General features: G+C 55.9%; 45 protein-coding genes and 1 pseudogene (1 of these 46 running past the window's edge). 14 read left to right on the plus strand and 32 right to left on the minus strand.

Features of this window, described 5'->3' with window-relative positions; translation table 11 throughout:
* From JAO29_RS23610 to JAO29_RS16970, 4 genes are all read right to left on the minus strand, one after another.
* Nucleotides 1–289 (minus strand): aldehyde dehydrogenase family protein (locus tag JAO29_RS23610; protein ID WP_442886425.1); only part of this gene is annotated, 289 nt, incomplete at its 3' end.
* A 60-nt stretch (nucleotides 290–349) separates the two neighbouring features.
* Entirely contained in the window at nucleotides 350–1,825 is a 1,476-nt protein-coding gene (locus tag JAO29_RS16960) for an efflux transporter outer membrane subunit (RefSeq protein ID WP_334269442.1), read from the minus strand.
* Nucleotides 1,825–5,073 carry an efflux RND transporter permease subunit gene (locus JAO29_RS16965; protein ID WP_334269443.1) on the minus strand — a complete coding sequence of 1,083 codons (3,249 nt, stop codon included), beginning with the start codon at nucleotides 5,071–5,073 and terminating at the stop codon, nucleotides 1,825–1,827. The genes JAO29_RS16960 and JAO29_RS16965 overlap by 1 nt, the downstream gene beginning before the upstream one ends.
* Before the next feature lie 2 nt (nucleotides 5,074–5,075).
* Complete coding sequence (locus JAO29_RS16970) at nucleotides 5,076–6,329, minus strand: efflux RND transporter periplasmic adaptor subunit (RefSeq protein ID WP_334269444.1); 1,254 nt, start codon at nucleotides 6,327–6,329, stop codon at nucleotides 5,076–5,078.
* A gap of 113 nt (nucleotides 6,330–6,442) precedes the next feature.
* Here JAO29_RS16970 and JAO29_RS16975 point away from each other — a divergent pair, with 113 nt between their 5' ends.
* The 4 genes from JAO29_RS16975 to JAO29_RS16985 all read left to right on the plus strand — a co-directional run bounded on the left by JAO29_RS16975 (nucleotide 6,443) and on the right by JAO29_RS16985 (nucleotide 10,339).
* Nucleotides 6,443–7,111 (plus strand): TetR/AcrR family transcriptional regulator, encoded by a 669-nt coding sequence (locus JAO29_RS16975; RefSeq protein ID WP_334269445.1) that lies wholly within the window; start codon nucleotides 6,443–6,445, stop codon nucleotides 7,109–7,111.
* A gap of 83 nt (nucleotides 7,112–7,194) precedes the next feature.
* The gene (locus tag JAO29_RS23615; protein WP_442886426.1) at nucleotides 7,195–7,446 is read left to right on the plus strand and encodes a transposase; all 252 of its coding nucleotides are present in this window, start codon (nucleotides 7,195–7,197) and stop codon (nucleotides 7,444–7,446) included.
* Nucleotides 7,447–8,293: 847 nt separating this feature from the next.
* Nucleotides 8,294–8,857, plus strand: a complete 564-nt coding sequence (locus JAO29_RS16980) for a carboxymuconolactone decarboxylase family protein (protein WP_334269446.1) — start codon at nucleotides 8,294–8,296, stop codon at nucleotides 8,855–8,857.
* A 105-nt stretch (nucleotides 8,858–8,962) separates the two neighbouring features.
* Nucleotides 8,963–10,339: an NAD(P)/FAD-dependent oxidoreductase gene (locus tag JAO29_RS16985; protein WP_334269447.1), complete on the plus strand. Its 1,377-nt coding sequence runs from the start codon at nucleotides 8,963–8,965 to the stop codon at nucleotides 10,337–10,339.
* Between the two features lie 101 nt (nucleotides 10,340–10,440).
* Here JAO29_RS16985 and JAO29_RS23620 read toward each other — a convergent pair.
* From JAO29_RS23620 to JAO29_RS17000, 4 genes and pseudogenes are all read right to left on the minus strand, one after another.
* Nucleotides 10,441–10,491: pseudogene (locus JAO29_RS23620) on the minus strand (hypothetical protein); the annotation flags it as partial.
* Nucleotides 10,492–10,513: 22 nt separating this feature from the next.
* Nucleotides 10,514–10,675: a hypothetical protein gene (locus JAO29_RS16990; protein WP_334269448.1), complete on the minus strand. Its 162-nt coding sequence runs from the start codon at nucleotides 10,673–10,675 to the stop codon at nucleotides 10,514–10,516.
* 644 nt (nucleotides 10,676–11,319) lie between these two features.
* Entirely contained in the window at nucleotides 11,320–12,078 is a 759-nt protein-coding gene (locus JAO29_RS16995) for a YoaK family protein (protein ID WP_334269449.1), read from the minus strand.
* Nucleotides 12,079–12,320: 242 nt separating this feature from the next.
* A complete protein-coding gene (locus JAO29_RS17000; protein WP_334269450.1) occupies nucleotides 12,321–13,301 on the minus strand; it encodes a helix-turn-helix transcriptional regulator in 981 nt (326 codons plus the stop codon).
* Nucleotides 13,302–13,387: 86 nt separating this feature from the next.
* Between JAO29_RS17000 and JAO29_RS17005 the strand changes: the two genes are divergently transcribed.
* A complete protein-coding gene (locus tag JAO29_RS17005) occupies nucleotides 13,388–14,560 on the plus strand; it encodes an epoxide hydrolase family protein (RefSeq protein ID WP_334269451.1) in 1,173 nt (390 codons plus the stop codon).
* Between the two features lie 124 nt (nucleotides 14,561–14,684).
* Here the strand turns inward: JAO29_RS17005 and JAO29_RS17010 are convergent, their stop codons facing one another.
* From JAO29_RS17010 to JAO29_RS17040, 7 genes are all read right to left on the minus strand, one after another.
* Nucleotides 14,685–15,137 (minus strand): AEC family transporter, encoded by a 453-nt coding sequence (locus JAO29_RS17010; RefSeq protein WP_334269535.1) that lies wholly within the window; start codon nucleotides 15,135–15,137, stop codon nucleotides 14,685–14,687.
* Between the two features lie 6 nt (nucleotides 15,138–15,143).
* Nucleotides 15,144–15,377, minus strand: coding sequence for a hypothetical protein (locus JAO29_RS17015; protein ID WP_334269452.1), 234 nt, complete (start codon nucleotides 15,375–15,377; stop codon nucleotides 15,144–15,146).
* 138 nt (nucleotides 15,378–15,515) lie between these two features.
* Nucleotides 15,516–18,290 carry a bifunctional YncE family protein/alkaline phosphatase family protein gene (locus JAO29_RS17020; protein WP_334269453.1) on the minus strand — a complete coding sequence of 925 codons (2,775 nt, stop codon included), beginning with the start codon at nucleotides 18,288–18,290 and terminating at the stop codon, nucleotides 15,516–15,518.
* 145 nt (nucleotides 18,291–18,435) lie between these two features.
* Nucleotides 18,436–18,873, minus strand: coding sequence for a hypothetical protein (locus JAO29_RS17025; RefSeq protein ID WP_334269454.1), 438 nt, complete (start codon nucleotides 18,871–18,873; stop codon nucleotides 18,436–18,438).
* 157 nt (nucleotides 18,874–19,030) lie between these two features.
* Nucleotides 19,031–20,182, minus strand: a complete 1,152-nt coding sequence (locus JAO29_RS17030) for an SGNH/GDSL hydrolase family protein (protein WP_334269455.1) — start codon at nucleotides 20,180–20,182, stop codon at nucleotides 19,031–19,033.
* Nucleotides 20,183–20,367: 185 nt separating this feature from the next.
* Nucleotides 20,368–21,171, minus strand: coding sequence for a sugar phosphate isomerase/epimerase family protein (locus JAO29_RS17035; RefSeq protein WP_334269456.1), 804 nt, complete (start codon nucleotides 21,169–21,171; stop codon nucleotides 20,368–20,370).
* A 134-nt stretch (nucleotides 21,172–21,305) separates the two neighbouring features.
* Complete coding sequence (locus JAO29_RS17040; RefSeq protein ID WP_334269457.1) at nucleotides 21,306–24,572, minus strand: TonB-dependent receptor; 3,267 nt, start codon at nucleotides 24,570–24,572, stop codon at nucleotides 21,306–21,308.
* A gap of 452 nt (nucleotides 24,573–25,024) precedes the next feature.
* Here JAO29_RS17040 and JAO29_RS17045 point away from each other — a divergent pair, with 452 nt between their 5' ends.
* Nucleotides 25,025–26,401, plus strand: coding sequence for a hypothetical protein (locus JAO29_RS17045; protein ID WP_334269458.1), 1,377 nt, complete (start codon nucleotides 25,025–25,027; stop codon nucleotides 26,399–26,401).
* Nucleotides 26,402–27,011: 610 nt separating this feature from the next.
* On the opposite strand, the gene JAO29_RS17050 is transcribed toward JAO29_RS17045, so the two are convergent.
* From JAO29_RS17050 to JAO29_RS17075, 6 genes are all read right to left on the minus strand, one after another.
* Nucleotides 27,012–28,892, minus strand: coding sequence for a glycoside hydrolase family 3 protein (locus JAO29_RS17050; protein WP_334269459.1), 1,881 nt, complete (start codon nucleotides 28,890–28,892; stop codon nucleotides 27,012–27,014).
* Nucleotides 28,893–29,498: 606 nt separating this feature from the next.
* Nucleotides 29,499–31,040, minus strand: a complete 1,542-nt coding sequence (locus tag JAO29_RS17055; protein ID WP_334269460.1) for a hypothetical protein — start codon at nucleotides 31,038–31,040, stop codon at nucleotides 29,499–29,501.
* A 702-nt stretch (nucleotides 31,041–31,742) separates the two neighbouring features.
* Nucleotides 31,743–32,396 carry a 2-dehydro-3-deoxy-6-phosphogalactonate aldolase gene (locus JAO29_RS17060; protein ID WP_334269461.1) on the minus strand — a complete coding sequence of 218 codons (654 nt, stop codon included), beginning with the start codon at nucleotides 32,394–32,396 and terminating at the stop codon, nucleotides 31,743–31,745.
* Complete coding sequence (locus JAO29_RS17065; RefSeq protein ID WP_334269462.1) at nucleotides 32,387–33,259, minus strand: 2-dehydro-3-deoxygalactonokinase; 873 nt, start codon at nucleotides 33,257–33,259, stop codon at nucleotides 32,387–32,389. The genes JAO29_RS17060 and JAO29_RS17065 overlap by 10 nt, the downstream gene beginning before the upstream one ends.
* A 212-nt stretch (nucleotides 33,260–33,471) precedes the next feature.
* Complete coding sequence (locus JAO29_RS17070; protein ID WP_334269463.1) at nucleotides 33,472–34,542, minus strand: ComEC/Rec2 family competence protein; 1,071 nt, start codon at nucleotides 34,540–34,542, stop codon at nucleotides 33,472–33,474.
* A 96-nt stretch (nucleotides 34,543–34,638) separates the two neighbouring features.
* Nucleotides 34,639–37,926 (minus strand): TonB-dependent receptor, encoded by a 3,288-nt coding sequence (locus JAO29_RS17075; protein ID WP_334269464.1) that lies wholly within the window; start codon nucleotides 37,924–37,926, stop codon nucleotides 34,639–34,641.
* A 217-nt stretch (nucleotides 37,927–38,143) separates the two neighbouring features.
* Between JAO29_RS17075 and JAO29_RS17080 the strand changes: the two genes are divergently transcribed.
* The 8 genes from JAO29_RS17080 to JAO29_RS17115 all read left to right on the plus strand — a co-directional run bounded on the left by JAO29_RS17080 (nucleotide 38,144) and on the right by JAO29_RS17115 (nucleotide 46,148).
* On the plus strand, nucleotides 38,144–38,980 hold the full coding sequence (locus JAO29_RS17080) for an IclR family transcriptional regulator (RefSeq protein ID WP_334269465.1): 837 nt from the start codon (nucleotides 38,144–38,146) through the stop codon (nucleotides 38,978–38,980).
* Between the two features lie 188 nt (nucleotides 38,981–39,168).
* Entirely contained in the window at nucleotides 39,169–40,056 is an 888-nt protein-coding gene (locus JAO29_RS17085) for a cupin domain-containing protein (RefSeq protein WP_334269466.1), read from the plus strand.
* A 38-nt stretch (nucleotides 40,057–40,094) separates the two neighbouring features.
* Complete coding sequence (locus tag JAO29_RS17090) at nucleotides 40,095–41,048, plus strand: cupin domain-containing protein (RefSeq protein WP_334269467.1); 954 nt, start codon at nucleotides 40,095–40,097, stop codon at nucleotides 41,046–41,048.
* Between the two features lie 25 nt (nucleotides 41,049–41,073).
* On the plus strand, nucleotides 41,074–41,817 hold the full coding sequence (locus tag JAO29_RS17095) for an amidohydrolase family protein (protein ID WP_334269468.1): 744 nt from the start codon (nucleotides 41,074–41,076) through the stop codon (nucleotides 41,815–41,817).
* 9 nt (nucleotides 41,818–41,826) lie between these two features.
* On the plus strand, nucleotides 41,827–42,111 hold the full coding sequence (locus JAO29_RS17100; protein WP_334269469.1) for an antibiotic biosynthesis monooxygenase family protein: 285 nt from the start codon (nucleotides 41,827–41,829) through the stop codon (nucleotides 42,109–42,111).
* A gap of 33 nt (nucleotides 42,112–42,144) precedes the next feature.
* Entirely contained in the window at nucleotides 42,145–43,485 is a 1,341-nt protein-coding gene (locus JAO29_RS17105; RefSeq protein WP_334269470.1) for a cytosine permease, read from the plus strand.
* Between the two features lie 48 nt (nucleotides 43,486–43,533).
* Nucleotides 43,534–44,772 (plus strand): mandelate racemase/muconate lactonizing enzyme family protein, encoded by a 1,239-nt coding sequence (locus tag JAO29_RS17110; RefSeq protein ID WP_334269471.1) that lies wholly within the window; start codon nucleotides 43,534–43,536, stop codon nucleotides 44,770–44,772.
* A 47-nt stretch (nucleotides 44,773–44,819) separates the two neighbouring features.
* Complete coding sequence (locus tag JAO29_RS17115) at nucleotides 44,820–46,148, plus strand: MFS transporter (RefSeq protein WP_334269472.1); 1,329 nt, start codon at nucleotides 44,820–44,822, stop codon at nucleotides 46,146–46,148.
* On the opposite strand, the gene JAO29_RS17120 is transcribed toward JAO29_RS17115, so the two are convergent.
* The 11 genes from JAO29_RS17120 to JAO29_RS17170 all read right to left on the minus strand — a co-directional run.
* On the minus strand, nucleotides 46,145–46,897 hold the full coding sequence (locus tag JAO29_RS17120; RefSeq protein ID WP_334269473.1) for an SDR family NAD(P)-dependent oxidoreductase: 753 nt from the start codon (nucleotides 46,895–46,897) through the stop codon (nucleotides 46,145–46,147). The two genes, JAO29_RS17115 and JAO29_RS17120, sit on opposite strands and share 4 nt — an antisense overlap.
* A gap of 834 nt (nucleotides 46,898–47,731) precedes the next feature.
* Nucleotides 47,732–48,106, minus strand: a complete 375-nt coding sequence (locus tag JAO29_RS17125) for a DUF192 domain-containing protein (protein WP_334269474.1) — start codon at nucleotides 48,104–48,106, stop codon at nucleotides 47,732–47,734.
* A 407-nt stretch (nucleotides 48,107–48,513) separates the two neighbouring features.
* Entirely contained in the window at nucleotides 48,514–49,479 is a 966-nt protein-coding gene (locus tag JAO29_RS17130; protein ID WP_334269475.1) for a type II secretion system F family protein, read from the minus strand.
* Nucleotides 49,413–50,384, minus strand: coding sequence for a type II secretion system F family protein (locus tag JAO29_RS17135; RefSeq protein ID WP_334269476.1), 972 nt, complete (start codon nucleotides 50,382–50,384; stop codon nucleotides 49,413–49,415). Before JAO29_RS17135 ends, JAO29_RS17130 begins: the two co-directional genes overlap by 67 nt.
* Nucleotide 50,385: 1 nt before the next feature.
* Nucleotides 50,386–51,741, minus strand: coding sequence for a CpaF family protein (locus JAO29_RS17140; RefSeq protein ID WP_334269477.1), 1,356 nt, complete (start codon nucleotides 51,739–51,741; stop codon nucleotides 50,386–50,388).
* Between the two features lie 33 nt (nucleotides 51,742–51,774).
* Nucleotides 51,775–53,001, minus strand: coding sequence for an AAA family ATPase (locus JAO29_RS17145; RefSeq protein WP_334269478.1), 1,227 nt, complete (start codon nucleotides 52,999–53,001; stop codon nucleotides 51,775–51,777).
* A 7-nt stretch (nucleotides 53,002–53,008) separates the two neighbouring features.
* Nucleotides 53,009–54,376 carry a type II and III secretion system protein family protein gene (locus JAO29_RS17150; protein WP_334269479.1) on the minus strand — a complete coding sequence of 456 codons (1,368 nt, stop codon included), beginning with the start codon at nucleotides 54,374–54,376 and terminating at the stop codon, nucleotides 53,009–53,011.
* Between the two features lie 29 nt (nucleotides 54,377–54,405).
* On the minus strand, nucleotides 54,406–55,215 hold the full coding sequence (gene cpaB / locus JAO29_RS17155) for a Flp pilus assembly protein CpaB (RefSeq protein WP_334269480.1): 810 nt from the start codon (nucleotides 55,213–55,215) through the stop codon (nucleotides 54,406–54,408).
* Nucleotides 55,216–55,220: 5 nt separating this feature from the next.
* The gene (locus JAO29_RS17160) at nucleotides 55,221–55,763 is read right to left on the minus strand and encodes an A24 family peptidase (RefSeq protein WP_334269481.1); all 543 of its coding nucleotides are present in this window, start codon (nucleotides 55,761–55,763) and stop codon (nucleotides 55,221–55,223) included.
* 130 nt (nucleotides 55,764–55,893) lie between these two features.
* Entirely contained in the window at nucleotides 55,894–56,085 is a 192-nt protein-coding gene (locus JAO29_RS17165; RefSeq protein ID WP_334269482.1) for a Flp family type IVb pilin, read from the minus strand.
* Nucleotides 56,086–56,312: 227 nt separating this feature from the next.
* On the minus strand, nucleotides 56,313–57,671 hold the 3' portion of the coding sequence (locus JAO29_RS17170) for a pilus assembly protein TadG-related protein (protein WP_334269483.1). 441 nt of this gene lie beyond the right edge of the window; the window shows 1,359 of its 1,800 coding nt (coding positions 442–1,800); its start codon lies beyond the right edge, outside the window — the gene reads right to left on this strand; its stop codon occupies nucleotides 56,313–56,315.

The raw sequence follows: 57,671 nt of genomic DNA on the forward strand, positions 1-57,671 counted from the left end.
TCGGAAGAATGAGAGGGCCGACGTCGGTCTCGTAGAGGGTTGGGTCGCCAACCTCGAGTGTTTCAACGCGTCTGGCGAAACGGGCGATGAAATCTTCTTTAATGTCCTCCTGAATGAAGATTCGCTGCGTCGATACGCAGACCTGACCCGCATGGTAGTAGCCGCCCTTAACCAGAGTTCGATGATCGTATCGATATCTGCAGAACGGTCCACGATAACGGGGGCAGCGCCGCCATGCTCGAGAGAATATCTCGTGCCCGGAGCGAGCTTGGATCGCAAAGATATCGATGCCGAGATGGTTTCTGCGGTGAACTCCTGAATCTGGACGGCCACGCCCGGCGCGGAGGGACTACCAGCCCCCGCCAAGTGCGTTATACAGCTGCACCAGGGCTAGCGCTTCCTGTTGCTGGACCGATGCCAGTGTCAGTTGCGCGCTGTAGAGATTGGCGTCTGTAGTGAGGACCTCCAGGTAACTGGTCGAGCCGGCTTGGTAGCGCATGCGGGCGAGGCGCAGCGCATCCGCGGCGGCAGACGTCTGCTTCTCCTGCTGCTCGCGGTACTCGCGGCTCCTGCTGTAGCCAACCAGAGCGTTGGAGACATCTTTGAGCGCGCTGGCGATGGTCTGCTGGTAGGTATGGAGCAGTTCCTGGTCCCTGGCTTTGGCTTCCTTGTAGTTGTTCCTGATCTTACCGGCGTCGAAGATGGGCTGCGAGAGCGAGCCCGCAGCGTACACATAGATGTTGTCGGAGTCCACGACCTTTTTGAGCTGCGAACTGGCGGTGCCTCCAGTAGCAGAGAGCGAGAGCGTAGGGAAGAACTGGGCTTTGGCCACGCCGATGTTCGCGTTCGCTTGAACGAGCAGCTCCTCGGCCCGGCGTATGTCAGGCCGGCGCTCCAGCAGATCAGAGGGCAGACCGACGGGGACATCGACCGGGTGCGGAGCATTGGCCAAGAGATCCTGCGAGGCCGTGATGTCACGCGCAATCGATCCCGGGTTGCGGCCGAGCAGCAGGCCGAGGTTGTTCTCGGCCTGCTCAATCTCGCGCAGGAGGTCGGGGATCTGGGCCTGCGCAGTATAGTACAGCTCTTCGGCCTGACGTACATCGGCCAGCGAGTCAGAGCCGCCCTGGAACAGCTTGTTGGTCAGATCCAAGGATTGCTTGCGCGCGTCGAGTGTCTTCCGTGTGATGGCCAGCTGAGCATCCAAGGAGCGTAGTTGGTAATAGTCCGTTGCCACGTCTTCGATAATCGTAGAATAAGTGGTCTGCTGGGCCCATTGCGTCGCTCGGAATTCGGCCCGCTGGGCTTCGGTCATGCGGCGGTAGTAACCCCAAAAATCCAAGTTCCACGCAGCGGACGCGGTAAACCCGCCAATGTAGGTATTGCTGCGCTTGTTGCTGCTGCTGGAGTTTGAGCTGGAACTGCTGCTGTTGTTATTCGTCAGCCCGCTGAGCAGGCCTCCGGGCAGTGAGAGGGTGTTGTAGCTGGCGCCGCCTGTGAGGGTAGGAAACTGGCCGGCGCGAGTCACGCCCACCGCTGCCTGCTCTTCCAGTACGCGGTCGGCGGCTATCTTCACGTCGTAGTTGTTCTTCAGAGCTTCGGCGATAAGCTGCTGCAGCATGGGATCGGTAAATACGGCTGTGTACTTCTCCGCCCCGAGCGGGGTTGCATTCGCAGGAGTTAGTGCTGCCACATCCGGTGCAAGCCCTCCGCGATAATTGGCGGGCGTGTTCAAAATGGGTCGCTTGTAGTTCGGTCCAACCTTGCAGCCGGTGATCGCAAGCAGCCCCGCAAGCCCAAGGAGTTGTTTAAAACCACAGTTCATTATCGTTCTCCTTGTGCCGGATCATTGCTTTGGTTGTGTGGGTTCCCATCTTTCCCGGTCTGCGCGGGACCTGCAGTGGACGAATCATCTTTGTGCCCATGGGTGTCGAGCGACCCCGAGTGGTCCGGCCCGAACCGGCCCGCCACGCGCTCGGCCAGTGAGAAGGTCGTCGGCACGAGGAAGACAGCGATGAGCGTGGCCGCCAGCATGCCGCCAATCACCACCGTTCCCAGGATCTGCCGGGAGACGCCGCCCGCTCCCGTCGCTACCCATAGTGGGACGCACCCAAGGATAAAGGCGAACGCTGTCATGATAATGGGTCGAAAGCGCAGCCGAGCGCCTGCCATAGCGGCGTCAAAGATGGTCGCCCCTCTCTCGTATTCCTCCTTCGCGAATTCAACGATCAGGATGGCATTCTTTGCCGAGAGGCCGATGAGCATGACGAGGCCGATCTGAGCGTAGACATCGTTCTCCAGGTGTCGCGCCCACAGGGCGAGATAGGCACCGAAGATCGCCACCGGGGTACTCAGCAGCACGCCGAACGGTAGCGACCAACTCTCATACTGGGCTGCGAGGATCAGAAAGCAAAGCAAGATAGACAGCGCATAAACGACCCAGGCCGGGATAGACTCCGCCGCCTTCTTCTCCTGGTAGCTAAGGCCGGAGTAGTCCATCCCCATGCCCTTCGGCATGGTCTGCTGGAAGGTCTGCTCAAGCGCCTGCATCACCTGCCCCGTGCTCACCCCGGGTACCGCCACGATCGTAATGCTTGCGGCTTCGTACTCGTTGAAGCGAGTCGTGAACTCGGGCCCGGTCGTTCGCGCGACCTTCACGAGAGAACTCAAAGGTACGCGGTTGCCGTTCGCAGCGGTGACATAGAACTTGCCAATATCGTCGATGTTCGTGCGCGAGCCGCCTTCGGCCTCGATATAGGTCTGCCACTGCCGTCCGAAGCGGTTGAAGTAGTTGACCAGCGAGCCGCCCATGAAGGTCTGCATCGTCGTGTAGACATCGCTCAGCCTCACCTGCTGCTGCGCCACCTTCTCCTGGTCCACATCAGCGTACAACTGAGGCACCGCGGGGAAGTACGTGGGGATGGCCGCCGCAATCACGTCGTGCCGTTGGCTGAGCGCACCCAGAAACTTGTACAGGTTCTGCGTCAGGAACTGTGGATCTTTGTTGCCGCTGCGATCCTCCAGCGCAAGACTCACGCCGCCCGAGGTTCCCAGGCCCGCAATGGCCGGTGGCGCGAACGAGAAGGCAATGCCTTGCTGAATGCCGCCCAGGGCCCTCGCAAGATTGCTCTGAATAACGGTAAACTGCTCGTCTGCGCTCTTGCGCTCGTCCCAGTCCTTGAGCGAGACGAAGAAGAAGGCGGTGTAGGTACTCTGTGTCTGGGACAGCAGGCTGAAGCCGACCACCGAGGCCACGCTCTGCACCCCCGGCACTTTGTGCAGTGCGTTCTCCACTGAAGCAGCCGCTGCGGTCGTACGCTGCAACGAAGCGCCAGCCGGCAATTGCAGATTGACGAAGACGTATCCCTGGTCTTCCGTAGGCAGGAAGCCGCCGGGCAGCATCTTGCCGATGAGGAGCACTAGAGCGCTCAGGCCCAGAATGACGATCCCTGCCACCACCGACTTGCGCACGAACCAGCCGGAGGTGCTGACATAGGCGTCGGTCGCTCGGCCAAAGAGATGGTTGAAGCCGTTGAAGAATCGCGTCAGCAGACTGGGCTTGCGATTCTTATCCTTCGGCTTCAGCAGCAGCGCACACAGCGCCGGGCTGAGTGTGAGCGCGTTGAACGCCGAAAAGATGACCGAAATGGCAATGGTAACGGCGAACTGCTGATAGAGGCGGCCCGTGATGCCCGGGATAAACGCTGTCGGAACGAAGACAGCGGTGAGGATGAGCGCGATCGCAATGACCGGGCTCGACACCTGAGCCATAGCGGCGAAGCTGGCATCGCGTGGGCTCAACCCTTGCTCAATGTGGTGCTCGACGGCTTCAACCACGACGATCGCATCGTCGACCACAAGGCCGACCGCAAGCACCAGTCCGAACAGCGAGAGGGTATTGATCGAGAAGCCCAGCACCGGGAAGAGCATGAACGTGCCGATCAACGAGACAGGAACGGCCAGCAGGGGAATAAGCGTCGCGCGCCATCCCTGGAGGAACACGTACACTACCAGAATCACGAGCACGAGCGCGATGCCGAGTGTCACCAGAATCTCGTGGATGCCGGCATTCACCGCCTTCGTCGTATCCAGAGGTACGGCGGAGACCATATCCGGCGGGAAGTTGGTGGAGAGTCTGGCCAGCTCAGCCCGCACACCGTTTGCGGTCTGCACCGCGTTGCTGCCAGGCAGCTGATAGATCGCCATGATGGCCGCTGGTTTGCCTTCATAGCGTCCGCCAAGGTTGTAGGTCTGTGCGCCCAGTTCGAGCCGGGCAACGTCTCTCAGATGCAGCACCGAACCATCGGGATTACTGCGCACAATAATGTTGCCAAACTCCTGGGTCGTCACCAGTCGTCCACGAGTGCGCACCGTGTAGGTGAGCTCCTGACCGTTGGGCACCGGCTCACCGCCGATCTGGCCGGAAGGGTTTACGGTGTTTTGCGTCTGTAGCGCATTGGTAATCTCCGTCACGGTAACGCCGAGTTTGGCCAACTGGTCCGGCTTCACCCACACCCGCAGAGCATATTGGCCCGCCCCGAACACCTGTACGCGCGCAACACCCTTCACACGCGTGATGTTGTCCACCAGGTTGATGTAGGCATAGTTGGCCAGGAACGTGGCGTCATAGGTCGAGCGCGGTGACGAGATCGTCAGCAGCATCAGAGGCGAAGTGAGGGACTTCTGCACCGTCAGGCCCTGGACCTGCACCTCGGAAGGCAACTGGCTCTGCGCCTGCGAGACTCGGAGTTGCGACAGGATCTGGTCGGTGTCCGAGTTGGTGGTGACGTCGAAGTTCACCGTGAGCGACGTCTGCCCATTGCTGGCGTTGGTGGACTGCATGTAGTTCATGTTGTCCACGCCGTTCATCTGCTGCTCGAGCGGCGTTGCGACGGCTTGCTCCAGCGTCTTTGCATCGGCGCCGGGATAGGTGGCCGTCACCTGAATCTCTGGCGGCACGATATTCGGGAACTGCGCTGTCGGCAGGCTGAGGATCGATACAATCCCGCCGATCACCATCAGAATGGCGATTACCATGGCCACGATGGGCCGGCGAATGAAGAAATTTGACATGGCTAGTTCCCCTGTCGATCCGCTGCGGTCGCGGAACTGGGGGAGACAAGGGCCGCGGAATGGTCAGGCTGCGGCACCACCTTCGCCCCGTCCTTCACCTGGTCCAAACCCTGGCTGACCACGGTCTCACCGGCTGCGAGTCCACTTAGCACCACCACGTTTTGTCCGACCTGCGTGCCCAGCTTCACCGTGTGCACATGCGCTACGTTGTTGCTATCCACCACATACACCTGATTCATGCCTTGCAGTTCGTTCACCGCACGCTGCGGCACCACCACGGCGTGCTGCAGCACCCGCGTCTGAGCGCTCACCCGGCCGAACTGTCCCGGCCGCAGTACATTTCCAGGATTGGCAAAGGCGGCCGCAATCCGTAGGCTGCCCGTCTGGGCGCTTACGCCGCGATCCACGAACACGATGCGGCCGGTTTGTGGGAGCGTCTGCCCGTTGGCTAACGTCAGCTTCAGCGGCATGGTGCTGCTGGCGCTCAGAAGATCCCTGTGGCCGCCTTTCTTTGCCTGCTCCATCAAAGCCAGATACTCCTGTTCACTGATGGCGAAGTACACCTTGATCGGATTCAGCTGCGAGACGTTCGTCAGCGTCGAACTGGAACTCACAAGGTTGCCCACCTGCATTACGGCTTGTCCCGCAACTCCATCGATCAGCGACCTTACTTTGGTGAAGCCGACGTTGAGCGCCGCCTGCTCGACCTGCGCCTGGGCGGAGGCAATCGCCGCCTGTTGGAGGGCGACTGCAGCCTTGTCGGCCTGCTCCGTCTTCACTTCACTATCGAGGGTGCTCTGGGAGATCGCATGACTGGCCGCAAGGGGAGTGTCCCGCCGCACATTGATCTCGGCAAGCTCCAGGTTGGCCTGCGCCTGGGCAAGCTGACCACGCGCCTGGCCGAGGGTCCCGTTCGCCTGATCAAGAACTGCCTGGAGCGGCCGCGGGTCTATCTCAAACAAAACCTGACCCTTCCGCACTTCGCTGCCTTCCTTGTAATCCTGCCGGATCAGGTAACCGGAGACCTGCGGCTGAATCTGGGCATTGACGTAGCCATCCGTCTGCGCCACCCACTCACCACTCACGGAAACGTCCTGTTCGGCAGACTTCATCACCTGCACCGGCAAGGGACCTCCCGGGCCTCCCATCCCTGGTGGCGGCCCACCGGGCTTACAGCCCTCTAGAGCAAGCAGCAACACTGCGCTCATCGTGGCATAAGGAATCATCGCTTTGGAGACACTTCTACGGCTTGACATATGGTTCTTGGCCCTCGCAACAGAACGTGATGAAGAAAACATCACATTTGTAAACATACATGAACGTATATATGTTTGGGACGTAAGATTGGATTCAGGAAATTATGGAAAATATGACCCGGTCCCAGAAACCACTATCCACGAAGTCGCCTTCCCCCACCGGTTCCCGCCAGGCACTGCGCACCGAACGCACCCGCGCAGCCCTCCTCAAATCTGCGGAAGATGTATTCGCCCGCGACGGTTTCGAGGCAAGCCGCATCGAGGACATCGCCACAGAGGCTGGTCGAAGCAGGGGAGCCTTTTACGCCAACTTCGCCAATAAAACGGAGGTATTCTTAGCGCTCCGCACGGTCGTCCTGGGTCGCCAGCTCGGCGAGGTTCGGGATATCTTCAAGGAGATACAGGCGCCGGAGGCCCTCGACCGCGCGATTTATACCAGGATTGCGCAGCAAGTGCGAGATACGAAATCGATTCTGCTTGAAATCGAATTCAAACTCTTTGCTCTTCGCCATCCAGAGATGCTCGCGGAACTATCCGAGCGCCACTTTGAAGCGAGCATCTCCAGCCACAGGGAAGGCTTCAAGGATTTGGCCGACTTCAGGTTCAGGCAACTCAACGAAGACGAAATCGGCCGAATCACGCTCGCCGTTAGCGCCGTCCTCGAAGGCTTCGCCCTTAATCATCTATTTAGCCCAGGCCTGCTCACGCCGGAATACCTGGAATCCATCCTTCCGACGATGCTCGCGGAGATACTCCCCAAAGAGAATCGCGCGCCGCATTAGTCCGCGAAGGTAACCCCATGGAGATTGCCCCAATCAAGGCGCACTGTTGTATTAAATGAGTCTCGGGCTAGGGTCCCCAAAACATTCCTGGCGTCGCGCAGGTGAGCGCGAGGCAATTGCTCGCGGAACTGTCTACACTGCCGTCAGGCCTCACGGTGTGGGAATCGGTTGCGCACAGCGGTCTTGATCCTGCGCATGAAATGTCGGGAAGCTCAATAAGGAAGGCGTCTCGCATCAGTCGCGCGGGAAATCGCTACCTGGCTCCGGTCGCACCGGCCGACGCCTCATCCCAGCATCGCATTCAAAGCGCTCCCGATGAGGTAGTCCCCTCGTAACCGAGTTCCAAGAACACCTCTGCAGCGACATGCAGCAGGCGATCCGTCCGCAGTTTCTCTTCCTCTTCCGGATCGAGTCCGGCAATTTCGTCTGGCCATATCCGCCTCATTCTATTCCCCTTGCAAAATTTGGCGTCTTTGCTGAATCTCAGGAGCAATCATCTTCATCTCTTTTGTACGGTACTGATTGGTACTATCTCAACCGATTTGTGGCTAGATGAGCAGCCATGGATTGGACGACTCCTTTAGGGAAGTACACATGGAACCAGCTACAAATTGACTCTGATTACGAGGGAAGTAGTGGAAAAAAATGTTACCGGCTCTGAGTGCCATTTGCGTTCAGTGCTGGGACCGCTCCTGTTTGTGTCTATGAAACGTATGAGGGACCGTAACGAGAGGGAGCAGCACAGCATTTCGCCGAAAGCACGATCCGTGTGAGTTCCTCAAACGAAGTGCTCGCGAGCGCTGTGAACGAGTTGTCCATCACATCATGACTACTTATTCGGAGCCAAACCTCAACCCTGAGGAATTCAGTCCTTTGCCGCCAGGCGTGACGATCCGCTACTCGACTCCAGCAACGTCTGTCGCTGTGAGTTGGAATCACTGTGGAAAGGTTTTGTAATTGCTCAACTCGACTCGACGTATACGCCTTTTTATTGACGAAGGAGAAAACCAAGGTTGGAGGAGATGCCACATAGCCGTCCTGAGTACTGCTTTCGCCTGCTGATTTTGCTAGTTGTGCGCCATCCATCGTCTGGCTTACCTGCGCACAGCCGGATAACCCAGCTCTGCTGACAAGACGGCTCGCTGGCAATGAGATCTACCACAACTAAGGAGAAACACCCGTATGGCTACTGCAAAGGAACCACTCTTCGCACTACAGACCATCGCAACTGCACCCGATTCGTCAAAGCCGATTCTTGAACAGGTCAAGAAGTGGTATGGCTTCATTCCGAACCTGATGGCCATCTTCGCCAATAGCCCTACGGTTCTGCAGGGCTATCGTGCGCTCCATGCTATCTGGGAGGAGGGCTCGTTTCCGCCCAGGGAGCGGCAACTTATTCTGCTTGCCGCCAGCGTCGAGAATGATTGCAAGTACTGTGCTGCAGCACATTCCGCAATAGCAAGAGGTGCGCTCCCACACACTCCCGAGGAGGTTGTCGCCGCAATCCGAAACAATACTCCGGTTCCCGAAGCGAAGCTCAATGCGCTTGTCACACTGGTGAAGGAAATCGTTCGCGAGCGCGGCTACGCAAGTGAGAAATCTATTCAGAGATTCATCGCCGCCGGTTACCGGAAAGAACAGGTAATGGAACTACTGATTGGCATCGCATTGATGACCATCAGCAACTATCTCGACCACATCTCGCCTGTACCCATCGATCAGGCATTCGCGACAGAAAACGAATAGGTAAACGCGTAGCTTCTCAAGCTGGATCAGGAGGATCCGAGAGATGCTTCTGGACAGTCACGCCAAAAATTCAAGGAAACACATCGAGACTTGAGGTATTTGAACATGGCGCAAGAAATTAATACGAAAACCGGAAAAATACGAGTCGTCATCCTAGGGGGCGGATTCGGCGGCGTTGAGGCCGCGCGATATCTCGATCGTACTGCGGCGAAACGCGCCGATGTCGAGGTCACCCTCGTCAGCAGGGACAACTTCACTCTCTTTACGCCGATGCTTCACGAGGTGGCAGCTGCCGATCTCGATCCGGCCCACATCTGCAATCCACTTCGCAAGCTGCTTCGGCGTGTAACCGTTTTGAGCGGGGATGTCAAAGCGATCGACCTTGTGGGAAGGCAAGTGACGATCTCCTACGGAACCAGTGCGCTTACCCGAGAGTTGCCGTTTGATCATCTGGTTCTGGCTCTTGGCTCCGAGACGAACTATCTCGGAATTCCAGGCGTGGCTGAACATGCGCTTGGCATCAAAACGCTTGGCGATGCGGTGATGCTGCGGGCCGGTGTCATCGCAAGGCTGGAAGCCGCGAGTGTCGAGTTGAATCCTGATCGGCGCAAGCGGATGCTCACCTTCGTAGTAGCAGGCGGAGGTTTCGCGGGCGTAGAGACCGTCGGGGCAATCAACGATCTCGCCCATGAGAGCCTCCCGCACTATGGCCGGGTTGATCCGCGCGAAGTTCGCGTTGTCTTGATCCACAGCGGAAAGGTGATACTTCCTGAGCTCGGCGAGGCGCTTGGCCTTTATGCGCAGGGAAAGCTCAGGGAGCGTCAGGTCGAGATCAAACTTGAGGCCAAAGTTATCGCCTATGCAGAGGGGGCCGTGCGTTGTAGTGACGGGGAAGCTATACCAGCCGACACGTTGGTATGGGCTGCAGGTGTTTCGCCCAGCCCGATCCTTAAAGACCTTCCGTTCCAACTCCAGAGTGGGAGAGTAGTCGTCGACTCCACACTGGAAGTCCCCGGCGCTCCCGGGGTATGGGCGGTAGGCGACTGTGCAGCGATAATCGACCCGACTTCAAACCTTCCTTACCCTCCGACCGCCCAGCATGCGCTTCGCGAAGGGCGGCGCGCCGGTGAGAACATTTACGCCCGCTTGCAGGGTAAACATGCAAAGCCCTTCGTGTTCAAGATGCTCGGGCAGCTCGCGACGATCGGCCGGCGCACTGGCGTTGCCAGGATGTTCGGTTTCAAATTTTCCGGAGCTGTCGGGTGGGTACTGTGGCGAACCGTCTACCTAATGAAGTTACCGAGGCTTGAGAAGAAGTTGCGTGTCGGGTTGCAGTGGGTTCTGGATGTCGTCTTTGAGCGTGACCTCGCCCAGTACGTGACCCTGCGGGACGTTGAGTCGCTTAATCGGCTCCTAGAAACAACCAGACACGAAGGTTCTGCCGCCGCACCGCAACATTGTGATTCTGAAAACGTCGCATGATGATTGTCAACGAGTTTCGATTCGCGCTGCTTACCTTTCGTGCGGAAGAACGCTGGGCCTGACCAGTGAGTGCCGGTGATACGACAAGCTATCGGAGAAAGGCTTCTGTAGATCTTGTCCTGATATTCGAATCCATCCGCGGTGACCACCACTTCGTGAATCTTGCCCTTCCACTCACGAACGAGCTTCGTCCCAGATGAACGCAAGTATAGGAAGCATCAGTTCGCGGCGAAGACCAGACGATGCAGCTCGTCCAAAGTTCCGTTTCCAAAGATCCAGCAGATCGGCTCGGTCCAGCGAAGGCAGGCGTTCAAGAATCTGAGCTGTCGGACTCATTCATCTCTCAAAGAGTGATTTGAGTCCAGTAACGCTCTGCTGGTACAGAGAGTCAAGTCAAGGCAGGCCCACGCGGCCTTGAACCTCCGCTGCCGCACCTCCGCTTAGAGAGCCCTAGGGAATCTTCAAGGATACTCGCAGTCCTCCGCAAGCGCGGAGTATCATGCCGATTCATCGGCCACGTGATCCTTCGTGCGCGATGTCGAGGTCTGAAACGCGCCTGCCATCGAAAGGAGGTGAGTGTAGCGGAACATACGTTACGTTGTGGACCTGAGACATGCGTTACAAGCCCTTGCGGTCGCGATGTTTTGAATTGAGGGCCGAGAGACATATCCGGTGGTCGAGGCCGTAAAAATGTGGGAATCCCGAAGGGATTTTCACAAAGGTGGGAAGCCGGTATTATGACTTTCCATGATTTCCATACTCTGTCATTTCCATTTCCTACTTTAGCCCGGCAATGCTGGATAACCGATACGCCGCCACCCAGCGCAAATACGCCGCACCCTCCACGAGACGCTTATCGGACCCATCGGTTGTCGATGAGTTACTCGGCGATTTGTCAGTCTTTGAGAACCGGGGCCGTGCAAAAGCACCGATTCTTGAATTGAAGGGTATCTATGCCTGCTGAATCTGCCGACTTATGGTTATGCTGAAGGAATCTCGGAGGGAATCTCATCTACGCGAGCATCGCCCGATTCTGGTCGGTTCCACGTAGCTGGTGCGAGCCGCAGGCGGGATCTAACGCCGATTGCGATTAGAACCAGCAACAGGATGTCGCACCAGAGAGCTGGGTTGCCGAATGCATAAGTAGCATAGCCGCCGACCGCCGCACCCGCCAAAAAGGCCATGCAGATTCCAGAAAAAACCTTCGCTACCCTCGCTTTTTCCGCGGCATGGCTTTCGAAAAACCAAGCGAATACCGCGTCAGAAAGCGTCCGCAGGTTGCCAGTTGTAAAAGTGGAACTGAAACTGTGTCCTTCGACTTCACGAAAGGTCTGTACCTGTACTGAGGCGGCGAAGGCAATGCTGGTGGTGAAAAAGATATCCGGCGTGTTTGCGGGCAGGAGACTCAAAATCGTTAGGACACCGATTTCCAGCACAAGAACGGCAATATAGGGAGCGCTGACCCCGCGACGTTTTGGGTGCAATTGAATCGCATCGGACACGCTTGTGCCGATCAGAAAAGCGAGAATCGCAGGCAGATGGCGAAAGCCCGTATGCCAGGACCCCGACAGGCAATTGATGCCGAGAAGGACCACATTGCCTGTCATGGCATTGGAGAACACCTGTCCGTGTCCGACATAGGTAAAGCCATCCAGAAAGCCGCCAGCCGCAGCTAACGACGCGCTGATGCCGGGCGTCCCAACCCGCTTTCTCGCTTCTTCAAAGGTCAAGGGAGGCATAGGCTGGTCACGCTCGCTCCTGCGCTCATAGGAGCGGACGACCCCCTTCGCGCTTCTGTCATTGTAACGCTTGCTTCGGACTCGAAGGCTTGCTGCGGAGTGCACTCTTAGGAGGTCGGTGTCACGTCAGTTTTGGCGGATAAGCCCCTTCTCAGACAGGTGGCTCTTCCCGTTCTCAACCGGCGATATCAGGCCAATGCACGCATTGAGGCCGTGTTAATGTGCTCATCCGCCGATTAGCTCTAATCGGTGGATGTCCTTGCCTCGATTGCTGATGATTGTGCCGCCAGGAGTGCCTGACGGGCGAGCTCTCTAAAAGCTTCTCCTAACTCAGCAGGCTGGTGGATTACGATCCGGCGTCCCATGCTCAAAAGCATGGCGGCAAAAGGCTGCAGACGATCGCGCCCACAGCGCAGGCGCGCACCATCCCGATCCTTTTCGGTGGCAACTCTCATCGGTACAAATGTGCGCTCGGCCTCCTCGATGGGCATGTCGATCCAGACGTCGATCTGGTAGTCCAATTCAATGAAGGGCCTGCGCTGATTTACGTAGCTGCGCGCGTCAAAGTTGGCAGGACGCTGGAACATTGCAGCGCAGACCTCGAGGTCCATCACACGGTCCAGACGGAAGGTGCGGAGAGCCTTGCGCGAGAGGCAGTAGCCGATTAAATACCAGCGCCCCTCGCTATGTAAGACGGCGTAGGGCTTAATCTCACGGCGCGAGCTAACGTCTGTATGGGATCGATAGCCAAAGCGCACCCGGCGCGATGCGCGTATCGCTGAGGCGGCCCGGATGAGGGAATCGACGGACGTGGAAACGACCCAGGGACCCGGCTCAATGGCAACCACATCTTCAACGGTTTGGATACTTTCACGCAGCGTCTCGGGTAATACACGCCCCAGCTTCGCCAGCGCGCCTTCAGTGGCAGGCGCAAAGGCTGACAGGCCGATCTGACGCAGAGCGCGAAGGCCTAGCGAGAGCGCGAATGCTTCCTCGTTGGTGAGCAACAGAGGCGGGAGACGATACCCCGGCCGCAGGCGGTACCACCCTCCGACGCCGCGGGCGGCTTCGATGGGAATACTGAGATCCTTGAGGCGAACGATGTAGCGTTGAACGGTGCGAAGGTCTACTTCAAGGCGTTCCGCCAGTTCTGTTCCAGTCACACGGTCGCGAGCCTGCAGAATCTCAAGCAAGGTCAAGACGCGCATGATTGGGTCGTACATAGAAATTTGATTATGCCTCAGAATTACGACAAGTCGGAATTCTGATTAGTGTTGAACCCAGCTCAAATGGGCTGAGGAGAATCAACGTGGCAACAGAAAAAATACAAGCGAACGTGTCGGAAAGGCTGGACGTAAAGCCCTTTAAAATCGACATTTCTGAGACGGACGTCAGTGATCTCAAGGACCGGCTCGCCCGCACCCGCTGGACCGATACAATCGCTGGTTCGGCCTGGAACTATGGCATTGATCTCGCTTGGACGAAGGAGATGATCGCTTATTGGCGGGATGGTTTCGACTGGCGGAAGCAAGAGGCGATGCTCAACGCCTTCCCGCAGTTCACGGCCACCATAGACGGCCAAACGGTCCACTTCATCCATGTTCGTTCGCCTGAGCCGAACGCGCAGCCGTTGATCTTAACCCACGGTTGGCCAAGCACCTTTGCCGACTTCGCAGCGATGATCGGCCCGCTTACCGACCCGCGCCGGTACGGCGGCGATCCGGCCGACGCCTTCGACGTCGTCGTCCCTTCAATTCCCGGCTTCGGCTTTTCGGGCCCGACACAGGTGCCGGGCTGGAACAGCGCACGCATTGCCAAGGGCTGGGATACGCTGATGCACGGTCTCGACTATGCGCACTACGGAGCGCATGGCGGCGATGCGGGCTCATTCATCTCGCGCCAGATGGGGATTCAAAAGTGCGACGGGCTGCTCGGCATCCACGTCCTCGAGATCTGGGCCTTTCCGACCGGTGCACCGGGCGAATTGGACAATCTCACCGAGTCGGAGAGGGAGCGCATGATGTTCATGGCGGGCTTCAATAACCTTTCTTGCCATCAGAGAGTTCACCAGACCCGCCCACTGACACTGGCGTACGGCCTTACGGATTCGCCGGTCGGCCAGTTCGCTTGGATCTGCGACCCGATGATGGGGCTTGGCCGCTATGGGCCGCCTGAGCCGCTGGACCGCGATACGCTTCTTACGAACGTATCGATCTACTGGTTCACGAAGACGGCCGAGTCGTCCGCTCGCTGGTATTTGGAGGATGCGAGGAGCGGTGCGGGCGCTCCCGATATGCTCAACCCGATCCCCACTGGCGTCGCTCTGTTACCTTACAACTTCCAGTCGGTGCGGAAGATCGCCGAACGTTCAAACAACATTGTCTACTGGTCCACCTTGGAGCGCGGCGGCCACTTCGCTGCGCTCGCTGTGCCAGACCTCCTCGTTGGCGACATCCGGCAGTTCTTCCGCCGCTTCCGCTGACATTGGAGATCGAAACTCCATGAGTGCATCGCGCCGCCCCCATCCAACCGATATCCAGGCGATTGGGTGAGGGGCGACGCACTGGCAATCCCAGCCTCCGTTTCTAATAAGCGAGTTAATTTGTTTAGTGGGTTAAAGCGATGAAGATCCCCATCGTGACGACCGCGCCGATCATGCTGAGGAACACAGCGGAAGCTGCTTCAGCCTGTGCGATGCGGTACTGCAGAGCAAACATAATCACAATCGGCATGGCTGGAAGCGCGGTCGTCAGCACCGCCTCGCCGACAATGGGATTGCTATAACTGACCCATCGCAAACCACCCAGGACCAGGGCAGGCTGCAGGATGTTTTTCAGGAATACGAAGAACAAGACCGACTTATTGAGTTCAATTTTTCCGGCTGCAAGCACGATCCCGCAGGCAAACAGGGCGACGCCTTCAGATGCTTGCCCGAGCAGGGAAATCGCGTGCACGACAACTTGAGGAATGCGCAACCCGCATAGCACAATGATGAAAGCGAGAACCGGCGCCCAAACAATCGGTTCTTTGACAGTTTCCGCGAGCTTGGGAATTAAAATTGAGGCTTAAGACCGCGGGGCGACGCCGAATGCTCTCCTTCTTGCCCGGCGGGAGTGTTTTCCTGTGGGTCTCCCCGTATCGAATCCAATGCGAGAAGCAGAATGGTGACTGGCACGACTGTGAGGTTGATGACGAGACCGGCGACCGCGATAGGAACGGCACTGAGGCGGCAATAGCCCAATCAAGGTAGCAAGCGAAGTCATCAGGATTGGACGTAATCGGACTCTACATGATGTCACGATTGCTGTAGAGTGATGGATCGCATAGCCCTATCCAAATGACTAGTGCACTAGTTGAACTATAAGATGTTGGGAAAATTTCGTTACGCGTTGCCGGCGAGAGGGGTGAAGTATCTGAGCCTACTTTGAAGTAATGCTCTAGTCATCGTCATCGTCGGTGTATTTTTTTGCAGCTTTGACGAACGGTCCAGGCATCAGCACTTCGTTTTCTCCAGGATAGGGGCGTGCCCAACCGGTAGCCGAATACCAGGTCACATGATTCAAGAAATTCGGGTCGACTGAATCTGCCTTGTCATACTTCCCTTTCATCACTTCAGCCGTCGCCTTGAGCCAGGCCTTCTCCATCGGGCTGTAGGAGGATACCGACTCACTACCGGGAATTCCCGGCCCCTGGTCGAGCGGAATCACCGCCGCCAGATGGTCGTAAGGAGTCAGATCCGGGGTGTTCTGGAAAGTGTCGAACATCGGTGAAGCCACCAAATCGAATTGAGTCAAAGGCTCCATTCCGAGAATGTTCTCGATGGTGCGATTGATATTTTCCGCAGTATAGGTAGTGTGAATCACCTGACCCTGCCCCGGCGCCTGTACCGGGACTGTGTAGGGGCTGATCACATATACAGGCTGACGATGACCATCAACATGGTCCGCCCCAGACTGCGAGTCATCTTCCTCCACAAAGATAGCCGACTGCACCCAAACCTTGCTGTGGCTAATGGCTTCCACCATGCGACCGAGAGCGAGATCATTATCTGCCTGGTAGTTCACCGGGTAAGGATGGCCCTTCGAAGTTCCGGCAGTATGGTCATCCGGAAGCCACAGAATCGTCAGATTTGGAACCTGATTGGCTGCATCGAGCCGCTGAAAATCCTGAATCCAGTAGTCGACGCGGTACTGGTCAGGAATATCGAGATTGAATGGCGGATAGTGCGGGTCCATAATCTTTGCCGCCGATGGGATCGAAGAAGTGACTCTAACGGCGTCATCCGGGACGATGCAGCTTGAAGCAGGAGCCTTGCCCTCCTTGCACAGCGATGTGTTATAGAAGTTGCTCCATGTGTAGGCTGAACCGTCCGCCTTTCTATCAATGCTGGTGCCGTCACTCCACTCACCATACAACTTGGCCGTAAGCCCCTTCGCCTCCGCGGCCGTCCATAAGAAGCCCCTGGGCGTATAGGTCAGCGGATCGTTGGCATCGCCTCCTGGATAGGAACGAATCCAGTCCGGCGAGAGGATGTCGTTGGAATAGAACGAGCCTGACATGCCGATCCATGGATGGCCATCGGACGATTGACGGCTTGGAGCGTAGACATTATCCATCAGCGGGAAGCGTCTCACGATTGCATGCTGATTCGGCACTGCAGACGCGAAGACCGCGAGCGCAGGAGCGCCGTTGCCCCACGCCACATCGCCCAGCATCTGATCATAGGTACGATTCTCTTTGATGATGAGAAAGACATGCTTGATGAGAGACGGCTCGCCGATGTGCCGTGGGACTGCCACTGGCACAGCACGCGGATCGATGTACTCCTTGCCAACCTCGATGTTCGTAGTCAGGTCCCAATGGTTATTGTTGAATACCTGGCGGCTAAACCGCGCCAGTTCACCCGCGTTTGGTTCCGAGATCAGGTTGACGACGCCCATGTCGGCATGGGTGTTGTAGCCGACAACACCGTCCTTGGTCTTGGTGATACCCCTTGATCCCAGGCCCTTGTCGTCCGCAATCACAAGCTGCTTCTGAGCCTTGTCATAGGCAATGGAGGTCGGGAAATACGCAGTCGGGATATACCCGATCACTGGATTGGCATCGCGACCCTGAAGATTGACGACAGCCAGAGCATTAGCTTGACCCAACGTTACGTAAGCCTTCCCGTCGCCGGTTACGGCAACGCCATCCGGCCCGCAGCCAAATGCTCCACCCGCAATCGGGACGCTAAGACTGATGGTGCGCACAACCTTGTCGGTCTGCAGGTCGATGATCGAAAGGCTGTCGCTGTAGGCATTCGCCACATACAGATTGGAGCCGAAGATCGTCATGCCGGACGGGTGCAGATCGACTTGAATCGTCTTGATCTCCTTGCCGATAGTGAGATCCACAACAGATACTGTACCGGTGAGGGTGAAGGCATCCTTACGGTCTACGACGATGGGTGTGCCGTCCGAATAGTTCGTGAAGTCAGCGCTGCTGGCCGGTCGTCCGCCCTCATTGCTGACGTACGCGTACTTGCCGCGAACAACAACACTGTTCGGAACATTGCCTACAGGTATTTGCGCGATGAGCTTCGCAGGAGAAACCGTGAGATCGATAACGCCGAGAGTGTTTGCCGCATTCAGTGCAACATAGGCGCGCTTGTTGTCTTCAGAGAAAGCAATGCCTCCCGGATTGATGGACTTTGCGTTGTGGTAGGGACGTCCGTCCGCAGGCGGTTTAGGAAGGCTTACTCTCTGCTCGTTAGTCAGAAGGCCAGTCTTCCCGTCCACGTTTGCGATGACAACGTAATTGTTGTCTTGGCTGAAGAGGAGCTTCCTGCCGTCGGAAGAATAAGTAATTCCAGCGAAGGACCCTGCGGTTAGCTCTTTGGGAGAGGTTGCCGTCGCGTCCGCTGGAATGAATCGCTGAAGCACCTGCCCCGTTACGGTGTTGAACACGATGATGGGCTGCGGTGACCCCATCATGAGTACGGCCGCGCTTTGGGTCTTACTGTTCGGGTTCAGCGCAATGGCCTTGGCGCGCACAGGCGAGCCAAGCTCAACGATCTTCCCTGCCGGTGTCAGCGTCTGATTATTCGATGCGACGATGGAACCGTCCTGTTGAGGCCCCACTGTCCGGTCCGGACTGCCCACCTGGGATACGGGCGCGTTTCCCGAGACTGCCGTTTTTCCTGCATTCAGCACTTCATCCTTCGGAGGTGCCACTTTGAAATCTGAACTTCCCGTCTGGGAAGACGGGGCCTGACCCAAAGCAGAACCTATTAACAGGCAAACCGAGAACAAGCGAACGGAGCATGAGGCAAAAGATAATTTCAGGCGCAATGAATAATCCTCTTTTTCAACATATACATCAGTCCTGTTTGACTCTGATCAACTGGCGAAAAATCGTCGGCTTTCTCTGCTGCCATTTGTCTCCTGTGAATAAGGAAACCCTGTGGGAGCACTTTATTGCTCCACGAACGTCTTTCCGGTGGTCAGATATTCCTGATAGCGTTTTGTATATTCCGCTTTGTAAGCCTCGACGGCGGCTGTGTAGCTCATGGACGGGACGCACCTGTGCAGCAATCTGCGGATAGCCCGTCGCATCGTACATACGAACAAAGTCGGCAGAATCGCGCAGATAAAAATTGTGGTAGTGAAGCTGATTGACAGTCTGAATCCAGTTCTGCCCGTCATAGTTCAACGCCAGTAGATCATTCACGAGGCAGGTGCGAAACAGCGCATTAGCCTTCTCATCCGGGACCGTGATCTGGACGCCCGCATCGACCCTCTGCTTCCAGTACTCCACCACTCATTGATGAAAATTATCGAACCCTGCCGCTTCAACTTGCTTGAGTTCAGGACTGTTCTGCGCCAACGGAGCTAGCGGCATCTTGAAATCGTCGATTGCGAGTGTCTGGCATGAAAACCCGTATGGATCTTCAGGATCGCTGGAGGGACTGGGGTCACACAATTGGTTCGGACGCTATTATTTTCGATATTCTCGGTACCAATCCCTCCGCTATCGCCTTCTGGCCGAGGTCATTCGGATGTACACCGTCAACCAAGCTGTCTCCTTGAGAAGGTCCGAGTAGATCCGTCCCTTCAACCAATTGAAGGTTCTTGTCTCCAGCTGCAATTCGTTGTGCAGCGACCTGTCGGATTAACGTCCTCATCTCATCGAGGAGGGGACGAGGAGCCCAGCATTCCAAGTGTGCATCATAGATAGGAGTCATGAGGATTATGGGCGTTTGTGAATGTTCTCTACGAATGGCCGCAATGAAAGGATCGTAAGCCTGTTTAAGCGATTCAACCGTTGGATTGTTATGAGCGAAGTCCAAGACAAATGCAGCGGGATCGAGGCTCGCGACGACACCGGCCATCTCCGGTTCTCCAATGCCATTGCCCGAAAATCCTAGATTGATAAAGTCAACATTGAGCGAGCGGCCCAAAATAGCTTCGTAGCTCATGCCCGATCTGCTTGCACAGCCTCCCTGAGTAATCGATGTTCCATAAAAAACGATGGGTTTGTTCAGCGCAAAGGATCTCGGCTCATAAATCTTTGCATCTGCATCGACACCGATCCCGAGTACCTTGACCGGCGCATAGAGGGGAAGATATAGCGTAATCTCACGATCTACACCCCGTTGAGCCTCATAAAAAGAATGGTTCTGCACAAGCCCCGGCTTAGAATCGCGACCTGCAATGGCAGTGCCCCAATACGTGTTCTTGTTTACATAGAGGTCGACGCCGGTCTGGCCGAAGGCTTGCATGTTCGTCATGCTCGGGCCGTGGGGGTATTCGAGCCGGACCGCCAGCGAAGTGGAGTTGGTACGGAAGCGAATCCTGCCTCCGCTTGGATCCTGTGCCAGGTTCCATACAGGCTTTCGGAAGCTCTCTTTCAGCTTGACGGGAAGGCGCGAAAGCTCGCCTCCGTTCTCCGCAAACCACGGCAGGCCATTAACCTCAAGATGCGGACTGGGAATCTGGAGCCAACGCAGGTTCGACGAGTGTGTGTCGGTGAGGGTAGACAGGGACTCCCCGAAAACCCTCGGAGCGACCGTTGATAGAAATATCCCTCGTGCGATCGTATTCAGGAATCTTCTTCTGCCAATCATGCTTACCCTCCCGATAGGGCACTGACGTAATCGCCGTACATCTTGTCATAACAGGCGGTCAGTTCTCTAAAATCCGAGTATTCGGTGCGGGCGACCTCAAACATAAACGGACCAGAGTAGCCGGTATCGTTCAAAGCGGAAAGGACCGCGACCCAGTTGTTGACTCCTTTGCCCGAACATGGGAGTCAATGCTTTTCCTGGATGCCGGTCCCATCTGACACGTGCAGAGTCTTTACTCGTTTTCCCAAAGCCCTGATCACCTGCTCAGGATGACCGATGTGGTTCAGATCCACGGCCGAATAAATGTCGTGCGGTACGAGATTCATCATCTCTACGATGTCTTTGGTTGTCTGCATCAGCACCATGTGCTGTTCGTGCGCGTCATTCATGTTCTCAAGCACCATAATTGCGCCGATCAGGTTTACGACCTGATCCAGTTCCGTAGAAGACTTAATAAGCTGCTGCTTTCTGGGCTCCATTTCGCTTCTTGGCAGAAAAAAGCTGGGATGGAACAGAACTATCTTCGGGTGCAGGACCGAAACAAAATTCAGTGCGATTTCCTTCTGGAGTTCAACCACCTTCCGGCGTTCATCTTCATTCGGGAGGGACAAATCGATTTTAGGGCCGTAAGGCATGTGTACGGACCAGATGGTTATGCCGGCATCATCTGCTGCCTGCTTCGCTTGTCTCACCAGTTCTATGACTTCGTCTTTGTTCTGTATGACGTATTTATCACCCGTGAGATCCATTTTGATGGATGACATGCCGATTTCGATGTAGTCGATGCCCACCGATTTGGCGTATCTCATCTTTTCTGCAGTCACGTCTTTGAGCTGGACCGAGGTCCCAACCTTCAATCTCCTCGGGGTCTCAGCCGACGCAGCTGATGCCATGAGTCCACCTGGAACAGACACGCAGATCAAGCACACTGCACCCAGACTCCTGACCATTGAGCTTACCTTAGACAGAGTTGCTGTTACATTTGCCACAAATACTCCTCTAATACGTTGTATGAAAATCTCGCACAGCGACAAAGGGATGAAATCGCTGTCGGCTCTTTGCCGTGTACCAGGTATCAGCCCCGGTTGGGTGACCGGGACTGACACATGATGGCGGGAATGAGTTAGAAGAGGAGCTTCAGCGCTAGCTGTCCGACCCTCTGGTTCTGCTTGGCACTAGTGATGATGCCGAAGGTCGAAGGGGTATCCACACCTGTACTGGGATTATTGAACGAAGGCGTATTCGTAACGTTATAAAATTCGCCCCGCCCCATAATCCTGAACCGCTCTCCAAGCTGCAATGTGCGGGACAGAGAGAAGTCATATTGCCTGAACATGGGACCGCGGATCGAATTCACGCCCGCATTCCCGAACTGATTGGCTGGCGGTGTTGTGTAGGAGGACTGATCGAACCAGGGATGGCCCGACCCAATACCATGCAGATAATGGATGGGCTTGACCTGCTCAGCAAACTGGCTGTTTCCGGGGCAGTTGCAGCTCGTTGCTACTGCTGTAGGAGTGAACGGCTTGCCCGATTGCATGCGGAATACGCCATTCGTCTGCCATCCCGAGGCGAGGAACGACAAGAGGCCGCCCTTGTTCAGAAATGTCTTTCCTTTCCCGAAGGGCAGTTCGTAGACATGGCTGACTACGAAGTTGTGCGTCGTATCGAAGCTCGATGGCCCGTAATTACGCGAGAGATCGATGTTGTCCATCGCTCCCGCCTGGTTGCTGATGATGTCCAGAACCTTGGAGTAGGTGTAGGCGGCGTGCAAATAGAGTCCGTTGGAAAATCGTCGCGACAAGTTCGCCTGCAGCGCGTTGTAGTTGTTGCTGTTGATTTGGCCGCGCAGAGTTGTCGTGGCAGTGCGGCCGAACTTTGCGTTTAGGAACTGTCCCGCAGATCCAGTTCCTGGAGGGGCTGCGTTGAGGGCAAGATTCAAGGGCCCATGCTTCCCTACGTTTCCGACGTATCCAACATCGAAGTTGAATCCTGCTTTGATTGACCTCTCATAGAAGAGATTCCAAGATTCCACGTAGGGCATCTTGGGATGCTTATCCATAGTGATGAACACTAGATTGGGAGCAGGGTTGATGATGCCATTGTCAGGAATCTGCACCGTCGGCGCAGCCGGAATGCTATTGAATGTTCCGTTATATCCATAGCCGCTAACGACACCCTGCTGGACGATTGCCAGCGTGGGGAAATTTCCGGTCAGCTGAGATCCAGTAAAGCCATACTCGCCCGACCATCCACTCACCCCAATGCCACCACGAAGCACCGCCCCATTCTGAAGCTGATAGCCAAAGCCGATGCGGGGTTCTACAAGAGACTGGTTTGCAACATTCCCCGCAAGATTATTCTTGCCGTAACCCGAGACGTACAGGCTGTTGTCGGTCCAGTCATATCGCGCGGATCCACCCTGATTTTTAGTGACTCCCGGTCCATAGAACTCTTCGCGGATTCCCAGATCCAGCGTCAACTTCGGCGTTACATTCCAGGTGTCCTCAAAGAAGGCTTCGATCTGGTTCTGGCGAATGCGCTGGGATTGCGTAAGGTAGGCACGCGTGGTCTCCTGCGGGGTACCGAGCAGATAGGCCGCATAGGCGTTGATGTAGCTTCCGTAGGCCCCATAGCTTTGCGCGTTGCCCTTCGCCGGATTCAGCTGGGTCGTGGCCGGTTCAAAGTAAAACGATCCTCTCCCACCGAAGCCGGTATTGTAAGCCTCTGCCAGGATCAATGAATAGCGATGGAACTCAGCTCCCCACTTGAGGGTCTGGTTCGGAAGCTGCTTCGTCCAAGTATCGATGAACTGAGATAGATGACTGATGACGTCAGCCGGGGAGTTGATCTGCCCGCCGATCGTGATACCGGCATTGATTTGAGCCAGCCCCTTATCGGAAAAGGGGCTCGGACTCGGGTCCGCGATGCCCACATCGGAGTTGGACAAAGTTTCATTCGCGTCATGCCAGTGAATACCATAGTAGTCATAGGCCACCCGAAATTCTGTGAGCAGACGCGGGCTGAAGCTGTGCGTTAGATTGATCGTCGGCGCCCACACTGTGTCGTTCGATCTCTGTCCTGCTCCGATTGGAAGGGGCAGCGCTGTGCTCGACAAGAAGTTGGTGTTCTGATTGGCAACTTCGGCAAACAGCTTTGTGGAATCACTCAACTGATAATCACCACGTCCGAAGTATGTATCTGCCGTAAAGGTATTAGGAGCGTTCCACGTGTAGTTATTGGTAATCGCCGTAGGATTGGTAGGCGCCGGGAAATACTTGTTAATGGCCTCGGCCTGAGGGGTGATCAGGTTGCTCGGGATCTTGTTGCCGAACGCTTTTCGTCCCGTGCCGTCAGGATTGCCGGTGAATGGGTTATAGAGAAGCGCACCTGGAACTGCGCTGAAGTCTCCCGTGAAAAACTCGGGTCGGGGCACGGTCGTGGTTGTGACCGCCGTCGCGGTGTTGCGCTGTCCTCTATAGGATGCCGTGAAAAAGAGCTTGTCCTTCAGGATCGGCCCGTCAACAACCGCACCAAAGTCGTTATAGATCAGCGGGGGAACCGGCAGCTTGCCTGAAAAATAGTTCTTCGCTTCGAAAGCTGCATTCCTGTTGTACTCCCACAAGGAGCCATGAACGTTATTCGTTCCCTGACGCGTGGAGATATTGATGACAGCTCCGGCCACACGGCCGAATTCAGCGCTGTAGTTGCTCGTAGCTACGTGGACTTCCTGAATCAACTCCGGCGCCGGGACATAAGCCGTACCGCCGTCCATCGGGTCACGCGTGTCGACACCATCGATCACGGTGCCATTCGCGGAAACGCTTTGTCCGTTCGCGTTGTACCAGATCGTGCCTGCAGGGTCCCCGGCCTTCGGTGTGCCTCCGGAGTCAATATTTACACCAGCCGATAGCTCCACCAGGCCCTCCGCCTGCCGGTACTCCAATGGGATGTCATTGACTTCGTGGCTCCCCAGGTTCAGATTGACCTCGGCGTTTTCCGTTTGAAGTGGTGGAGGCGCAGCCGTAACCAGAACGGCGGTCGACGTACCGGAAAGATTTAGAACTGCATCCAGACGGGAGACGGTCTGTACAGAGATCGTGATGCCCTTTTCAACAAGTGGCTGGAAGCCCGCAGCGTCTATCTTGACATCGTAATTACCCGGCGACAGGTATGTAAATGTGTAATAGCCACTCGAAGTGCTGGTGCCGGAACGCTGCACGTTCGTGGAGGTCTCCGTCACTACGATGTTTGCGTTTGGAACGACTGCACCCGTCTGGTCCTTTACAACGCCAACGAGCGTTCCGGTCACCACCTGGGCTAAACAGCGTGTAGCAGGGAGCCCGGAGAAGAGCAGTACGACCGCCAGAATGAAAATCTTTCTTGACACGAACTTCCTCCTGAAATCGAAAAGTTATTTGGAAAGAGAGAGCACACGCGAGCAGGACGTCCGCCACAAAGAGAGGAAGCCACCAAATCTCACTGCTCGTCTGCTTGCGTCATCGACGTCGTTCGCTGGGCAATTGGACGACAAGCCGAAACAGAATCAGACGATTACGATTGGGTTCCAACTCACTCTGTTCGGGGTGCCCCGATGGGTGGTCAAGGTCATTAGCGCACGAGCTCCTCGTTAAGCTGGTGGGGTGGAATGAACTGACCTTATCCAAAGCGGTACCGCGATTTTCAGTGCTATTACAGGATCTGTTACGGTGACATCGGCTAAAAATGGCCGTTGTTACAATTCATCGCTCGTTTATCCAGGATGCAGATCCAGCTAAATAGACTTGATCTAGAACAGATCGGCAAGAGCTTAGAACTGGGGAACACGGCAGGAGTATCGAGATGGATGATCCGCGTTGGCGACTTGTGGAACGCATTCTCGGTTCAGAAAGCTTTTGCAAATCCAAGCGGCTGTCAGATTTCCTTGCATATGTCTCCCGCAAAACATTGAACGGCCACGCTGACGAACTCACCGAGCAAGACATCGGCGAGAACGTGTTTGGTAAAAAGCAGGGATACGATCCTGGCCTCGACAACGTGGTTCGCGTGACGGCCCGGCGTGTGCGACAAAGGCTGGTCCACTACTTCTCCACGATGGGGCACGGAGAGACACTTGTCGTCTCGATCCCAGTTGGCGGCTACGTCCCGCTCTTCGAATCGGCGGTCTCAAAGATAGATGTAAGTTCTCCCGCCGAACCGCCGCTGGCGCAAGTTGAGGTCCCAACTGCCGCGGAACAGTCCTCTGCGGCGAAAGCTCACGGATTGCTTATCGCCGTCTTAGCGCTCGCTGCACTCCTAGCTAGAGTCTCATTGTTCATGTTGCCCTCTCGCGACTCCGTTCGTGATCTCTTGGTCCCCTCGCCGAGCCACGAGTTCTGGAGTGCCCTCCTAAAGGGAGGTCGGCGCAATCTGTTTGTTCCGGGAGATAGTAGCCTCGTTCTCCTGGAGAACCTTATGCATCGTCCAGTAATGCTCGCTGAGTATATGGATAGGAGCTATTTGGATCACCTTGATCCAGTCCCGCCGTTTCCAGAAGGCACAGAAAAAGAGTTCGCGCAGCGGCGTTACAGCTCGGTTGTCGACGTAAAATTCGCAGCCCGTGCCAACCACCTGCGGGAAGCGGTACGTCCTATCGACGTCCTCTTCGCGCGCGAGCTCCAAATGTCAGACCTCAAGGAGAGCAACATCATCCTGAGCGGTGCACGAGAGGCCAACCCCTGGGCTCAGATGTTTCAGTTTCGCCAGAACTTCATCATCAGCGACCGACAGCAGGGCGATAACTATGTAATCGCCAACCGAAAGCCAGAAAAGGGAGAACCAGCGTTCTACGGATACCACTCCAACGATCCCACTCATGTCGCTTACGGGATCATTGCATACCTGCCGAATCTCTCCGGCGATGGACGAGCCCTGTTGCTTCAAGGAACTACAATGGCAGGCACGGAGGCGGCAATGGATTTCGTCCTCGACCCTCAGAGATTCGATGCCTTTCTCCGTCCGCACATGCGAGGGTACAGCGTTCCATTCTTTGAGATACTCCTGAAGACTTCGAACATCCACGGAAGTTCCCCCGGATCAGAGATTATCGGTCAGCGTTTCTATCGAGTCTCCTCTTGCACCCCAGATATGCAAGCGCAAGAAATCGCTGCGTTAATGGTTAGCGAGGGAGACTCTGTCGATGTGGCAAAGTCATCCCAACCTATTCCGCAATCGTCATAGGAGTGTATTCCATGGAGCGGCGTTCTAGGCCGACGGCAGACTAGGGAAATGGAAGGGGGCGAGGGATCCTACTATATACAACGGTCGAGACAGATCTCAACGTGGAGTTTTCCATCCTTGACTTGCCGATCGCAGTGCGAACTCTCAATCTTGCGCAACCAGGAGGACGTAATGGAAGTTCCACCAGGATGGTCGACTTTCCGGCGTCTTTCTTGCCCAATAGCTGCGATCGGACGTCGGAATCTGTGCGCGCGCGCATGTCTTCTTTAGCGCTACATCAGAGATTCCAAACCGTGAGGAAAGCGTCCTCAGCGGTTCGGACCAGACAAGAGCGTAAAGTTCCTTAAGAGAAAACCGTTCGGCCATCGCACCCTCGAAATCGGGAGAGTTCCCGTCATCCAAGATATCTGCCGATTTGAAAATGCGATCCGGTAATCATGCTCAACGATATGAAACCCACGCGGGGATCAGGGCAGTTCTGCCGAGCTTAACGAGTTTCAATGATGTAATTAATACCAACGCATAGAAGCTCGTAAAAGGCGCGCCACAGACTGCTCATTGAATGAGTGCACATCGGTAATTAAGCCGAATTTGAACTCAACCCAAGGGATCACTGATTGGCCATCGCATTTGCGGATGTGCCAACTTCCCTCTCAATTCCTTCACCTCGGTTCGAAATGCCTGGCAATGTCACCGGCAGCTTCCCATGGATGGGGATCTCACCGAAGAGTGCCTTGGCCGCGGACCTCTCGGAAGTGGGTACCCAACTGTAGGTGCAGAGATAGCTGCGGATGGATGGAAAGTTGAGGATGGAGTAAGGACTGCCGAGCGCAAGCACAACCGTTCTGTCTCCGGCGGTATCCAAAAGATTTCTAAGAATACCGGCTGAGCCCTGCGCCGCAAGGCCGCTCGCGCTAGTCGCCGCGGCCTCTGCCGGCCCGGGTTGCGACACACTGTAGACTGCAGCTATGACATGCTGTGCCTTCGACGCCAGCGCTGCAATGCCCTCAGCTTCAACTGCAGCCGAGCGGCGATCGACATAGATTACCGTCGCTCCCTGGATCCGCGAGCGGATCTCACGCTCGAGCACAGGGCCGTCATCACCGTGCGCATCGCTCACGAAGATCACGACCAGGAAAGACGTAGGTTCATTACGGTGCAAAGGAAGCATGCGATTGTCATCGCGGACCAGCGTAACTGCATGATCGGCGACCTCTTGGGCCAGCGCGTAATCGGATGGCTTGCCCACGCTGTCCTGAATCTTGTTCAGGTCCACGAGGTGCCGGCCGCGAGCATCGAGGCCTGCCCTGGCCTTCACCAGCAGAAGGCGGCGCACGCTGGCATCGATCTGCTTGCGCGAAATCTCTCCGGACTTCACTGCCTGCAGCAGACCGTTAAAGGTCCCATCCAGATCGGAGGGCAGCTCAAGCAGATCTTGGCCGGCCTTCACCGTATCGACGGCCGCACGGCCTGCGGCGTTGCCGGCGCCCTCAGGATAAACTCTTGTAAGACCCTTCATCTCCATTGCGTCGGAGACGATGACGCCTTTGAATCCGAGTTGCTCGCGCAGCAGACCAGTGACAACGTTCCGCGAGGTAGTAGCGATCTTCGAGGGATCGGGCTCAAGTGCGGGGAATGCGACGTGCGCGATCATCACGGCATCGGAACCGGCCTGAATGCCAGCTTTGAAGGGTGGAAGTTCAACAGCATTGAGACGCTCGAGGGGAGCGTTCACACGCGCTAGATTGATGTGTGAGTCCGTGTCAGTGTCTCCATGACCGGGGAAATGTTTGAGAGTAGTGAGCATTCCGCCTTCATGCGAGCCGCGGATGTAGGCCGTAACCATGGAGGAGACCTCTTGAGGATCCTCGCCGAAGGAGCGCGTGTTGATAATGGGGTTCTCGGGGTTAATCTGCACGTCCGCGATGGGATAGAAGTTCCAGTCGATGCCGAGGGCTCGCGACTCCTCCGCAACGATCCTCGCGAACTGCTCGACATAGGCAGGGTTGTGCGTGGCGCCGAAGGCCATCGCTGGAGGGAAAGCTTCGATGGAGGTGAGACGCATGGACGGGCCACGTTCAAAGTCAACCGAGAAGATGAGAGGAACTTTCGAATGCGACTCCTGCTGAAGCAGATTGGTTGTCATGGCAGCTTCGTAGGGCTCTGTACGAAGAAGCAAAGGACCGTCGGTGTTAACCGAGAGATGAACTGCCCCGAGGTGATACTTGCGGATGTCGGTGATAAGCTGCTGGAAGGCATGATCATCGGCGTTGTAATAGCCCATGATGCCGCGCACCTCGATCATCTGACCGATCTTCTCTTCGAGTGTCAGGCGCTTGAGCGTTCGGGCGACCCAGTGCTCCTGGGCACGAGTCGTAGCCCCGATGGGCTGGGGCTGCAAGGACTGTGTCTTTCTTGATTGAGCGATCGCAAACGAGAAGCCAACAAAGAACAGGGCGAATGCTATCGTGCCGCGCTTTACAGAGGACATGAGACTGACTCTAGCTGAACATGACAGCCTCGGCCAAACAGAAATCCGTAGGGAAGACTCGGATTTGCAATATAGAACATATTGCATAAGACGACTTCTGGAAAGTAGCAGCGGAATAATCGAGGGTGCTGACTATTGTGCTGAGTGCACGGGCGTACTACAAGTACCCATCCAGCTGCGCTTATTTTCCGGTTAGCCGACAAACCGGAAGACTACGGCTTCCTGCGCTTATCGATATCAACCCCGCGCAGGATCGGAACATAATTTTCCCCTCTCGAATAGCGCGTTTCAAGCCTGTATCAAGGAACGCAAGTCCCTGATACATGATTTTCATTCCCTATTCTTTTGAAGCCGCAATTCGCAAAAGAGTGAACCAAGGGAAACTCCCGTCATCTCTTGCGATGCACAAACAGCGCCTTCGAGATCCCGCCCGCATATGTCCTTTCATAGTCATGTCCTGCACTCAAGCCGTAGCCACGACCTACAACAACTGCCAAGGTAAGATCCTGAAAACTACACGCTCAGGGTCTCGTCCTTGGCCTGGCCGATGGTAGATGTCTCTCTTTCGGCCTGAACTCCTCTCATGTGGGGCTATCCGCAGTGTCCCTAGCGACCTGCTATTCCGCCCTCCACCACCTTCGCTTCGGACACATTTTGTCGCGGCATATCGCGCACAAAAACAGCTGCGACTTTGTCTCTGTAAGCGAGATCGAAGTCGGGAGACAGCATCAGCAGTTGCGCGAGCGGCTCATTCACTGGGGCGAGAACCAGATTAGAACGGGCCAGCTCCGGATCTTTTTCCCAACCCGGTCGGCCTCCCCAGGTTGCTACAGATCGATCAATACGCAGATCTCCGTATAGGGCGGCTCGTCCATCCATACTCACTGGAAGGCGAAGATCCCAGATGAGGATGCCTCCCCAGTCATAGGTGTTATAAAGAGGCCCTGCATACCGATGGGTTTTGGCAAAGTCTATTGCCTTGATAGGCATCGAGGCTTCCAGACGAGCCTCGAGCTTCTTATTGTCAATCCGCAGGACTGTCCCCCCCGCACCAATGAGCACTAACGCAATGAAGGCCACGATCGCCAATGGAGCTGCGGGGATGACAGTTTCGCTGGCTGAATCCGAGTCCACGGTATCCCGGTTCGATACAGCTTCTGCAACTATGCCCGCGCCGACTATAACCACCATCCAAACATCCCGCTGTGACCGAAAGGAGATGACAATCGACATCGCCAGCAAGACGCCTTCAAACACGTCAAAGCGGCGTCTCCAGACGAAAGCAATCGAAGCTCCTATTGCGATGAATAGGACGAGATAGTCGCCACCATCTCGAAATGGAAGAGCTTGTAGCTCATTTATTTTATTGAGGACACCTGCTTGGGAAGCCAGCTGCCAAGCGGCTAAATAGACTCCCCAACCATAGGGATTGAAGAGTGTAGCGAAGACACACAACGCAAAGATCGCCAGTCGCTTCCTAGTCTCGCGCAGCACACAATCTCCCGCGCGAGGGAATGAGAGGAATCCTTTCGCCGTGATGGAGCGCAAAATAGGCGTCACTGCAGCAAGCAATAAAACGACGAGACCATTGATGAACTGGATATGAACATTAGCCCACACAGCAAAAATCAGGGGCAACAATAAAAGCTTCCGCTTCTTACTGTAAGGTTGGCTTTCCCTGTAGGTGCCGAACAAAATATCGATCTCGATGACGAAAAACAGTACCGTGAGCAACCACGGGCGTGGCGTATAGAGACGGCTGATACCGATTGTAGCGGCAAGGGACAGTAGGACTGCTTTCGTGAAGTCCGGCTGCAGGCCCTTTATGAAATGGTAAATAGCTGCACTGATCGCTACGACGATTGAACTGGTGTAGATCAGGATCCCCAGGAGACCCCAATGCCGATAAAGGAAATAGAGGAGCAGTTCGAAAGCCCAGCTGTACGCGATCCATGATGTCTTAGCCATGCTCGAAAATGGGTCGACGACCGGAATCGCGTGATGATGCACGATCCACTCACCGGTCCGCAGATGCCACCATACATCTGGATCATTGACGCATTGCTGGTGAAAAACAAAGAGCGCGGGTGCAGTCAATAAAAGAAGAAGCAGGATTGCTTGCGCAATTCGTTCTGTTGCTCCCGCCACACTTCTATACCTTGTCATGGTCCCCGTCATCGCTGGGAAGAGAGACAGCCATCAGGCCGATAACACACTACCCAACGTACGTTACTCAGTTAAGCCTCGATGAGGCCTAGGGGCAATCACCCAAAGGTGGTGGAACTCAGGTTTTGCGTCATAATGAGGCAAATACGCGAAGATAAAGAATGAGAAAAATCACATGCGGAATGTGTCATCCGGTCCGGCTTCCTCTCAATTGGCGATCTGATCCGCAACCGCTGACTCACGCAAAGAGCGGACGGGGTGTAGCATACGATCTTCAGAACGAAACGAGTTGTAGGGCCCCCCATCAGCAAGGCGACCGAGGGAGTCGCGTCAACGGTCGGAGCGCAGCGAAGAACGCTTATGGTTGGCGGAGCGGAGGGCATCCGTTGACCTGACGCCGACACGTAATGGCGGCTCTTTTTATTCTGCGCCCAGATCTGCGGCCAAAAGCCGGCCGGGATGTGTATCAGCCATTCGATATCGTCCATACACAAACTACTGTCGTTTGTGCCGGGAATAGCACGAAACCGCCACACTCCTGTGTCGATGGCTATACAGGATTGAGCAGTAAATCTAAAAAGGCTTTGACAGAAGACGGGCTCATCCGAGGCAGGGACCGTCGCTTACTCTGGCCGGACGTACGGGGATAGTACATGTAGGATGGCCTCACTCGGTCCAACGCATCTAGAATCTTTGCCGTTCATTGACAGCCCGCACGGCATCGACCAGAACCGTTGCCCTTTGTTTCACTGTCTTCGCATCATCACCTGGTTTATAGATAGACGAGCCTGCACCGAAGCCGGAAGCCCCTGCCGCCATCCACGAAGCTATACTCTGCTTGTCGATCCCGCCTACGGGGATAACGAGGGCCTCCCTGGGTAGAACAGCCTTCAAGGCCTTCAACATAGAACTTCCTACAACTTCGGCGGGAAACAGTTTGATGGCATCCGCCCCTGCCTTCAACAACGCGAACGCCTCGGTGGGATTGAAAAACCCCGGAACAGACAAAAGATCAGCCTGTTTTGCAGCGCGAACGATGGCGAGGTCGGCATGCGGGGTCACGATTAGCCTCCCTCCCGCGCGCGCTACCTCTGTAACCTGCGCAGGATCGGTTAGCGTGCCCGCACCAACCAGCATGCGGTTGCCGAAGGCACGCGCGAGCGTGCCAATGCTTTGGAGCGGATCGGGTGAGTTGAGTGGCACCTCAACGATGGCGATGCCGGCCTCCTCCAAGGCAGCTCCTATGGATTCAACCTCGTTAGGCCGGATGCCACGCAAAATCGCAATCAGGGGGCAACGCGATATCCATCCCCTGAGACCGCCGCTGTCTATCTCCAATTCAGCCTCCTTCCAATAGCCGCAAGTCCACGTGCGGCCGCATCTTCGTCTTCGACGGTAGATGTACCTCCGAGGGCGGAGATCGCCCGTTGGTACAACTTGCACAATTGGGCCGCCCCGACCAGGTGAACGTGTGCCTCTGCTGGCATCACTGCGCGAACTTCATGCCCAATCAGCAGACCTGACAGATAAGAGGCCGTGGTGTCTTCCTTCAGGTCGCCCGTCAGCGCCAGAGTGCGAACACTGAAAAGGTGATGCAGCAGGCCGCCTGCATCGGCTGAACGAGCAACACCGCGAAGGAAATTCAGATCGTCCATAGCCGCTTCCGAATTCATGAGCTTCGCTAAGATCGTATGTTTGGATAGCGCAGCAAAAGCATCGCCCGTCATGCAGGTAAGAAAACTTACGATGGATCGATCCTTGAGTTGGATCCATTTCGTGTGTGTGCCGGGTAGACAGACCAGTCCGCATCCATCGCAATCGTCGACGATCCCCATCGCCTCCGTCTCTTCTCCACGCATCACCTCGGGTACACCATTAGAGTCTTCTCCCATCACCCCTGGGATCAACATGGCCTCGGCTCCCAAGAACGGTATCTTTACAACTGTGTTGGCGAGATCATCGATTTTGACCGGGCACTGGATATAGTTGGCCTCAGTCCAACCTTGGCGGCTCCCCACCATACCGCACAGCAGCACCTGGGTTTCGCCGTCGGCGATCCAGTCCCCCACATGCTCCTGGAGCGTTTCGGCAAACTTTCCTTCCCGCACCTTGAGGATACCGATGGGATACGATCGTCGCCCAATCACCTTTTCGGTGTTATCAAAACGAAACGCCCGAAAGTTGCTTGTACCCCAGTCCACCCCTATCAATCCTGCCCTCCCGTGTTCCCTTACTTCATTAGAACAAATGCATCTCGCGCAAAAGATTGCTGGGCATCATGGATTCGCTCATCACCGCATAGGCGTACTTGTTGTGAATAGATGCACGAGACATCAAGGGTCAAAATGGTGCCTATCGATGGAGTAATTGCAGTGCGCCGCCTCTGCAATTCCATCCTTCATCATGGACTACGCTAGCGTGCTGCGTACGTCTTACTTTGCTGGTTTCCCGAATTGATGACTGTAAAGCTCCCCTTCGGACTTGCCTTCACGACAATGTACTTCCCCTGATCCGGTCCCTGAGGATTCGCGATATATTCAGCAGCCGTGTTGTGCTCCGCGCCACCCTCCTCTGAATAGTGCAACTGCCACAGCGTCTCCAATCCTGGTGAGTGACGGATCGTGTCAAGCACTTGGATATTGCCTCCCTTCGCAGCGGCATTGTCCATAATCGCCACACGTGGATGGATGCCGTCAATGAGGGCATGGCTGGAGCTTGGACGAAAGCCGTGATGAGAGACGACTAAAAGGTCCACGGTCCCAATCCGATTCACCGGACACATGAACATGCGTTCCTTCTCCCATGTCAGATCGCCCAGGTCGAGGATCTTCAGTTTGCCGAAGTTGATTAAAATCCCCAGCGAGTGTGAATTCTCACTGCGGTCGTTCGGCTTGTTCTCGGCTACGTCGCAATTGGGATTCTTCTCTCCACCTCCAGGAAGATTGTGATCGATCACATTACCGTCGCTGCTGATTACCGTGGCCTTCATGTTGCCGATCGGAAAGATATCACCTGGTTTCGCTGAGATGCGCTTGTGCTTCCCCGTCGCCAGCACCTTCTGATAGGCATCCCAAACCTTCATCGTTGGGCCGCCAGGTTTCGTGTCGATGTTCTCGCCATGATCGAGGAATGTCCCCACAGGGATTCTGTCGACAAGCTGAGGAACTCCACCAGCATGATCGTCGTGGTAGTGTGTCAGCAGCACGTAGTCAATCCGGTTGATACCCGCGAGCCTGGTGGCTGCAAGGATCCGGTCCGCATCGCGCCCATTATTATCCGGCCAGCCTGTGTCCACCAGCAGCGAGTGCCTATCGGGCGTTACGAAGAGGGTGGCCTGTCCACCCTCTACATCCACGAAATAAATCTGCAGGTCGCCTTTGTCTGCCCCCCGCAACTGAGAAGGAACAATCGCGACACCAGCTCCCACCATCATGGTAAGCGCAAGATAAGGAGCTCTCATCTTCAACCGTTTCGTAAATCTCATATCCCTCCGGGTCAGGTTGCACATCTCTCTATATATAGTGGGCTGCGATTTTGCAGCAGAGCGGAAGACACGATTCTCCTCCGCCTGCTGTGGTTTTTAGAATTGGAATCGCAAGGATGCCTGCAGATTTCTGGCGGTGCCGACGATGGACGTAATCTGACCAGCCTGCGTGGTTCCGATATTCGCATTCGGATACCCGAACTGCGGGTGATTGAAGATATTGAATGCCTCGAAACGGAATTGGAAGAGCATCTGTTCATGGATCGGAAACGTCTTCAGGAGCGACATATCGAAGTTCGTTCTTCCCGGTCCGATCAGCGAGTTACGCCCCGCATTTCCATAGGTGTACTGCGCCGGAGTGCTGAAGGCCGATGGGCTGAACCAGTTCGTCAACGTCTTGGGATAGCGCACATCTCCCACCTTATTCGGCCGGCTGCCAGTGCCGGTGTTTGTGGTTGATACAGCCAGCACTGGAGAGAAGTAGAGCCCCGTCTGCGTGAAGAAGATGCCGTTCGTCTGCCAACCTCCGAGCATCCAGTCGAGCGGCCCTCCCTGGGTCATGAACTTCCGACCCTTACCAAACGGAAGCATCCAAAGATAGCTGAGTGTGAGCCGCTGGCGCTGATCAATGACGGAGTTACTGCGCTCGGCCGAAAGGAACCTTGGGTCCTGTGGCGTCGGACCTGTGGCGCCGCCGCCGAATTCCAGCGGAACATTGTCGATAGAGTGCGCCCAGGCATACCCCATCAGGAAGTTGACACCATGGCTGATGCGCTTATCCAGAGTCACCTGCAAGGCATAGTAATTTGCACTTCCCCTTGACGTCGCATACGTTACGTCGCTCAAGCTCGGGTTAATGGAGTAAAGAGGACGCCGTGTGTTCAGAGCGGTCGCCCCGGGGATCGCCTGGTTGGCGTTGTAGGGGAGATAGAGGGCCCGCCCCAGGTTACCTACACCTACAACCTTCAGGACCATGTCCAGTTGCGGGAATTCTTGTTCAACACCGAGGTTGAACTGCTCCGCATATCCGGGCCGGAAATGGGGATCAACAGAGGATTGTGCTCCGCTGGGATTGTCAGCCTGCGCGTAGCTCACCGTCGGTGCTGCCGGAAACCCCTGGCTGATTGTGCCGCCAGGAGTGATATCGCTCTGTGAGTTGCTGATCGTCAACCCGAAAGGCACGTTGCGAGCGAGACGCATATTCACACTCTCGCTGCCCGATGCATTGTAGAAAAGTCCGACGCCACCGCGTATCACCGTCGATTCGTATACCTTGTAGGCGAATCCTACTCGCGGCCCAAAACCTTTCTTCCATGGCAGCACATCGGACGTCAGGCTGACACCGTTCCTATGCGCAATATCCATCTTGCCTGTTGTCGGATTAAAGTTCGACCACTGATTATGCGCCTCACTGGGGGGGCTGAAGTAATCCCACCGTATGCCGTAGTTCAGCGTCAGCTTCTTGGTTACTCTCCAGTCATCGGCAGCGTAGAAGCCATACTCATTCAGCCGGATACCTGGAAAGGGGAATGTATAGTCATGTGCGATCAGGCTGGGAAGACCTAACATCATACTCGCCACGCTATCTCCACCTGTTCCCGCTGGATTGCGAGAATCGGTAAGAGCCGCTGAAAAGTTGAATCTCCCGTTGCCCTGATTTGTCTGGTAGATCGTCAACTGACGGCGGCGGAAATCCCCCCCAAACTTCAGTGTGTGCGAGTTGTGCGTCCAGGTCAGGTTATCCAACTCCTGGAACGTGTTCTCCCGACGATACAGGGGGAGGGAGCGTGTCTGCCCAATACCGAGATAGGTTGAAGGTGAAAAGATGGGCAGGTTTTGTTCTCGTGGAGTCACGTTGGAGTTAGGGACGCCTAGCTGATTGCCCAGGCCGCCATTCTCAACGAAGTCGACCGGAACGTAGTCCAGCCGGTATCTGCTGAATCCGAACCTAAAGTCATTCACGATTGTGGGAGTGAATACTCTCGTGTAGCTTGTGGCCACGTGCTGGACAGGCGCGCTTGAGCTACCCGCGAAGGAAGCTTCATCGCTCAGATGTACCGGTGTCGATACGCCGGGAATCGTTGTCTCTGGGTACGTACTCGGAGAAACGGCCAGCGACTTCTGGATGGAATAACGTGCGAAAAGGATGTCTTTCTGCGTCAGCTGCTCATCCACGCGAACGTCACCTGAGTCTGAATTCGTAATGAGGCTCTGGCTTGAAGAATAGTTGTTGAGGCGCCCTGGACCTGTTGGCAGCGGGTAAGCATTGAGCATCTTCATCGCGATTGGATCACGGCGACCGACTGGAATGATGTTGTTCGCAAACGGCGTTCGGAGAAATCCTCCAGGCACATTCGAGTTTGCACGGGTCGTTGTGGGATCGTAGATAGTCGATGTCTCGCCAAAATCGCCATTACGCATCCGGACTGTGGGAACGTTCCCTAGAAGGAACACCTGCGTGCTCCGTCGCGAGCCCTCATAGTCAACAAAGAAGAATGTCTTGTTCCTGCCGTTATAGACGTGCGGAATAACGATCGGCCCTCCGAAAGATCCGCCAAACTGGTTGAGCTTCAGCGACGGGAACGCGGTGCCTGCCTTGTTGAAGTACGTCCTCGAATCCACGGCGGAGTTGCGAATGAACTCGAATGCACTTCCATGCAGCTGGTTCGTACCCGACTTCGAGATCACATCGATCACAGCACCCGAATTGCGACCTATGTCAGCGCTGTAGAGGTTGGTTTGGATCTTGAACTCACGAACAGCTTCCACAGCCGGCCGAAGCACAACCGAAAGTGTAAGCCGCTCGTTGTCGTCCACACCGTCGTACAGAAAATTGTTATCTCCCTCCCGATTGCCGTTAGAGAAGATCTCTGAACCTGGGCGCTTATCATCCGGTCGCGTGCCACTCTGAATTGTTCCTGTGGCAGACGAGCCAACTCCGGTGACACCGGGACTCAGAGTTGCCAACTGAGTGAAGTTGCGACCGTTGAGAGGAAGCTGATTGACCATCTGCTGGTTCACCACGGTACCGATCGAAGATGATTCGCTCTCAAGTAATGGAGCTCGGGTCGATACCTCCACCGTCTCCGAAGCCTGACCGACCTTGAGAGTCAGGTCGAGGCGCACCTGCTGATTGACCTGGAGATGGAGACCGATCTGGACCAACTTGCTGAACCCTGCCGCTTCGGCCGTAAGCGTGTAGGTTCCCGGTCTTAGGTTCGTCAGAACGTAATCTCCGTTGGTCTCGCTTTTCGTGCTCTGGGCTGTGCTCGTCTCGACGTTCGTGGCCGTGACAATTACCCCCGGAACAACTGCACCCGAAGCGTCCGCAATAGAACCGCTGATCTCTGCGGATGTCGCCTGCGCTTCACTACGCAGACTCATCAACGCAACTAACACCAATAAACATGCAGTTTTTAACACGTCCGCTCTCCTCGTCTTCATGCCTTAGGGGAATGCTTAGTTCAGTGCGCCGATCACTCTATATCGCAAAAAACTTAAATTGCAACCATTTATTGAAACAAAGTTCAAAATTTGACATGCGCAAGCATAAAAGGCTAACGTGCCGTCCCAAACGAACCGCAGAGTGCTTTCAGATAAGATGGAAGCCTACACAGGCATTTTTATGGTGAAACCTAAGACAGTCCGGAAATTAGCAGCGTCCAAGCGTATTGACGATTCGCCCAAGCCGGATAAGTACTTCTCACGTGCTGTCAGTAAGGCGCTGGAAGCACTTGAGTATCTACAAAACGAAGCGAACTCTATGTCTATGAACGAGATCGCCAGCCGCTTGCAGCTCTCCAAGACCTCTGCCTTTCGGCTGCTGAAGACCTTGGAGGCTACCGGTTACGTTGCCCAGGATGGCCGCGGACAATATAAGTTGGCCCCCGGCATTCACGCGGCCACGCCAACCCAGTGGCTCAGCAAACTTGTACGTATCGCCGTGCCACACATGCAGGCGCTCACCCTGGAGACGACGGAAACAGTAAGTCTGGCAGCCCTGTTCGAGAACAGGATCGAGGTTGTCGCGGTCATCGAGAGCCCTCATGTCATTCGTATGAGCAACGTTGTTGGCCACATCCTGCCTCCTAACGCCAGTTCACTGGGCAAGGCCATTACCGCTTTTCAGTCCGCGCCGGGACGGGAGAGACTGCTGCGAAGCTTTAAGATCTACCGTTTTACCGACCACACCATCACCGACCCTCGCGACCTCGCCCACGAATATGAGAGCATCCGCGCTCAACGATTTGCCGTTGACCGCGAAGAATGTGCCAATGATGGCATCTGCTTCTCTGTGCCGGTCTTCGGCCGGAATGAGGAGGTGTCTTCCGCCATCAGCCTTTCCATGCCGAAGTTCCGTCTGCGCGGTAAGGAACATGAAACGTCGATCATCAATGCGCTTCGGGCCACTGCTTCTACCCTCGCTAGCGAGCTGTAGGCTGCACAGAATTTTCCACTACCGGCGCGCCACTCATTTGCTGTGTCATTTCATATTTTGAACAAAAGTTCATTTTATTGATTGGAATTACGCTTTTTTCTTGACGCTGATAACCCGACGCCTATAAAGTCCCCGCTGTCGTGAAACCAAGTTTCGCGAACATCTTCTAAAGGGTCCTTACAGGCGCGATGCGGACATCCAGTCTTTCACTCCTTCTTGCCCTCTCGGCGCTTGCAACCAACGTCACAGCGCAGACGACGCTCGCATCCAGAATTGGGCATACCGATCCCAGTAAATACAAGCACAGCCGCTCTCACAACAGTGCCGGCGACATGGCCTGTGAGCTCCTCGTTCCGCCCACTGCATTGAACGTCAATCTCAACTTCATGCACCGCTGCCAGATCATGCCCGGCGGCGGCGTGGGCCATCACTTCCATAACTCGACCGAAGAGATGTTCATCGTCTTCGACGGTCAGGCCGAGTTCACCGTTGACGGCCGCACTTCCACACTTAACGGAACGGTCGGTGCCCCCGTCCGGATGGGCCACTCCCATGCGATCTACAACCCCTCTGACAAGCCGGTCGAGTTCATGAATATCAACATAGCCTCCATCAAAGGACACTACGATGCTTTCAATCTCGACGATGCTCGCGTAGGCGCTTCGAAGGATGCAATTCCCGTCTTCATGACGATGAAGCTTGATAAGTCACTGCTCGTACCTATCAAAAACTACAACGGCGGCGAGGGAACCGTTCGCTATCGACGTGCGCTGGACCCCGACGTCTTCCTCACAAATTGGGCCTACGTCGATCACCTCCTCATTCCCGCCGGCGCCTCAGAGGGCCTGCACCGCCATCGCGGCATCGAGGAGATCTACTACGTCCTGAACGGAGACGGCCAAGTACGCGTCAACGGTGAAACCGCGGAGATCCACAAGGGCGATGCCGTCCCCGTCCGCCTCAACGAGCCACACTCTTTCGCCAGCACCGGCGGCGACCTCGAACTGATGGTTGTCGGCATCTCGACCCAGAAGAACGTACTCGACACCGAACTCGGTGCTCCCGCACCGCGATGAAACAAGAATCCTAAGCTGCCTCACGAAGGGAGAAACAGATGCTGGCTGGTAAGGCTGCGAGGATTACGCTCTGCTCCCTGCTCACACTTCCGATTGCATCTCTGGCGCAAGACTCAACGCCGCTTGCCCAACGAATCGCGCATACCGACCCAGCGAAGTACAAGCACCTTACGTCGGTTCACAACGGCTCCGGCCCCATGGATTACATGGCGCTCTTCGACGTCAAGAGTCCTCAGTCGGCGAAGTTCAACCTCGGCACAAATCTTTTCTTCCTGCATCGCGGCGTACTTCCTCCTAATGGAGGCATAGGAGCGCACTTTCACAATCACTGCGAAGAGATGTTCATCATCCTCGACGGCGAATCGCAATTCACGATTGACGGCCGCACCTCTGTGCTTAAAGGTCCAGCGGGAGCCCCTGCTCGCCTTGGTCACTCGCACGCGATCTCCAACACCTCCGGCAAGACTGTCCAGTGGATGAACATCAACATTGGCCTGACGAAGGGCTTCTATGACGCCTTTAACCTCGACGATCCGCGAGTGGGAGCCCCGGTTAATCCGATTCCGACCTTCATTGCCATGCATCTCGACCGTTCCCTCTTGAAGCCCGTCTCCAACATGCATGGCGGCAGCGGCACGGTGCAGTATCGCCGCGCTCTCGACCCCAGCGTCTTCTTCTCCTCCTGGTCTTATGTCGACCATCTGCTCCTTCCGCCAGGCACCTCGGTCGGTCCTGACACACAACCCGATATGAGCGAAGTTTACTTCGTACTCTCGGGTGAGGGAACGGCCACGATCAACGGCGAAAAGGCCCCAATCCACGCTGGGGACGCTATCCCCGCCGGGCTCAGTGAGACGAAATCGTTTGCCAGCACCGGCTCTGCACCGCTCGAGTTCATGATCTTCGGTATCGCCCGCGACCTCGCTGCGAAAGAAGCGTACATGACCTCGCCCATAGGAATGACCGGCATCACGCTGGCAGAAAAAAAATGACTTCCAATCATAAGGAGTTTTCGCAATGCCTAAGGTAATCGACACCCACGCACATCTCGGCGAGTGCTGCGTCTTCGGGCTCTACGGTACTGAGGAGGACATGATCCGCCGTATGGACGAGTGCGACGTGGATGCCACCATTGTGCAGCCCTTTCCCGGAGCCAGGGACTACGTGCATCGCCATGACGAGATCGCCGAGCTCTGCGCTAAGCATCCCGGACGCTTCTTCGGTCTGGCCAGCCTCAGTCCGCACGTCGGCCGCGACAAGTATGAACGCGAAGTGGAGCGCTGCATCAAGGAGCTCAAGTTCGTCAGCGTCAAACTGCACACGATCGGTCACGGGGTAAACCCACTCAGCGAGGACGGTGACCTGGTTTTCGCGACCGCTCACGCACTGGGAATCCCTTGCATGGTTCACACCGGCGCGGGAATTCCCTTCTCACTCCCAGCGCTCTGCATGCCTGCGGCCAATAAGTACCCTGACTTAAAAATTGTTCTGGCCCACGCCGGCGGCGGAATTGTGTCCGCAGAAGCCCAGGTAGCCGCCTCGATCTGCGGCAATCTTTATCTTGAAACCTCCTGGTGTCTCGGCGAAGACATTCGCTGGATGATCAACACCATCGGCCCCGACCGTGTCATGATGGGAGCCGACCTGCCCAGCAACGTTCCCGTCGAGTTCGCTAAGTACCGCGCCCTGGATCTGGAACCCGAGGTCTACAACAAGGTGATGGGCGAGACGGCGGTTGAAGTCTTCAATTTAAAGTGGTGAGGAGGGCCCATGTTCGTGCTGCATGTTGAACTCAAGGTGAAGTCCGGGGCGCAGGCTGATTTGGAAAAGACCTTCGTACAGAACTTCTACCCGGCCATATCGGAACAGGGCGGTTTCCTCACAGCACAGCTTCTGCACTCGACGGATGACGCCAGCACTTACCGGTTGTGCCTCAGCTTCGATAAAAGAGATTCTCAACAAAGATGGGTGGCCACCGATCTGCATCAGCAGGTCTGGCCGCTCGTTGAAGATCTGTGCGAGAACTACGCCGTGTCGGGATACACCGCGATCTAGTTGTTTGGACAAAAAGGAAGATGAGGCTCTTCTATGGAGCGTTCCGTTCCCGATTACATATCTCGCTCTGTTCCTGTGCCAACGGCTGCGCGGGTACCTTGGTATAGCAGCACCTTCCCAACCTACTTCGGAATCTTCCTTTGGGTCGGCTTCTACCTAAAGATCGCAGAGCCAACGATCGGCTATGCCAGCCTGGGCGTCTGCCTGCTTGCGCTCCTCGTCGCCGGCCTTCTCTGTTTTGCGCTCTATTATTGGGCCCCAGCAATGCTCGGCCTGCAGAGCGGACGACCGCTTTATGTCGTTGGCACCTCTACCTTCGGCAGCTCGGGCGGGTATCTCATTCCAGGACTCATGATGGGCTTTCTCCAGATCGGCTGGGTCGCGGTCATCGGAGCGGTTTCGGCAGACTTCATTATGAAAGGGTTGAACCTGACCTCACGAGCCCTTTACTGCGTCCTTGTCGTCGTCTGGGTCTATAGCCTCGGCGCGGTCGCCATCAAAGGTATCCACCACGTCGCGAGGGTCGCGAAGTTTCTCAATTGGGTGCCGCTGTTCATGATCCTCATCGTCTTCTGGGCCAACCGAGACGGCATCGCACACTACCAACCGGCACACACACAACCCTTAAATGGCTTTCTCAACGTGCTCAGCATCGTCATTGGCTACTTCGCCACTGCGGGAGCAGCCGGCGCCGACTTCGGCATGAACAATCGTGATCGCAAGGACATTCTGCTAGGAGGCTTGCTCGGAATCGTCGCCGGCGCACTCATCGCGGGCGGTCTCCCACTCCTCTCCGTCGCAGGTTATCTCGGACGTGGTATGGGTCCTGCAAGTTATGACTACACGACGGCCATCGCCAGCGTAGGAGCTCTGGCTCCCGTCATGTTCTTTCTTTTTGCTATCGCGTCCATGGTGCCTACCTGCTTTTCTTCGTTCATCGCATCGAACAGCTTCAGCACTATGCTGCCGAAGATCCCGCGTATGGTCTCGACCTTCGTCGCTCTTACCGTCAGCGTCGTCCTTGCTGCAACAGGAATCGCAAACAACCTTGTCGGCTTCTTCAGCCTCGTCGCCGCCTCGTTCGGCCCCATCTGTGGTGCGATGGCTGCCGACTATCTTCTCGCTGGACGTCGCTGGACCGGTCCACGCGCCGGTATCAACTGGGCGGGATACATTGCGTGGCTCATTGGTTTCCTCGTCGGCATTCCCGAACATATTCCCGGCCTGCCGACCGCCGTTCTCAAAGCGGACAACCCTTCCGGTCTTTACTCCTTCGTCGCAGGCTTCATCGTTTATCTTGTTCTCGCCCAGGTTGGGATGCGTCCTCCCGTCGTCGAAACAGAAGGCAACACGCCGCGGGAACTATCCGCCTGAATCTTTCTTCATCACGAAACCCCGAGTCCTCCAGGAGTACCTTCTTTTATGAATCGAAGAACCTTCCTTCAATCCTGCTCAACAACTGCGATTTCATTCGCGGCGAGCAGTTTGCCTGCCTTCGGCTCCCTTCCAAAGATGAAGATCACGCGCGTGCGTGCCTACCTTCCGCCCAACCCTAATCCGCTCTTCAATCAGAGTGATGTGGTTGTCACTATCGAAACAGATGGCGGAATTACGGGGATTGGGGAGGGCGGATCGAAAGATACGCTGGCCCAGTCCGCCGGACGCCTCATAGGCCGTGACCCTCAATATATCGAGCAGCTGTGGCAGGATATGAATCGTGCCTTCTTCTATCCGCCGGGACGAGAGAAGACCGACGCCATCGGCGCACTCGATCTCGCCCTATGGGACATCAAAGGCAAAGTGCTCAAGTTGCCCGTACACGAGATATTGGGCGGCATGGTCCGTAAGCACGTCGAGTGCTACAACACAGCTGGAATTATCCCAGGGATCACACAGGGGATGCCTATCAAGGACCGCGCCCGTATCACCGTCGATGCTGGCTACCGCGCCTTCCGCTTTGGCGCGGCCGACACGAAAGCCAACACTACCTTCAACACCCGCGAGCGCATCAACAAAGTCCGCGAAGAGTGCGAGCAGGTACGGCAAGGAGTTGGACCAAACGGTGACTGGTGCATTGACTTCCATCAACGCTTCGATCTGGCCGACGCTATCCGAGGCTGCAACCTTATCGAGGAATACAACCCTCTCTTCGTCGAAGATCCCGTCCGTGCGGAAGCCTTCCTGCAGGACATCCCGACCCTCCGGAGTAAGGTAAACGTCCCCCTCGCTACAGGCGAAGAGTGGGGCAACCGCTGGGACTTCAACCCCCTAGTCGAAAACCATAGTATCGACTACGTGCGCGCCACACTGCCCAATGTAGGTGGCATTACTGAGATGATGAAGATCGCCGCGCTCTGCGAGACCCATTTCATAGGGATTGTCCCTCACTTCACGGGCCCCATAGCTACAGCCGCGCTCGTCAACTGTCTTGGGACCTATTCAGGACCCGTGCTGATGGAATACAACTATCAGGGCCGTACTTTGCCTCATCTTCCCGTCTGCCTGGACTTCAAGGATGGAAAGCTGTTTGCAAACGAGAGGCCAGGAATAGGAGTTGAATTGGACTTCAAGCAGCTGACCCAGATCGCCGAGTTCACGGAACCCGTCACCGCACGAGCACAAACCTACTTCCGTCCAGATGGTTCCATTACTAACTGGTAGATTCCAACGAAGCCATCAACAATATCAAGAGTGAGATTAGAAGGCGCATGACACAGAATCGGAACCCCGCTACTGCTCTGCCCATGCGCTATCTTCTCGTCGTCCTTCTCTTTCTGCTGAGCTCCGTCGCCTATCTCGACCGGACCAACATCTCGATTGCCGGAATCCAGATTGGGCACGAGTACGCAATCGACAACACTCATCTCGGTTGGATCTTCAGCGCTTTCCTGATCGGGTACGCAGTCTTCCAGGTTCCCGCCGGCCTTCTGGCCCATCGCTTCGGTTCGCGGCGTCTCCTTACCTTCGCTGTAGTCTGGTGGGGAATCTTCACAGTTTTAACTACACTCGTACCTCCGTCCATCAGCAACGCTGTCGCTATTCTTATCCTCGTGCGTTTCGCTCTCGGGGCTGGCGAAGCCACGATGTATCCCGCCGCTAGCCAGTTTGTGGAGCGATGGTTTCCCGTGCCTGAACGTGGCAAGGCCAACGGCATCATCTTCGGCGGTGTCGGTGTGGGATCCGGCTTCACGCCGCCCATTGTTACCGCCATCATTCTCCGTTTCGGTTGGCGAGCCTCCTTCTGGTTCAGCGCCCTCTGCGGAATCGTCGCAGGCATCGTCTGGTATCTCGCTGCACGAGATACTCCCGAAGAGCATCCCCGTGTCCGCGAAAGAGAACTCGCACTTATTCGTGCGGGGCGCGGAGGGGAGTACACCACATCCGCCGCGAAGCGCAGCGTTCCCTGGCGCCGCATCTTCTCCAGCAAAGAAATTCTTGCTTTGACACTCAGTTATCTGGCCTTCGGCTACGTCGCCTGGGTCTTCTTTGGATGGTTCTTTATCTACCTTGCCCAGGCTCGCCGACTCAACCTAAAAACCAGCGCTCTCTACTCAGTCCTTCCCTTCATCGGAATGACCATCGGGGCTATGGGAGGTGGGATCGCCAGCGATTGGCTCGCCCAGCGCTTCAGCCTTCGAACCGGGCGCTGCATTCTTCCCTTCTTCGCGATGGCTATCACCTCCGTGCTGCTCATTGCAGGCTCCCGTGCAGAGCAGGCGAGTACCGCAGGCATCGTGCTCGCGCTCGGTGCCGGTGTCCTCTATATTGCACAAAGCTGCTTCTGGGCCATCACCGCCGACTTCGCAGGTGAATACGCAGGCCTTGCATCCGGAATCATGAACATGGGTGCGCAGATCGGTGGTGCCGTCGCCACATCCCTCACGCCATTCCTCGCCGCGCGCATCGGGTGGCACATGGCATTCTTCACCGCCGCGGCACTCGCTGTCGTGGGCGCATTGTCGTGGTTGCTAGTCGATCCCACGCAAAGTCTCGCTTCTCATGCATCTATTCCCGAGCCCACGCTCCAGCGGAACTAGTACGTTGCGCGACCGCCACTCAGGTCAAAGACCGCTCCGGTCGTAAATGAATTCTCTTCTGAAACCATCCATGCAACCATCGCGCTCACCTCGTCCGTTTCCAGAAAGCGTCCGCGCGGAATTTTGGAGAGCATGAACTCTATGTGCTCCTGGCTGAGTTGCTCGAAGATGCGGGTCTTCGCTGCTGCAGGCGTTATGCAATTCACTGCGATATTGTAGCTAGCAGTCTCCTTACCCAGCGATTTGGTTAGCGCAATCACCCCCGCCTTCGAAGCGCTGTAACCGGATGCTGTCGGATTGCCTTCCTTGCCCGCAATGGAAGAAATATTGACGATGCGTCCATAGTTGCGTTCGATCATGCCGGGAATAATCGAGCGACAACAAAGGAATACTCCCGTGAGATTGATCTCCATCACGGCGCGCCATGCATCGATTGGGTACTCCCACGTCTTGAAATTCGGCCCTGCAATCCCTGCGCTTGCCACCAGGATATCGATCGCTCCATGTAGCCCCATCGTGTGCGATACAGCCTTCTCAACGTTCGCCGCGTCCGAAACGTCAACTACATCCGTCGTCACCGTCCCGGCTTTCTGTAGCTTCTCCGATGCGCTTTGCAAAAGCGCACCGTCTCTGTCCCAGAGCGAGACTGAAGCTCCGGAGGCCAACAGCCGCTCCGCAATGGCGAACCCGATACCCTGTGCGCCCCCTGTAATAACTGCGTGGCGTCCGTTCAGATCAATATGGTTCACATCTTTCTCCGCGCAACAGTTATAACGCATACTGGCTCTCCGAGATAGATACCGAAGGGAGCTTTTAGAGCGATCGCTCGGGTGAGATTCGACAGGTGAACCCCAGAGAATTTGGACAGGTTCTACGACTGAAACCGACCTCACAGAACACTCCCAAACAGTGCACAGGCTCTTTAGGCTAAGCCGACGCCACACCTCCAGTATCTTGTCGCTGCTCCTAAGCTGTTCAACCTGAATTCCGTGGTGGAGACTGCGATCATCGCTCTGGCCATCTCGCCGGTCCCTCCGTTTTTCCAAAAAAGCAGAACAAGGTGGGCCTGTATTTTTTCTGGATGATGGGAATCCATCCAGAGGGATTCAATCTAGACTGCATCCACCGCCGCTCCAACATGTTCTTCCTGAAGATGCCGGTGCTGGCGCCGTTGCCCATCGTAGGGCAACCGATTCATCAATCGGTAAGATTCCGCCGGCTGGATTACCACAACTTGGTGATGCTTACCAGATAGAAGGAGGCGAGCCGCAAACGCCTGTCGCGGCTCACGCCTCGAATCGAAAGAGATCGGACACCAGGAAGCAGCAGGTACTCGCTGCGCCCCCGAACACACAGGAGTGCAAAATAGTCGAATCAATGGGCACTTGTATGAGAAAGAGTATGGCCAGCCCCGGGAGAATCAAGCTGCTCCTCCATGCCAACCCCGCGAGGAGTGCCGAGGGCGGCGTAGGGGTTTGAGGAGGTGCCGCGCTTACGTGACCAGCCGCTTTACGCTTTCGAAATAGTATCCATGAAGTGGATGCACCCAGAAGGCCTAGGACGGATCTGATCACAATGTGCATTTATGCCTCCTTACTCGCATTTTTTGTTATGACGAGGACATCTCCGAGCTCGATCTCGCACGCCCGAATTCGCCCGGCAGAAAGCTCCAGAACAGAGCGCGTCTTGGAGCTAAGACCGCTAAGGCGCCACGGTGGAACCGAATGACCGAGCCCGATCACACGATGGGTTTTATCGAGTGCCACAACATCGATGTTCATCCGCATCCAGCAGGTATGCACTCCTGAAGATGGAATAATCCACAAACCAGAATCTGAGTCGAGGGAGCGTTTGCCCATCAGCCCCAGGAATCTGGTAGCAGAGCTGTCGGCTACCGCTATCTGATGCCCGATAACGGTAGCCTTGCCTTGAATGGAGACGGAGACGTTATTCTTCATTCAGCTGAATACCTATGCATTCTTGGCCTTGCGTCGGCTGATGATGATACCGAGCACAACCACGAAAAGCACACCGGCCACGATACGAATGATAGTTGCTGATTCCATTTCATTTCCTCCCAGAGTGTGTTGTTGTAAGTTGCCAGTTGGGGTTTGCCAAACATGACCTGCACAGCAGATTCATGCTGAACGAATCAGAGTGTGCGGATTATGCGTGTTTGTTCTTGCGCCGGGCGATAATTACGCCAAGAACAACGACAAACAGAACGCCAGCGACGATCCGAATGATGACTGCAGTGTCCATTTGCTTCTCCTTTTAGCCTTCGATCTGATATTTACAACGTCCCATGTCTGCATCCATCACACAGACAGTAATTTCTATAGTGGAGCCGAGCTCCTCACGCCTGCTATTTCACCAGGTCTGACATATTTCTCATCATGCTGATAATCGCGGGCCCAAGTAAGACAATGAACATGCAAGGAAAAATGAACAAGACAAGCGGGAAGATAATTTTTACTGTTGTTTTGGCCGCCTTCTCTTCCGCGATTTGTCTTCTTTTCAACCTCATGGCATCAGCAAATGCGCTCAAAGCTCGAGCGATGGGGGTTCCGAATCGCTCAGTTTGTATCAACATATTGACGAAGCCCTCTACATCGGGAAGCTTTGTTCGTTCGGCCATGCTTTTCCACGCCTCGAGGCGAGGCTTGCCTGCACGCTGCTCCCTGTTGATCTGAAGAAATTCCTCATTGATCTCGGGATGGCTGACTGCTAACTCCTGCCCGACCCGCAGAATCGCCTGGTCCAGTCCCAGTCCGGCGTCTACACAGATCACTAGCAGGTCAATCGAATCGGGAATGCTTCTCCGGATTCTCTCGCGCCGACTCTTGATCTTGCGATCGAGTATGAAGTCAGGGGCCATGTAGGCGACTACAACAAGAACCATGATCCAGAAGAGCGTGTTGGTTGTTATAAAGCTGCCGGCCACGATCCCAACAATTGGACCCAGCATCTGGGCGGAAAAATAGGTATCTGTTGCCCTGTCGCTCTTCACTCCTGCAGCAACAAAGCGTGCCTGAAGCCGCGGATTTTCTGACATGCCGATCCGAGCACGGAGCGTACGGATAGCGGCGAAGAGTTTACCCTCCAACTGTTCCTTGGGTTCGATGTCAGCCGCAGGCTGCCTGCTTAGATCGAAGACGCGAGCCTTCACCGCACGGGTGTGTGCGGTCATGGCGAGCGATGCTATAAGGCTCAGACCGCAGAACAGGCTGCTTCCAATCGCGAGATAGAAAATCAAGTTCATCCCTATACCTCGATATCCACAATCTTCCGAACGATAAAAGTGCCAACAACCAGCATTCCGCTGCCGCAATAGAGGAGCATCTTCCCCAGAGGGTCATAAAAGAGTGGTTTCTCGAATCCCGGATTTACGAAGTTGATAAGTACACCCATAACTACGGGAAGACCTGAAAGAATCCAACCTGTCAGGCGTCCTTGGGCACTCTTGACGCGCACCTCGCCGTGGATGCGAATTCGTTCACGAATAACGTGTGTCGTACGGTCCAGGATCTCGGTCAGGTTTCCTCCGGTTTCCTTTTGAACCAGCATGGCCGTAATCAAAAACTGTAGATCCTGCGAATCCAATCGACGAGACATGTTCATAAGGGAGCTCCGGAAGGGAAGCCCCAGATTCTGCTGCCGGGATACCAGTGCGAACTCGGTTGAGACAGGCTTCTGGGCTTGCTCGGCGACTACTTCGATGGCAGAGCCAACAGAGTGTCCAGCGCGCAATGCGCGGGCCATCATGTCGATCGCATCCGGAAGCGCTTTTTCGAACGCTGTGATGCGCCGGGAGCGCTTGAACCGAAGAAAGAGAAGTGGAACGACACTCGGCATTACGGTAGCCGCAGCAATGATTATGAGTGGAAGACCAAACACAAAGGTAATAACGCAACCGCCGGCGCCGAACCCCAGACAGTTCAGGACGATCTTTGCAGGTGTGGATTTACTGTCAGCTTGCTCGATCAACTCGTTCAAGCCGTGGAAGGCGCCAACTCGAATCAAGAGAAGCTCGAGCCATGCGAACTGAACGGGACCTTTATCTTTGAGCAATTCAACCGGGGCAGGGGCTTCTTCGGCCTCCAGAGCGCTCTCGGCATTGATCTGCTGGAGTCTCCGGGCAACGATCTTCTGCGATTTGGTTGGACGCATGGCAATGGCCAGAATCGCAGAGCTGACAATCAATAGCGCGAAGAAGGTGAAGATCATCAGGCCCATATCACACCTCCACCGAGTGAGTTAACACGTTCAGGTCGAGTGGTATGCCGGCTGCTTTCAACTTCTCGGCGAACTTCGGCACGATCCCGGTGGCGTAGAAGCGTCCCCGGACTCTTCCATTGGCTGCGAGCCCCTGCTTCTCAAACAGAAAGATGTCCTGCATACTCACGACGTCGCCGCTGGTTCCGGTAATTTCGCTGATGTGAGTGATGCGTCGGCTTCCATCGCTGAGCCGGTGAGCCTGGATGAACAAGTGGACAGCCGAAGCAATCTGCTGCCGGATAGCCTTCTCGGGAAGGGAGGCATTCCCCATCAGACACATCGTCTCCAGACGGGATATCCCATCGCGGGGGGTATTCGCATGCAACGTTGTGAGAGAGCCGTCATGGCCAGTGTTCATCGCCTGCAGCATATCCAGAGCTTCCTCTCCCCGGACCTCACCTAGAATGACGCGATCAGGACGCATACGCAGAGCATTGATGACCAGCTCTCGCTGCCGGATAGCGCCTTTGCCTTCCACGTTGGCAGGCCGGCATTCCAGGCGGACCACGTGTTCCTGCTTCACTTGAAGTTCGGCAGAGTCTTCGATCGTAACGATGCGCTCGTGGGGAGAAATGAAGCCGGAGAGTACATTCAGCAGCGTCGTTTTACCCGCACCAGTTCCTCCGGCGACGACAATATTGAGTCGGGCTTGAACTGCTCCCTTCAGAACCGAAAGCATCTGGGGAGTCATCGCCCCTTTGCTGAGCAGATCGTCTGCAGTCAACGGAGAAGTAGGAAATCTTCGAATCGAGACGATCGGACCATCGACAGCAAGCGGAGGAATGACGATATTCACGCGTGATCCATCCCGCAGTCGAGCGTCCACCAACGGTGAAGATTCATCCACACGCCGCCCCACTGCAGAGACGATCTTGTCGATAATGTGCATGAGATGGGCGTTGTCCTTAAAGACGACCCCGGTCTTCTCGAGCACACCACGGCGTTCGACGTAGACGGTCCGATGAGTATTGACGAGAATGTCATTCACGGCCGGATCCTGCAGCAATGGCTCCAGAGGTCCGAGCCCGAACAGTTCGTCGAGAACCTCCTGACCAAGGCGATCGCGGTCAGCTGTGCTGAGCGGCATTCCCTGCTCTGCAATCAGCTGTTGAATGACGCCCATCAATTGGGCGCGGCCCTGGCCATCAGCTCCATGCTCGCCAGCCAGTTTCTCCAGGTCGAGTCGCTTGATGAGTTCATGGTGCACGGCAGATTTAAGGTCGTGCTGCGTCGTTGCCGAGGCACTCCGAGATCCACGAGGCTCAGAGACTGGACCGCGCGTGGGCTGAATCATCCGTATCACGGCTTCAGGCATGGTGCCCCTCCTCTCGAGTACAAGCGCTCATCGTCATTTCCAGAGTCCGAATAGCTTTTTCTTTACAGCGGTTTGGCCAACACCGCTGTGAGTGGGGGCAATCCGGCCAGCCCAAAGGGAGATCTGTGAAGAGAAGGCTGATTTATTTTTAGAAGAGAGTGGCTCACCTGCATTCATCGCTTGAGTAACCTGTGGATGCAGGTTGGAGATTGTCAGGAAAACCGGCTCGCGTACAGCCTTCGCAATCTGGTCTGGCCGGATATCGTCCCCTGGCGCAACGCGATTGACGACGATCCGCAACTTGCCGGGAGCTACTGCTGACAAGCCAAGATGCTCGACGTGTCGGGTGAGATCGCGTAGCGCAAGGATATCCGGTGTCACGATGATGTTCACCTCATCGCAGCACTGGACGAAAGCCGATGTGCTGTCATAGAGGAACGATGTATCGATAAGGATGAAGTCGTATTCGGCACGCAGGAAATCGAGGACCTGTTCAATCTGGCTGCGCGTGCTGGTTTGTAACCCCATGCAGCCTTCAGGCGCGGCAAGTACGTCCAGTCCGCTCGAATGCTTCACCACGAAGCCCTTCAACAAGTTCGTATCCAACCTGTCGGCGTTTCGAACAAGATCATCGAAGTGGTACTGGGTATTTTTGATCGCCAGATGGAGACAGACATGCCCTAACTGGTGATGGTGATCAATCAGCAGCACCTTGCCGCTATGCTTCTGAGCCAGCTCAATCGCCAGGTGAATCGCAAGCGTCGTTGTTCCTACACCGCCCTTGGATCCGAAGAACGTGAGAACCTGACCGCGCCGTGAGGAGGACATATTTCGCGACGAGAGCCGATCCTGCCAGTGTTCCAGCGTCTGCTGGAAGCGAATCTGGTCGACAGGTTTCCTGATGAATTCGCTACATCCCGCTCGCATCGCTTCGAGCAGACGATCCGTGTCCAGATCGGACGAGATGCCGATAGAAACAATACGCTGCTCACGTGTGCTGCTTAGGGCTTCAACCGTCTCGAGGGCCTGCTCCCAGTGACGGTCGAAGTCGATGAATGCTACACACGAATGAGCGCGCCTGATCGACGGAGGAAATTGTGGTCTCCGGTCCTTTGTGATGTAGTCATGGAAGTCACCGGCGAACTCGACGCCAGGAACATACATAGGAGCTGACAGAGCCACATCGCACAGATCGCTGTCGCCGCAAACCGTGAAGGTGGCGAGTGTAGTGGCTTCGATGTTGTGGTCAACAGGATTCATAAAATCTTCACTGCTTCTTCTTGTTATTCAGGTCCTTGTCGAAGTTGTCTTTGTCCAGATTCGGCACTGGCATTGAAGGCTCAGTGATGGGCTGCGCCTTCTCAAGCGGATCAACAATGGTCGGTGTCACAATCACCATCAGGTCAACCAGTGATGTGCTTTTGTCTTTCGATTTGAAAAGTTGGCCAAGGATAGGCACACTGGCGATGCCTGGCGTCTTCGAGAGTGCGTCGGTGATGCGGCGGTCCAGCAGACCTGAAATAGCAAAGCTCTGTCCGCTCCGCAGTTCGATGTCGGTCTGCGCCCGGCGTGTTGAGATCGCGGGAATGGTATAGCCGGAGATCTGAACCTGGTTGGTATAGTCCAGCGCGCTTACCTCAGGCATTACCTTCAGCCGGATCGTTCCGTCAGCATTGACCGTCGGAGTAAATGTGAGGTGAACACCATAGGGCCGGAACTGGATCGTGACCGATGCCAGACCGCCTGATGTCTGCACGATCGGGAAAGGAAACTCGCCGCCGGAAAGGAAGCTCGCCTCTTCACCACTGATTGAGGTGATCGTAGGCTCGGCAAGTATCTGCGCTACTTGCTTGGTCTCAAGATCTTTCAGCGCCATGCCGATGTCGTACTGAGAGTTATAGAGAAAGAAGTTGAGCGCATTCGAGAGGGTAACAGATGTCGAGGCCGATCCTCCCGAAGACGTAATCGTCGGAGGACCGAAGGAGCTGAACTGCTGCGTCGATGTCAGCGCTGTAGTCGTTCCGGCTTTTAAGAAGTTGAAACCAAACTGGGCCAGCTTAACGCGATCCACCTCGACGAAACGGACTTTCAGCTCCACCTGCTTGGGGTGCGGAGGGATCACCTGTAACGAGTTGGCGATATCTTTACCGTAGGTCTGCGCCAGCTTCAACGCCAGGTCTGCATCTGCCTGGCTTAGCATTGTCCCTGACAGTTCTATCCGATCCTGCAGTGCAGATACGGTGACGTTTTCGTCAGGAAAAGCCGCTGTCAGGATGCCTCGGAGCGCCTCTACATCGAGATCGGCGGACACGGTATAAAGAGTGCTTCGTCCCGTCTCATCCCACAACACCAGGCTGCTGACTCCAGAGGCCTTCGCTGTAACCAGAACCTCATGGGGGCTGGACGTGAGTGAGCCCACCGCGGCGGGATTGCTCACGTAGACCCGCTTCAATCGGCTTCCGCTGGTGATCACTACCGAGTGCCCGACCACCAGGTGAAGCGCGCCGCCCTTTGGCTGCGATGGCATCGGGGTGCCGCCAGCCGGGACGACGGAGGGCCCGCTTGCCCCGACATGGGAACAACCGAGTCCCAGCACAACTGCGGCGGTTCCGCGCAGGATCCTTACTCGCCACATTGTGGATATTCGTCGCACGTCAGGCATCCCTAGTTGAATCCGACCGTAGTCTGTTTATCGCCCGCGATGGTCTCCACCACGTAGGTCTTTGACTTTGCGATTTGCGTGGAGGGTCTATGCACCGATTTGGGCTTTGCCCCGCGCGCATCGTCGATATCGCTCAACTGCACTGGCGTATTCGAGGCCTGCTGGTGATCGCCTCCATTGCGGAGCATGAAATAGATCGAACCCTGCGTGCTGGCAAGTACAAGCTTCTCTGCATCGGCAGGATTCACAAGGACCGTGACAACATTCACAGAAGCTGCCTTACCATCCGGGCTCGGCTGGATCTGATGACCGACGGCAAGCACTTGTGCGTCCTGAACCACAGTAAGGGTGACAGGCTCCGGGCCCTGGGAGGGGTGGTAGGTGACCAGCACATCCACTCGGCAGCCGGGAAACAGAAATCCGGCCACTCCCACAACGTCATCCGATTTCAGCGCCACCGCCCGCATCCCTTCAGCAATCCTTGGGGTCAGGCCTATGGCAGTGCCCGGGGCCGAAAGGTATTTTCCCAGTACGATCTGGCCCTTTTCCATGGGATAAATTACGGAACGGCCTACCGCGTCTTCGGTCTTCGCCAAAGCACCTTGTACTGGCTTCGAGGCAGGCCACTCGATCAACGTCACCTCTTCGGGCTTGATGATCTCTCCGGCATCCATAGCCTTCGCAGCAACCGCATAACGCACCATGGGCTCTTTGTGTCGTTCGCGCTGCGATATCTTGTGACCGAGCAGCAGGGTGCACCCACCCGAGATAACCAGGGCTCCGAGAAGGGCGAGGATGAATCGTGGAGGCATCGGGTCTATTTCAGTGGGATTTCACTGATGAACGTAATCAGGCATCCGGCAGCAATCGCGATTGCGTAGGGCAGGCGCAGCGTGCGATCGTTCCTAACATTCAGCTGCGGGTGAGGCGTCAGTCCCTCATGTCGATGGTGGAAAAAGAGCAAACCGATATTCTGAACCGTCTGCTTCAACTTGCCACGTGCCATCGCCAGGACCAACGCGAACACTCCGCCCATGATTGCCGTTGTCACGAGAACCTGGAAAAGCGATGGAAAGCTCACAATTGAGGCGACCGCAGCGATCAGCTTGACATCGCCGCCACCCATGCCGCCGGCGATGAAGAACGCCGTGAAGATGCCGCCACCCACAAGCGCGGCAAGCAAAGCCATCGCCATCTCGCGCGGGCCGCCGAGGATCAGGTGCAGGGCCAGGCCAATCAGAATGGATGATGCCGTCAGCCAGTTGGGGATCCGTCGGGTCTTCACATCCCACACCGCGGCCACGAGCGCGGCGGCTACAGCGATCGAGAGATAAAGAAGATGTTGCGAGTAAGTCGGCATTTCGGACCTGAGGCAGGGAAAAGGCTGCAGCGAGAGAGGAATGTAATTGGTTTGATCGCGAGAAAGGTGGAACCCCTTGGGACGCCAAGCCTATCGAGGCGCTCGCGTCCCAAGGGATCGTCGAAGCCGCTTAGGAGCCGGCAACCGCACTGGTGACGCTGGTCCCAATGCTGTTCATGGCAGTGCCAAGGGTGGTCGACAGGCCCCTCATTGCAACAGTTGCGCCGAGGCCGATCAGGGCGGCCACGAGGGCGTACTCGATCAAGTCCTGACCCGAGTCGTCCCGCAGCAGATTAACGAAAGTGTTACGAAAATTCTTCACGTCTCTTCTCCTTGTCGGGAAAGCTGAGTCACTCAATCACGTTCCTTGAGCCCGCTTGTTCCCGCCGATGAGAAGATAGTACCCAGAGATTCAGGCAGGAGTAACACCCAAAAGTTGTATTGATGGGCCCCAAAAGTTATCGGTAGTCTCCGCGATCGTGGGATCTCTATGTCTTGGAGCTTTCCTGTGAGCCACGCACGTCGCATCACGGATTTATGCGTCTGCATTTACTGAAATGCGGCCGCCTTCAGCATGTAGACCGAGGGCGTAGGATTCAGTTGCATCCCTATCGTGCCGCTTCCAGATAGCGTGATCTGGTCGGCCACAATGTTTCCCAGGATGAAGCTTCCAGTGCCGGAGCCCCCGGTTAAGCTCAGGACATCGCCATAGCCGGTCCCGCTCGAGCTCGGTGGATTCTGGTGGAAGTACAAGGACCCTGCATACCCGATCTGCCCCGATCCCGATAAGGTAGGACTCTTGGCATAGCTGTGATCCTGAAACATGAGAATTCCGCGGTTCCCGGGAGCGCCGGCCACGTCCGTGGTATCTCCGCCACTGTCCCAATAGGTAGCATCTCGCGTGCACTGCGCCCACAAAACATTTCCGGCGAGAGACGTGGGCATGCCCAGCGAAGAGGGAGGCGATGAGCCATCGCAGGTCAGCGCAGCGGAAGGTACATTATCGATACGGTCGCCACTGGATCCTCCACCGACTGTAAATGTTCCCGAACCAGTGAAATAGAACATCACTCCCTGCGTCCGGCTGTAGACAAGGCCTTTCGCAGCCGCGACCGCACTGCACGCGCTGGCAGAATAGCCGGAGACTGGCGAAGACCAGCACGGCGTCGCAACCCTTAAGGTATTACTTCCTCCCGGTGCCAACGATCCGTTGACGTAGTACACGCCTGGCAGAAAAATGATCATCGAGTAGTTATTCGGAAGCGGGATTCCGTTGGGATAATACCCAGGGCCGAATTCCGCGCAATTTGTCGCTACACCAGAACCGCCGTAAGCTGGCTGATCTTTATCAGGGCACCCGTCGATTCCGTATCCGACCCACTGATAGTAAGCTCCGGTACTGGCGTTGTAGGTGACAGGCTTGGTCGTGATGCCTTTCAGGCTGAGTGGGGCTGGAACTGCGGCGTAAGGATCTGGCACCGGAAGAACAGAGCTGCGCCATTTTCCTGTGGTTCCTCCGTTGAATCCTTTGAAGCCGCCGCTTCCTGCGCACCCGTTCTGAGCCTGGGTCTCCGCACCCACCACTCCTACATCGGCCCCGGTGTTACTGGGACCGGCGGCGCTGCTGTCAACATAGCCGGAAGGGCTGCACTTGATAGCGGTGGTGCTGGTCGAGTTAACCTGCAGGCTGCGCTGCGGGCCGCCGATGATCTTCAGGATTGCTCCGCCGCTATAGCTCAGCGCTCCACTCATACTGGGATGCAGCACAACGATCGGCGCAGCTTCCTTCACCTGCGCGAGTCCGCAGGTGCAGGTGGACTTCACCTGCACGTACTTTGAGTGCGTGAACAGCGACATGAAATACGTCTGAACGTTCTCAATCACACTGACCTGCAGGTACGGAGTCGC

The sequence above is a fragment of the Edaphobacter sp. HDX4 genome (assembly GCF_036877565.1).
Taxonomy (GTDB): Bacteria; Acidobacteriota; Terriglobia; order Terriglobales; family Acidobacteriaceae; genus Edaphobacter.

What these genes read in the sequence shown, in the direction of transcription:
- JAO29_RS16960 (WP_334269442.1), bottom strand. Translation starts at nt 1,825, where the DNA reads ATGAACTGTGGTTTTAAACAACTCCTTGGGCTTGCGGGGCTGCTTGCG.
- JAO29_RS16965 (WP_334269443.1), bottom strand. Translation starts at nt 5,073, where the DNA reads ATGTCAAATTTCTTCATTCGCCGGCCCATCGTGGCCATGGTAATCGCC.
- JAO29_RS16970 (WP_334269444.1), bottom strand. Translation starts at nt 6,329, where the DNA reads ATGTCAAGCCGTAGAAGTGTCTCCAAAGCGATGATTCCTTATGCCACG.
- JAO29_RS16975 (WP_334269445.1), top strand. Translation starts at nt 6,443, where the DNA reads ATGACCCGGTCCCAGAAACCACTATCCACGAAGTCGCCTTCCCCCACC.
- JAO29_RS16980 (WP_334269446.1), top strand. Translation starts at nt 8,294, where the DNA reads ATGGCTACTGCAAAGGAACCACTCTTCGCACTACAGACCATCGCAACT.
- JAO29_RS16985 (WP_334269447.1), top strand. Translation starts at nt 8,963, where the DNA reads ATGGCGCAAGAAATTAATACGAAAACCGGAAAAATACGAGTCGTCATC.
- JAO29_RS16990 (WP_334269448.1), bottom strand. Translation starts at nt 10,675, where the DNA reads ATGAGTCCGACAGCTCAGATTCTTGAACGCCTGCCTTCGCTGGACCGA.
- JAO29_RS16995 (WP_334269449.1), bottom strand. Translation starts at nt 12,078, where the DNA reads ATGCCTCCCTTGACCTTTGAAGAAGCGAGAAAGCGGGTTGGGACGCCC.
- JAO29_RS17000 (WP_334269450.1), bottom strand. Translation starts at nt 13,301, where the DNA reads ATGTACGACCCAATCATGCGCGTCTTGACCTTGCTTGAGATTCTGCAG.
- JAO29_RS17030 (WP_334269455.1), bottom strand. Translation starts at nt 20,182, where the DNA reads ATGATTGGCAGAAGAAGATTCCTGAATACGATCGCACGAGGGATATTT.
- JAO29_RS17045 (WP_334269458.1), top strand. Translation starts at nt 25,025, where the DNA reads ATGGATGATCCGCGTTGGCGACTTGTGGAACGCATTCTCGGTTCAGAA.
- JAO29_RS17050 (WP_334269459.1), bottom strand. Translation starts at nt 28,892, where the DNA reads ATGTCCTCTGTAAAGCGCGGCACGATAGCATTCGCCCTGTTCTTTGTT.
- JAO29_RS17070 (WP_334269463.1), bottom strand. Translation starts at nt 34,542, where the DNA reads ATGAGATTTACGAAACGGTTGAAGATGAGAGCTCCTTATCTTGCGCTT.
- JAO29_RS17075 (WP_334269464.1), bottom strand. Translation starts at nt 37,926, where the DNA reads ATGAGTCTGCGTAGTGAAGCGCAGGCGACATCCGCAGAGATCAGCGGT.
- JAO29_RS17080 (WP_334269465.1), top strand. Translation starts at nt 38,144, where the DNA reads ATGGAAGCCTACACAGGCATTTTTATGGTGAAACCTAAGACAGTCCGG.
- JAO29_RS17085 (WP_334269466.1), top strand. Translation starts at nt 39,169, where the DNA reads ATGCGGACATCCAGTCTTTCACTCCTTCTTGCCCTCTCGGCGCTTGCA.
- JAO29_RS17090 (WP_334269467.1), top strand. Translation starts at nt 40,095, where the DNA reads ATGCTGGCTGGTAAGGCTGCGAGGATTACGCTCTGCTCCCTGCTCACA.
- JAO29_RS17095 (WP_334269468.1), top strand. Translation starts at nt 41,074, where the DNA reads ATGCCTAAGGTAATCGACACCCACGCACATCTCGGCGAGTGCTGCGTC.
- JAO29_RS17100 (WP_334269469.1), top strand. Translation starts at nt 41,827, where the DNA reads ATGTTCGTGCTGCATGTTGAACTCAAGGTGAAGTCCGGGGCGCAGGCT.
- JAO29_RS17105 (WP_334269470.1), top strand. Translation starts at nt 42,145, where the DNA reads ATGGAGCGTTCCGTTCCCGATTACATATCTCGCTCTGTTCCTGTGCCA.
- JAO29_RS17110 (WP_334269471.1), top strand. Translation starts at nt 43,534, where the DNA reads ATGAATCGAAGAACCTTCCTTCAATCCTGCTCAACAACTGCGATTTCA.
- JAO29_RS17115 (WP_334269472.1), top strand. Translation starts at nt 44,820, where the DNA reads ATGACACAGAATCGGAACCCCGCTACTGCTCTGCCCATGCGCTATCTT.
- JAO29_RS17125 (WP_334269474.1), bottom strand. Translation starts at nt 48,106, where the DNA reads ATGAAGAATAACGTCTCCGTCTCCATTCAAGGCAAGGCTACCGTTATC.
- JAO29_RS17135 (WP_334269476.1), bottom strand. Translation starts at nt 50,384, where the DNA reads ATGGGCCTGATGATCTTCACCTTCTTCGCGCTATTGATTGTCAGCTCT.
- JAO29_RS17140 (WP_334269477.1), bottom strand. Translation starts at nt 51,741, where the DNA reads ATGCCTGAAGCCGTGATACGGATGATTCAGCCCACGCGCGGTCCAGTC.
- JAO29_RS17145 (WP_334269478.1), bottom strand. Translation starts at nt 53,001, where the DNA reads ATGAATCCTGTTGACCACAACATCGAAGCCACTACACTCGCCACCTTC.
- JAO29_RS17150 (WP_334269479.1), bottom strand. Translation starts at nt 54,376, where the DNA reads ATGTGGCGAGTAAGGATCCTGCGCGGAACCGCCGCAGTTGTGCTGGGA.
- cpaB (WP_334269480.1), bottom strand. Translation starts at nt 55,215, where the DNA reads ATGCCTCCACGATTCATCCTCGCCCTTCTCGGAGCCCTGGTTATCTCG.
- JAO29_RS17160 (WP_334269481.1), bottom strand. Translation starts at nt 55,763, where the DNA reads ATGCCGACTTACTCGCAACATCTTCTTTATCTCTCGATCGCTGTAGCC.